The following is a 57,671-nucleotide window of genomic DNA, read 5'->3' as shown; positions in this document are numbered from 1 at the left end:
CGCGCCTCGATGTCCCGTGGAGAGAGTGACGTCATGGAGTGCCTGATAACGAAAAAAAGGAATGGCAGTAGCCTGCCAGAGAATGATGAAAGTAATGTGTCGCTCAGCGCTGCGGATAACAAAAGCGCTGCGTGTCGCGCCTCAAGCCGCCGGCGGCACACGGTTTTGCAAAGAGGAAAAAACAGGCCGCCGGGCGGCCTGTGAGATTGATGACAAACCTTATACCCTTGCCGGGTTGGCAGAGAGCACCGAATAAAAAACAAGGAAAAGCAATTTATTGATTTTCGACTGATCACCACAAAGAGGGGAAAACCACGCTTTTTCCCCTCTTTATCAATAGCCTGACAGGCCGCCGGGCGGCGGCCTGTGGGATTAGCCCAGATGCAACCGGGCGGTGATGTCGGCAATCTCGCGGCGCCAGCGCGCCTGAAGCTCCGGTTTTTGATGCTTCGGTTTACGCGCCAGGTCGGCCTCCAGTTTGCTTTCGAGGGCAAACAGGGCGGTCAGCAACGCCTCTTCGCCTTCCAACTGCGGGTTTGGCGTCGGGGCGTCTGCGTTGGCCTCGTGCGCCGTCGGCAGCGCCGGCGTTTCACCCGCCAGACGCTGGTACACCGGCGCCAGATCGTGCCACTCCTCCAGTTTTTGTTGGTCTATCAGCCAAAAGCGGTTGCAGCTCTGTTCGATCAGCATCCGATCGTGGGTGACCAGCATGACGGCGCCAGGGAACTGACTCAGCGTTTCCGCCAGCTCCTCTTTGCCCGCCATATCCAGGTGGTTGGTGGGCTCGTCCAGCAGCAGCAACGAATGGTTGGCCAGCGTCAGGCCGACAAACAGCAGCCGTGAACGCTCGCCGCCGCTCAACGAACGGATCTGCTGATGGTGGCGCAGGTAAGGGAACCCGGCGCCGATCAGCGCCATTTTCCGCTGTTCCTCGGTCAGCGGCGCAAACTGCGCCAGCGCTTCGCTCAACGTGTCTTCATCGCGCAGCTGTTGCAGGCTCTGATCGTAATAGCCGATACGCACGCGCGGATGGAACAGCGCCGGGCGCTGCGTTTGTTGCTGATACTCGCGCCACAGCAGGCGCAACAGCGACGATTTTCCGCAGCCGTTGCGCCCGACGATGGCGATGCGATCGCCGCTTTTCACGCGCAGATGTTCCAGGCTGAACAGCACCGGCGCATCCGGCGCCGGGCGCACCGCCCAGTGCGGCAGCGCCAGCAGGCGATCGGCGTCCAGCGCTTCTCCCTGCAGCCGCAGCCGCCATGGACTGCCGGCGGTCAGGGTGGTCTGTTCTTCCTTCAACCGATCGACGCGCTTCTCCATTTGCTTGGCCTTGCGCGCCAGATCTTCGTTGTCGTAGACCTTGCCCCAGGTCGCCAGGCGCTTGGCGCTTTTTTCCACCCGGTCGATTTCCTTTTGCTCGGCGTGGCGCCGCTGTTCGTCCGCGGCGTCCTGTTCCGCCAGCGCGGTGCGCGCCGCAGAGCAGGGCAAACGGAAGAACTGCAGCGTTTTGTCGCGCAGGATCCAGGTGCAGTTGGTTACCTGGTCGAGCAGGTAGCGATCGTGCGACACCAGCACGAAGCTGCCGGTCCAGTTACGCAAGAACTGTTCCAGCCACAGCAGCGTGGGCAGGTCCAGGTGGTTGCTGGGTTCGTCGAGCAGCAGCAGATCGGGCTGGCGGATCAGCGCGCGCGCCAACAGCAGCCGCGTATGCTGGCCGCCGCTGAGGGTGCCGGCGGTCAGCATCCAGCTCGCCGGTTCAAACCCCAGCTCGGCCAGTAGCGCTTCGCAGCGCCAGCGTTCGCTGAGGTATTGGCCCGCAGGCAGCCGCGCCAGCACCGCATCCAGCAGGGTGCTGGCGTGCAGTTCCGGCGGCAGGTGCTGCTCGATGCGCGCCATCAGACATTGATGTGACAATGTCACCGTTCCGGTGTGCGCAGGCAGGTCGCCGCTGAGAATTTGCAGCAGGGTGCTTTTGCCGCAGCCGTTATCGCCGATCAAACCGATGCGGTCGCCTTTTTTCAGGCTGAAGGAAATCTCGCTCAGCAGGACGCCGAACGCGTTGTCGTAACCGACAGATTGTGCAGACAGTAATGTGCTCATTGCTTACTCAAGAGTTACAGGCATAACAATGCCTATCGTCAAACATTGCTGACGATAACCCGGTAAGCCGGAGGGAAGATCCTGGATTTTAGTAAGCTTCGCTCAAGCTGGGTTATCGCAGCGCGATACCGGTAATGCTTGAGCGGCGACGATTACCAAAGAAGTGTGAGTGAAAAACCAATTCACACGTCAGCATAGTAAGTCTCCTTTTATTGGTTGCAGGTTAATCGGTGGCTGGATTATAGAGCGCTTCATGCCGTATCGCCAGTGTAAAAGCGCCCGAATAATCAGCAAGCTAAGGCGAGCGCGGGCGCGTGGCACACAATGGGAATAATTACTGTATTTCGGCCGACATTAAGCAGCTATTATAATTAGCGTTTATGGTTAAGCGACGGTTCATCCGCCGCCTGTTCGTCTGTCTATCAGATAATGATGCTGAGCACTGAATTTATGTTAAAGCCTCGCCCGTTCCTGCTGTTGTTATTATTGCTGTTGGGTATGCAACTGACGCCGTTCGCCGCCGTCGCCGCCACCCAGGATGATCCCGCCGCCGAAAGCGCGCCCGATCCCGCTACGCAGTTGAAAGCCGCGCAAAAGCAGTTGGACAGCATGAAGCAGCTGGTTTCCAAAGCGACGACCGACACCCAGCTCAGCAAGCTGCGGTTGGCGACGGACGATCTGGTCGCCAGCATGGATAAATTGTCCGCCGATCTGCAGCCGGTGCAGGAAAAACTGCAGGCGCAGCTGGACGTGCTGGGACCGGCCCCGGCGGCCGGCGCGCTGCCGGAAACCCCCGCCGTCGCCCAGCAGCGCAATGCGCTGAACAGCAGCAAGAAGCAGTTGGACGATGCGGTAAAACGCGCGCAGGCCATCAAGACCAGCGCCTTCGACCTGGGCCAGCAGATCAGCGATCTGCGCCGGGTGGCGTTCAAAACCCAGCTGGCGCTGAACACCGGCAGCATTTTGGGCGTCAAATTCTGGACGCCGGTCGTGCAGCCGTCAGCGGATGACGTGCAGCGGCTGGACCAGTTCAACGCCGAGATGAAAGCGGCCTGGGACGCCAGTTGGCAGGACGAATGGCGGTACGGCACGCTGGCGTTGCTGGCGCTGGCGGTGATCGTCTGGTCCTGGGGGCGCTATTTGTCCGAGCGTTTCCTCGCCTGGGTCAGCATTCGCTTCCTGCCGGACGGGCGCCTGCGCCGCAGCTTTATGGCGATCATCACCGTGGCAGTGACGGTGATCACCACCTCGATTGCGCTGAACCTGCTGTATTACGTCTTTATCCGCGTGCAGCCGCTGCCGGTGATGCTGGAAGACTTCGCCGAAGGCTTTAACCGTCTGGGGATTTTCTGCGCGCTGATCGCCGGGCTGGGGCGTGCGGCGCTGTCGCTGAATCGTCCGTCGTGGCGTTTGGCTTCGCTGGACAATGAAGTGGCCGCCGGGCTGCGTTACTTCTCGCCGCTGCTGGCCGGTCTGGCGCTGGCGTTCGGCACCGTGGAGCTTATCAACAACGTCGTCAGCGCCTCATTGGCCACCACCATCTTCGGCAACGGCCTGGTGGCGGGGTTGATCGGCATGGTGCTGCTGGCGGCGCCGCTGCGCGGCCAGCGCATTCGTCGCCGTCTGGAGCAGCAGGGCGCGCACCTGGAAAAACGCACGCTGGTCGGCGGGCTGGTGCATATCGTCACCCTGGTGTGTTCGGTGGTGATCCTGCTTTCACTGCTCGTGGGCTATATCGCTTTTGCCCGCTTCCTGACCTACCAGCTCATCTGGGTGGTGCTGGTGCTGATGGCGTTCTACTTCATGGTGCTGTTCGCCACTGACCTGTGCGCCGCACTGTTTTCGCCGCAGACCGTCAGCGGCAAGATGCTGAAGAAAACGCTCAGCTTCAAGGATCGCCATCTGGAGCAGGTGGCGATCATCACCACCGCGCTGGCCAAATGTTCGCTGTTGCTGTTGATGATCGTCGCGTTGTTCAACGGCTCGTTCGGCAGCACCACGCCGGGCTCGCTGATGGAGAAAATCGTCTCGATCCTGACCGGCGAAGGCTTGCAGCGTTTCAACATCGTGCCAGGCAACCTGCTCAACGCGGTGATCTGCCTGGCGATCGGCATCTACATCCTGCGCGCGGTGCGGCGCTGGCTGGGCTCTGAGCTGCTGCCGAAGACCATTTCGGACGTCGGCATCCGCGCCTCGCTGGTGACGCTGTTCAGCAATATCGGCTATGTGCTGGTCATTCTGATCACCCTGGCGGCGCTGGGCATCCAGTGGAGCAACCTGGCGTGGATCGTCAGCGCCCTGTCGGTCGGTATCGGTTTCGGTTTGCAGGAGATTGTGAAGAACTTTATTTCCGGCCTGATCCTGCTGACCGAACGCCCGGTGAAGGTCGGGGATATGATCGGCATCGGCGGCGTGGAAGGCGACGTGCGGCGCATCAACGTACGCGCCACCGAAATTCAGCTCAGCGACCGCTCCACCATGATCGTACCGAACTCGCAGCTGATCTCACAGAACGTACGTAACGCCACCATGGGCAACGCGCAAGGCGTGGTGACCATTGCGCTGACGTTCCCGACCTCGATCGATCCGGAGCAGGTGCGCAATATCCTGCTGAGCGCTTACAACGAGTACGAAACCATTCTGGAGACGCCGGCACCTTACGTGCGCTTCAGCCAGTTGGGGCCGGACGGCATTATCCTGAGCGTGACTGGCTATGTGCCGAGCCCGCGCATGGTCGGCGCCACCAAGAGTGAACTGCTGTTTAACATCCTCAAGCTGTTGCGCGCTCAGGAAGTGAGCCTGTCCAGCCCGCAGGAGGTGGTGTTCATGAAGCAGCAGGCGACACGATATCAGGCTAACGAAGAGGAACACTCTTCCTAGTTCTGCCATGAGGCGGCGGGTCGTTCATCAACGGCCCGCCGAACGCGGCTAGTACATCGACGGCTCCACGGACTGCGAACAGTCGCTGTTGGCGCCGGAGTTGCTGCAGGTGTAGGGCTCATTCGGCGACGCCGGCGGCGCATTCGACGGGCCGCCGCCGCCGCCGATACAGCCGCTCAGCAACAACGTCAAAAGCACCAGCGTTATCTTTTTCATCTCTCCGTCCTCCATTGCGATTCCTCCTTTAAGTATATGTCGGGAAAGCGAACGCTACCGCCCGCCAGTGCGATCTATACTCCTTGGATGCCGTTTCGCCGCACCGCGCCGGCGAACGAGGGGGGAAAGATGCACATCGACGACGATTTGACGCGCTTTGCCGCGTTAGGGGCGCCGCCCTTACCGCCGGGAGCCCGGCAGGGTTATATAGACCACGACGGCGCGCGTATTTGGTATGCCGCCTATGGCGACGGACCGGCGGTGATCCTGTTGCACGGCGGCCTGGGCCACAGCGGCAACTGGGGGTATCAGCTGCCGGCATTGCGGGCCGCCGGGTACGGGGTGTTGCTCATCGATAGCCGCGGGCACGGGCGCAGCACGCGCGACGCCCGGCCGTATCGTTACGATCGGATGGCCGATGATCTGTTGGCGGTGATGGCGGCGCTGCAAATACCCCACGCCGCGCTGGCGGGCTGGAGCGACGGCGCTTGCGTCGCGCTCATCGCCGCCCATCAGGCGCCCGGGCAGGTGGACGGCGTTTTTTTCTTCGGCTGCAATATGGACGCCAGCGGCGTTAAACCGTTGGCGCCCAGCCCGATCGTCGAGCGCTGTTTTGCGCGCCATGCGCAGGACTATGCCGCCTTGTCGCCGACGCCGGACGATTTCGAGGCGTTCGTCGCCGCCGTGAGCCTGATGATGAGCAGCCAGCCGGACTACCGCGCACAGGATTTGGCGGCCATTCGCGTGCCGGTGACGATCGTTCACAGCGAACACGATGAATTTATCCGCGCCGAACATGCCGCCTATCTTAGCCGCAGCATTCCCGGCGCCCGTTTGACGACGCTGCCGGGCGTCAGCCATTTCGCGCCGCTGCAGCGGCCCGCGCTGTTCAACCGCGCGTTGCTGGATTTTCTCGCCGATGTGATGTGCCGCGGCCGGCGCAAAGAAAACGGGCGCCAAACGGCGCCCAAGGCATGACAGGTTAGAAATCGACCGTCGCCTGCAGGCTTAGGCTGCGCGGTTCACCCTCAATCACGCGTAAATTACCGGCGCTGGAGGCATAGTACTCGCGGTTGAACAGGTTTTTCACATTCAGTTTCAGCTGGGTATGTTTCCCAAGCAGCTTGCTGTCCCAGGCGACAAAGGCATCCGCCACGGTATAGGCCGGCATGGTGAAACTGTTCTCCGGATCGCCGGCTCGGCGGCCGACGTAGCGCGCGCCGCCGCCAATGCGCACCTCGCCGGGCACCACCGGCAATGTCATGCGGCGGCTGAGGTACAGGCCGCCCATGTTGGTTGGGGCGTTGACCAGCCGATTGCCGACGTTGTCCGGGTTGAGGTTGTCTTCGACAATTTCGGTCTTGTCGTAGCTGTAGTTGGCGGTGAGATCCCAGTTGCGCGCCACTTCCCCGTTCAACTCCAGTTCGACGCCGGTGGAGCGCGCTTTGGGGATGCTGCGGGTCACGCCGTTGATAAAGATCGACATGTTGCTTTCATCAATGCGATAGAGCGCCAGCGTGGCGTCAAACGCCGGGGTGATCTGCCATTTTCCGCCCACCTCATAGGTGGTGCCGGTTTCCGGCGTGGCGACGTCGCCATTGTCGTCGATGGCGGTGGACGGCGTGAACGAACGGCTGTAATTGCCGTACAGCGACAGGCTCGGCGTCAGCTTATACACCAACCCCGCCTGCGGCAAAAACTGGTCGTCTTTGTCATTGAGCGTATTTTTTGGTTTCTGGAAACCGTTGCTGTTGTTCTGGTAATACGACTGATAGCGCGCGCCCAGCACCGCGATCCATTGATCGGTAAGATGAATGCTGTCCTTGGCGTACAGGGAACGGCTGAACAGCGTGGCGCGCAGGTTGCTTGACGCGTCGCTGTAGGTGGTGCTGTCGGTGACCGGCGTTTCGCCATACACCGGATCGTACATGTTGAAGGTCTTAGAGACCTTGCCGCGGTAGGAATAGGCCTTGTAGGTCTGATTTTTCTCGTAGTCCACGCCCAGCAGCAGGTCGTGCTGCATGCCGAACAGCTGGGGCGAACCGGTCAGATCCCAGGAGTAATAGTGGGTTTGATGATTGAAACCGCGGTTGGCGTCGGCGCGGCGTGAGACGATGCCGGTCGTGGTGTCGACCGCGGTGGCGCGTACTTCGTTGCTGTCGTAATGGCGTTGCAGCCAGGCGTAGTTGAACCGGGTCGTCCAGATCGGATCGAGCGCGTACTCATAATGGGCGTTCAGACGTTTGTTCTTGCCCCAGGCATGGTTCGCGTAGTCATCCAAGCGGCGGTTATAGGGCACATCGACCGGTTTGCCGTCGATAAATGCGGTGCCGCGATCGTAAGGAATGTCGTACTTGTATTCGCTGTAGGCGATGTTAAAGGAAGCCTGGTCGCCGAACCAACTGAGCGAGGGGGCGATCAGCGTGTGTTCGTCGCTGCCGAAATTGCGCCAGTAATCTGCGTGCTGGCGTTCGGCGATCAGGCGAAAGGCGAAGCCGCCGCCCAGCGGGCCGGTCACATCGACGCTGCCGCTGCCGCCGCCAAAACTGTTGGTGGCGCCGCTGATGCGGGTGTTCCAGTCATACTGCGGTTTTTTGCTGATCAGATTGATGACGCCGCCGGGGCTGAGGATGCCATACAGCAGCGACGCGGAACCTTTCAGGACCTCGACGCGATCGGTGGTGGCGTCCATGCTCAGCCCTTGGTTGCTGCGCACGCCGTCGATGAAGACCGAGCCGTCGGAGTTAACCCCGAACCCGCGTTTGACGAAGCCATCCTCGGTGCCGCCGAGCGTGTTGCCCTGGGTGACGCCGCTGACGAACTTCATCGCATCATTGACGCTTTTGACCTGGAAGTCGTCAATGACCTGAGAGGTGACGACGCTGACCGATTGCGGCAGTTCACCGATTGGCGTGGCGGTTTTGCTGCCGGTTGAGGCGGTATCGGCGCTATAGCTGCCGGCAGGCAGGGCGGTGGCGGTCACAGTGATGGCGTCTTCCTTTTTTGCGTCGGGCGCGGCGGCGATCGTCAGGGCGGGAAACAGGCTGGCGATCAGGGGCAGCGTGCGGAAAACGTGATTTTTTTTGTTTTTGTTGGGGCGGCGAAGAACTGACTGGTGCATATAATTCCATGAAAAAATAATAAATAGTAACAATTATCATTATAATTATCATTTATAGGTTTTGAATAGAGAGGAATACCGGTATCCCTTCATTGCACGATTTAATTTTGTCATTAGGGAAAAAGACGGCGATTTTGCCGGTAAAAATTCGGATGGATGGCAATAACGATCGCAGTGACGGGAGGGACGCGGCAGTTTGTTCGTCGGAAGGGTGATTCCTGTCAATATATTGATACACAAATATATTTTCCCTTGATGAATAAACAGGTGTCCGGGCAGGAAAAACTGGCAATAATAGGCGGGTCGGCCGTTTATCTTCTCCTCATCGTCGACGGTTGTGACACGCAAAGACTGTCACCTTACGCTAGCGGAAGTCTCTGGATCCAAGATGCAAACCACCTCGTTGTCCGATACCCGGAAAATCTGGCCCGCGCTCAGCTTTTTTTTGCTGGTGTTCGCGCTGTGTCTGCTGGGCATCGTGAGCCGGCCCGGCAGTTTTCTGGCGATATTCTGGCCGGCTAACGCCGTGCTGCTGGCCGTTTTGGTGCGCCGCTCACGGTGGGCCACGCGCGCCGATTGGGGCATGGCGGTGTTGGGGTATCTGGCGGCGGATCTGCTGACCGGCAGCTCGCTGGAAAAGACGCTGCTGCTGAACGTCGCCAATCTGACCGGCGTCGTGGTGGGGTATCTGTTGTTCATGCGGCTGTCGCCGCCGGCGCGCATGTTGCAACGCGGCACGTCCAGCATGTACCTGTTCGGCATCTGCCTGGCCGCCGCCGCCGCGACCGGCGCGGTGGGCGCCGTAACTTCGCAGTGGCTGTTCGGCAGACCCTATCTGACCTCGCTGGCGCTGTGGTTCTCGTCCGAGTTCACCAATTACGTCACGCTGATGCCGTTTATTCTGGCGTTTCCCGGCGATTGGCGACGTCGCCTTGCGGCGGCCGGCGCCATGTTCACCCAGCGCAGCCAATGGCCGCGGGCGGGGCGAAAACTCACGGTATTGGCGCTGCTGTTGCTGGCGGCGGTGTGCAGCGTGCTGATCGGCGGCCCCGGGGCGGTGATCTTTCCCATGCCGGTGCTGTTGTGGCTGGCGATGTCCTTCTCACTGTTCTGCACCATGATTGCGGTGCTGATCTATGTGCTGTGGTGCCATCTGGCTATTGATTTCGGGCTGTTGAGTTCGACGCTCGACATGAAGGTGTTGCAAAACGCGGTATCGATGCGTTTGGGCATCGCGCTGCTGGCGCTGGGGCCCATCGCCGTGGCCAGCATGAACTATGCGCGCAATGCGCTGCTGCGCACGCTGGAGCACGTGGCGAATCACGATGCGTTGACGCACGTGCTGACGCGCAATGCGTTTATGCAACGCGGCGAACGGTTGATAGACCAAAAGGGCGAGCTGGTGTGCGTCATGATGCTCGATATCGACTATTTCAAATCGATTAATGACCGTTTCGGCCATGCCGGCGGCGATCAGGCGCTGATGGCCTTTACCCGCGCGATCGCCGCCGATCTGAGCGTCGGTGACCTGTTCGGCCGCATGGGGGGCGAAGAGTTCGCCATCGTTTCGACGCTCGGCCAGCCGCAGCAGGGATGGCAATTGGCCGAACGCCTGCGGCAACGCATCGAAACGGAGTCTATCCTCATGCCGGCCGGGCATCCGCTGCAGATCACCGTCAGCATCGGCATGGTGACCTGCCCGGGCGGTTCCGGCCAAAGCCTGGCGGATCTGCTGAAGCTGGCGGATCTGGCGGTGTACAAAGCGAAAAACGCCGGCCGCAACCGGGTCGCCACACCGGAATCGTCTCCGCCGGCCTGTCACGGCCGCTGAACTTCCGATCCGCGCTGCGTGCCTGCGGTCTAAACTGGTAAGGGACGCGGGCATTTCCGCCTGCGCCGAACCGACTGTCCTTAATCAGACAAGAGGATGCCAGAATGAAATACGTAGACGGGTTTGTGGTGGCGGTGCCGGCCGCCAATAAGGAGGCTTATCACCGGTTGGCGGCGGCGGCAGCGCCGCTGTTCAAAGAGTTTGGCGCCACGCGCATCGTGGAGTGCTGGGGCGATGACGTGCCCGATGGCAAGCTCACCGACTTTCGCGGCGCGGTGAAAGCCCAGGAAGACGAAGTGGTGGTGTTCAGCTGGATAGAGTACCCCTCCAAAGCGGTGCGCGACGCCGCCAATGAGAAAATGATGAACGATCCGCGCATGAAAGCGCTGGGCGAGATGCCGTTCGACGGCAAACGCATGATCTTCGGCGGTTTCGCGCCGATCCTCGATGCGTAAAGGAGGCGCAGATGGCCAGAATTACGCAACATCTGTGGTTTGAAAAAGACATGGAAGCGGCGCTGAATTGCTATGTCGCGCTGATCCCCGGATCATCCGTGAACTGGTTTTCCGACCTGCCGGCGGATACGCCGAGCGGCCCGGCCGGCAGCGTGAAGCTGGCCGCCTTCACGCTGGGTGACCAGCGCTATGCGGCGATCGAGGCCGGGCCGTTGGATCCGTTCAATCACAGCTTTTCCGTGATGGTGGAATGCGACGATCAGGCGGAGGTTGACCGGCTGTGGGATGCGTTGAGCGAGGGCGGCGAGGCGGAGCAGTGCGGCTGGCTGCGCGATCGCTGGGGGCTGTGCTGGCAGATCGTGCCGCGGCGCCTGACCGAGCTGATGAACGACCCCGACGCCGCGCGCGTGCGGCGGGTCACGGAAGCGATGCTGCTGATGGGCAAAATCGACATCGCCGGCCTGGAAGCGGCGGCGCGGGACTAGCGGAAAGAGAACGTGGGAGAGAAAGGATGCATCGAGAGCGGCACAGTATTGAACGCATCGGCTGGCTGCGGGCGGCGGTGCTCGGCGCCAACGACGGCATCGTCTCAACGGCCAGTCTGCTGCTGGGCGTCGCGGCGGCCAGCGCCTCGCATTCCACGCTGATGATCGCCGGCGTCGCCGGGTGGGTGGCGGGCGCGATGTCGATGGCCACCGGCGAGTATGTGTCGGTCTCGTCGCAGGCGGATACCGAAAAGGCCGCGCTGGCGGAAGAGCAGGCGGAGCTGCTTGAAGACTACCCGGGGGAGTTTCGCGAACTGACGTCAATCTACGTGCATCGCGGTCTGGATCCGGCGCTGGCCCGGCAGGTGGCGGAAAAGCTGATGGCGCATGATGCGCTGGAGGCGCACGCGCGCGACGAACTGGGTATTTCCTCCGCCACCCGCGCCCGGCCGCTGCAGGCTGCGTTGGCGTCGGCCCTGAGTTTCTCCCTCGGCGCGCTGTTGCCGCTGCTGGTGGCGATGTGGGTACCGGTCGCCTGGACGCGGCCGGCGCTGGTGGCGTCGGCGCTGATTTCCCTCGGCGTTCTCGGCGGCATCGCCGCGAAAACCGGCGGGGCGCCGATCTTGCCGGGCGTGGCGCGCATCCTCGTCTGGAGCGCACTGGCGATGGCGGTTTCTTCCGGCGTCGGCCTGCTGTTTGGCGTGACGGCCGGCTAACGTCGCGCTTGCATCAATCTAGTGCACCTCAAGCTCAGAATTTATCATTTGTCAGCCGCCGGCGTTCGCGGCAAGGTGACGGCAACGCCAACATCAGTCAGGGACACTTATGCAGAAATCACAGATCCTATCGTGGGTCGCCCAGCATCCGCTGTTGCAACGCATGGTTGCGCTAGAGCCGATCACCTGGTTCAATCCGCGCGCGACAACGCTGGCCGCAGGGTTGCCCCACGTCGGGTTGACCGCCGCCGACGTCGCTGACGCGGAGCAGCGCCTGGCGCGTTTCGCGCCTTATCTTGCCGCGGCCTTCCCGGAAACCCAACCGACAAAGGGGATCATCGAATCCGAGCTGGTGGCGATCCCGGCCATGCAGCTCGCGTTGGATCGGCGCTATGGGCAGACGTTGGGCGGGCGCCTGCTGTTGAAAAAGGACAGCCATCTGCCGATTTCCGGCTCAATCAAGGCGCGCGGCGGCATCTATGAGGTGCTGACGCATGCGGAGAAACTGGCGCTGGAGGCGGGGCTGCTGCAGATCGGCGACGACTACGCCCGGCTGTTTTCCGACGAGTTCCGTCAATTCTTCAGTCAGTACCGCATCGCCGTCGGATCGACCGGCAATCTGGGATTATCCATCGGCATCATCAGCGCCCGGTTGGGGTTTGACGTCAGCGTGCACATGTCGGCGGACGCGCGGGCGTGGAAAAAACAAAAGCTGCGTGACAACGGCGTGACGGTGGTGGAATACGCCGACGATTACGGCGTGGCGGTCGAACAAGGGCGCAAACAGGCGGCGGACGATCCGAGTTGCTTCTTTATCGATGATGAAAACTCGCAAACCCTGTTCCTCGGCTACGCGGTGGCTGGCGGCCGCCTGAAGCGGCAGTTTGCCGAACAGGGTATCGTGGTGGACGCGCAGCATCCGCTGTTCGTTTATCTGCCGTGCGGCGTCGGCGGCGGGCCGGGCGGAGTCGCCTTTGGCCTCAAGCTGGCGTTCGGCGATCATGTTCACTGCATTTTCGCCGAACCGACCCATTCCCCTTGCATGCTGCTCGGCGTCTACAGCGGGTTGCATGACGGCATTGCGGTGCAAGATCTCGGCATCGACAACCGCACGGCGGCGGACGGACTGGCGGTGGGGCGCGCCTCCGGCTTTGTCGGCCGGGCGATGGAGCGCCTGCTGAGCGCGTTTTACACCCTGAGCGACGAAGAGATGTTCGCGTTGCTCGGGTTGTTGGACAGACACGAGCATATCCAGCTGGAACCCTCCGCCCTGGCCGGCATGCCCGGGCCGTGGCGCGTTGCCGCTCACGCGCGGCAGCTCAGCGAGCAGGGCGTGAGCGCGGAGAGCCTGGCCCAGGCGACGCATCTGGTATGGGCGACCGGCGGCGGCATGGTGCCGACGGCGGAAATGGCGAAATACCTCGCCGCCGCGCAAACGGCGCCGTGAGCCAATAGCGCCGAGGCTTGCGCTCGTTTCCTGTTTTTAGGCGGCGAGCGCGGTTTGACAGGCGCCGGTTCCCTCCGGCCCAGGGTCAACGTCAGACCGGGCGCTCATGATGTTTTTAAAATGTTAACAAAATCACAACTCCCCATGCCGCAGTCACGGCTTAAATCTCCATATCCAATTAATAGTAAATAAAATTATTTTATTTACCGCTTTCTGATGTTCGTTTATCGCACGCTTATTTTTTTAACAATATTGAAGCATTCGCCGTGGGGTGGTTTGATTTGATTGTCGATTAACGAACTATATTCCGATAATCGCACAAATTAACCCTCTCGCCGGCTCGCAGCCGGCTGTTCCGTGCGGCGAGGTTTGCCGCACTCTCTGAGGAGCAAGCCATGCCGCATGATAACAACGTAGAAATTCGAGGGTTTATCGATAACCAGCCATTTTCTCGCTACCAGTGGTTGATACTGGCTTTGTGTTTTTTGGCGGTCGCGCTGGACGGTTTCGATACCGCCATTATCGGCTTCATCGCCACGTCGCTGGTGCAGGAGTGGGGAATAGACAAAACCGCGCTGGGGCCGGTAATGAGCGCCGCGCTGGTCGGTCTGGCGGTAGGCGCGTTGGCCGCCGGCCCGTTGGCGGATCGCATCGGCCGCAAGAAAGTGCTGGTGATTTCGCTGCTGCTGTTCGGCGGCTTCAGCCTGCTGACCGCCTTCGCCGGCTCGCTTTCGACGCTGACGCTGCTGCGTTTTTTGACCGGGCTGGGACTGGGGGCGGCCATGCCGAACGCCGCCACGCTGATGTCGGAATATGCCCCTCAGCGCTGCCGAGCCCTGATGGTGAATCTGATGTTTTGCGGTTTCCCTCTCGGTTCGTCGCTGGGCGGTTTTTCTTCCGCCTGGCTGATCCCGCATTTCGGCTGGCAGAGCGTGCTGGTACTGGGCGGCGTCATGCCGTTGCTGCTGGCGCTGGTCCTGATCGCCGCCTTGCCTGAATCCGTGCGCTTCATGGTCGCGCGTGGCTATGCCGCAGAGCGCATCGCCAAGGTGCTGAAACGCATTGCGCCGATCCGAATGACGCCGTCGCCGCGCTTCATGTTGCAGGAAGAGGGGCAGGTAAAGGCAGCGTCGCCGCTGGGCATGATCTTTTCGCGTCGCTATCTGCTGGGCACGTTGATGCTGTGTCTGACTTACTTCATGGGATTGATGATCTTCTATCTGCTGACCAGTTGGTTGCCGCTGCTGATCCGTGAAACCGGCGCCTCCGTTACGCAGGCGTCGCTGATCACCGCGCTGTTTCCGCTCGGCGGGGGACTCGGCGTATTGATTATCGGTTGGTTGATGGATCGCATGAACCCGCACAAGGTGGTGGCCGTCGGCTATTTGCTGACCGGTTTGTTCGTCGGCATCATCGGCTATGTCTATACCTCTCCGCTGCTGATGGCGCTCACGGTGTTCATCGCCGGCACCTGCATGAACGGCGCCCAGTCATCCATGCCAGCCCTGGCGGCCGGGTTCTATCCCACCCAGAGCCGGGCGACCGGCGTGGCCTGGATGCTCGGTCTCGGGCGTTTTGGCGGCATTCTGGGGGCGATGAGCGGTGGCGTGCTGATGCAGATGCAGCTGTCGTTCAGCACCATTTTCACGCTGTTGGCCATCCCGGCGCTGATCGCGGCGCTGGCGCTGTTCGCCAAACACCTTTCCGGCGGCTACCCGGCGCTGCCGGCGCCGCTCAACAAAATGCTATGAGGGAGTCATGCTATGCGCACACAGGTTGTGATCATCGGCGCCGGTCCGGCCGGCTTGATGTTGTCCCATCTGCTGCACCTGCAAGGTGTGGAATCGGTGGTGTTGGAAACGCGCAGCCGGGAGGCGGTGGAATCGACCATTCGCGCCGGGGTGCTCGAACAGGGGACCGTCGATCTGCTCGAGCAGACCGGATTGGGGGAACGGATGCGGCGGGAAGGGGCGCGGCATCAGGGGATCCGCTTGGCGTTCGGTGGCCGGCAGCACCGCATCGATCTGGCCGGATTGACCGAGCGCGCCGTCACCGTTTATGCCCAGCATGAAGTCTTGAAAGACCTGATCGCCGCGCGTCTGGCGGCGCAGGGGCATCTGTTTTTCGAGGTGGAGCAGGTTGAATTGAAGGCGCTGGACAGTGCGCAGCCCGAGGTTCACTACCGTCATGGCGACCAGCCGCGCCGGCTGCGCTGCGACTTTGTCATCGGATGCGACGGATTCCACGGCATCAGCCGCGCGGCGATGCCCGGCGGGCTGCGGCAGGATTACACCCGCACCTATCCGTTCGGCTGGTTCGGCATTCTGGTCGAAGCGCCGCCGTCCAGCGAAGAGCTGATCTACGCCTGCCATCCGCGCGGTTTTGCGTTGATCAGCACCCGTTCGCCCGGCGTGCAGCGCATGTATTTTCAGTGCGATCCTGCGGAACAGGTCGATCAATGGTCGGACGATCGTATCTGGCGCGAGTTGGAGCAGCGGCTGGAAAACCATGAAGGCTGGACGCTGAAAAAGGGCCGCATATTTCAGAAAAACGTGGTGGGCATACGCAGCTTCGTTACCGAACCGATGCGCTACCGGCGCCTGCTGTTGGCGGGCGACGCGGCGCATATCGTGCCGCCGACCGGCGCCAAAGGGTTGAATCTGGCCATGGCCGATGTTTGCCTGTTGTCCCAGGCGCTGGAGACGTTTTACCGGCGAGGCGACTGGCAACGGCTGGACGATTACAGCGACACCGCCTTGCAGCGGGTCTGGCGCGCCGAGCATTTTTCCTGGTGGATGACCCACATGCTGCATACCCGGCGGGAAGACACGCCTTTCGAACACCGGCTGCAACTCTCAGAGCTGCAGTACACGGTGAAATCGCGCAGTGCCATGACGATGCTGGCGGAAAATTATGTCGGGGCGCCATTCCCGGCGATATAAGCGAAAACGCCCATGCCGGGCGGCATGGGCGAGAAGGGGCGTCACCGCCCCTGAACTGCGGCGGTTACAGCTGTTCGCCGTTGCTGGCGATCACCCGACGATACCAGTCGAAGCTTTTCTTGCGCGACCGTTCCAGCGTGCCGGTGCCGTCGTCGTGTTTATCGACGTAGATGAAGCCGTAGCGCTTGCTGTACTCGCCGGTAGTGAACGACACGCAGTCGATGCAGCCCCACGGCGTATAGCCGATCAGGTCTACGCCGTCTTCAATCACCGCTTTTTTCATCTCTTCGATATGGGCACGCAGATAGTCGATGCGATAGTCATCGTTGATCCGGCCATCCGCTTCCACCTTGTCGAAGGCGCCGAAGCCGTTTTCCACGATAAACAGCGGCTTCTGGTAACGTTCATACAGCACGTTCAGCGAATAGCGCAGCCCGACCGGATCGATCTGCCAGCCCCAGTCGGAGGCTTTGACGTGCGGGTTCGGCACGTTGCCCGGGAAGCCGAACATGCCGTCGCTGCCGTCCACCGCGTTGGCCTGCAGCGCATTGCTCATGTAATAGCTGAAGCCGATGTAATCGGTGCAGCCCTCGCGCAGGATCTGCGCGTCCTGCGGCTGCATCTCGATCTTCAGCCCTTTGCGTTCCCAGTCACGCAGCAGGTAGCTGGGGTAGTAGCCGCGCATTTGCACGTCGGTATACAGATAGCGCTGGTGCATCGCTTCCACGGCGTACATCACGTCGTCCGGCTTGCAGGAATAAGGGTAGAACGGCACGCAGGCCAGCATGCAGCCGATCTTGAATTCCGGGTTGATCTGATGGCCGAGTTTGACCACCTGCGCGCTGGCGACGAACTGGTGGTGCAACACCTGGTACAGCGTCTGCTCAGGGTTGTCTTCCTGGGTGTAGTCCACGCCGGAACAGCAGTAACCGAACAGCGGGTAGCGGTAGTTACTCTGGTTGTTGATTTCGTTGAAGGTCATCCAGTACTTCACTTTTTCGCGGTAGCGGCGCATCACCACTTCGCTAAAGCGCACGAAGAACTCCACCACCCGGCGATTTTTCCAGCCGCCGTAGGCTTTTACCAAATGGTAAGGCATTTCGAAGTGGGACAGGGTGATCACCGGCTGGATGCCGTATTTCAGCAATTCGTCGAACAGGTCGTCGTAAAACTGCAGGCCGGCTTCGTTCGGCGTTGCTTCGTCGCCGTTCGGGAAAATGCGCGTCCAGGCGATCGAGGTACGAAAACACTTGAAGCCCATCTCGGCGAACAGCGCCACGTCCTGCTTGTAGCGGCCGTAGAAGTCCACCGCTTCGTGGTTGGGATAGCGATAGCCGTCGAGCACGCCGTCGGTCATCACGCGATCCACGCCGTGCGAACCGCCGGACAGCACGTCGGCGATGCTTGGCCCTTTGCCGCCCTGATCCCAACCGCCTTCAACCTGGTGCGCGGCGACCGCGCCTCCCCACAGAAAATCTTTCGGCAACTGTTTCATCGTCAATGTCTCATCTTATTTAATGAAGGGTAATAACGCTCGCATTGCCAATAGAGTAACAAGACCGAAAGAAATGTCACGATATAACAAATCGCCGTAAAACGTGATTTGTCACAATAAAAAAACAGCCTGTTTTATTTTATCGCGTTCATTCTTCCCAGGCGCTTGCCGATGGTTTCAATAATATAAAGCACGGGGATTTGCGTAGTAATATTATGATGATCGCCGATCAAGTGTTGCGGGACGTGATAAGACAGATTGAAGTCCGCCAGCCGCGCCAGCGAAGAGGTTTCGTTGTTGGTGATGCTGATGATTTTACAGTGGTGCAGGCTGAACTGGCTGGCCAGCCGCAGGATTTCTTCGGTTTCGCCGGAAACCGACAACATGATCGCCACCGCGCTTTTATACATATCGCTGTTGACGGGATAATAAGGATCGTCGATATGAGTGCTGAATTTTCCGACGTTGGAAAAGAAACGCGCGCCATATTTCCCCAGGGCGCCGGAGGTGCTGATGCCGACGAAAATAATTCGCTCGGCGGCGGCGATATGCCGCACCGCTTCATCGAGCAGCTGATTAAATTCATCGTTGCTGACGCTTTTAAAAAAACTGAGAATTTCGCCGATGCCGGAATCGACCGGCGGCGCATCGGTTTGCTCCAGGTACAGTTTGAAACGGATGCGAAATTCCGAATAGCCGTCACACCCCATTTTTTTGCAAAATCGCAGCACGGTGGTGGTGGACACGCCGGCGGCCTCGGCCAGTTCGCGGATGGTCATGTACATCACTTGATTCTTGTGTTTGCTGACGTAGTTATAAACCATCAGCTCCAGGGCGTTGAGCGCGGCGATTGCTTTGTGGGTAAACATGAGTCGATCCGGCGGCTGAAAACGGGAAGCGTATCTGCGGGTTAACATAGCAAAATTCCCCGCCGCTGGCACTGCCGAACAAAAAAGAAAAGCCGCACCAGTCAGGGGCGGCCCAGGGTTCACGACGAACAAATAAAGCAAAACGTTCCGGAAGACATGCCATGAAAACGCGTTTCATCACACAGGGTTAGCATAGGTCAGCTTACTCCGGCGGCAAAATGCCGGTTTCTGCTTTCTAAAGCCAAAGCGCGGCAAAGGCTACGGCGTCTCGGGCTTATCTTCGGACCAGCGGGCGGCGTTGACGTCCACCTTACCCGGCAGCAGTCCGATGGCGGTGAATTTATCCGCCAACTGCTGCTGCTGTCTGAACACCTCCGGCGACATGCGCTGGCTGCCGAACGGCATGCGGGCGATGGCTCTGGCCCAAATCGCCTGATCCAGGCCGGTGCTCTGAGCGAGGATCGCCGCCGCTTCCTGCGGATGGCCGTTGGCCCAGTCGCTCAGCGCGCCGAGCTGTTGAATCACCTGCTTGGCGCTGTCCGGGTAGGTTTCGGCAAAGCGGCGGCTGGCGAGATAGAAGGTGTAGTGCGGCACCAGACCTTCCGCGTCTTTCAGCCGGCGGGCGTTGGCATGGGTTTCCACCTCGGCGTAGTAGGGATCCCAAATCACCCAGGCGTCGACGCTGCCGCGCTGGAAGGCGGCGCGGGCATCGCTCGGCGGCAGATAGACCGGCGTGATGTCCTTGTAGCTCAAGCCGGCCTGTTCCAGCGCGCTCACCAGCAGGTAATTGACGTCCGACCCTTTGTTCAACGCCACGCGTTTGCCTTTCAGATCGGCCACGGAGCGGATCGCCGAATCCTGCGGCACCACGATGGCTTCGGTTTTCGGGCTGGGCGGCGAATGCGCCAAATAAACCAGATCGGCCTTGGCGGCTTGCGCGAAGGCCGGCGGGGCGTCACCGGTCGCCGCCAGATCGATGCTGCCGACGTTTAACCCTTCCAACATCTGCGGGCCGGCGGGGAATTCTATCCAGCGAACCTTGACGCCCTGCGGCTCCAGGGTTTTCTCCAGCGTGCCGCGGTATTTCAGCAGCGCAAAAATGTTGGCTTTCTGGTAACCGATGGTGATTTGTTGCGGTTTCTCCTGCGCGCCGGCCGGCAGGCTAAACAGGCCGAGCAGCAGGGCGGCGATCAGCGGCGTTGTGAGTTTTCTCATCCTGATTTTCCGATAGGCGAAGTGAACGGTAGCGATGACGCGCTGGGCGTAACGCCATGAAACGGCATTTAAATTTTCCTGCGGCGGGATAAGGGCGATGATAATGAGCGGCGCAGTGGCGTGTAAAGCGCCCGCTTATGCTGAATAATGCCTTGCTTAGCCATAAATCAGCTTAAGCGGGAGAGGGTGAGCTCGACGTTATGCCGCGTCACGCTCGCGCGAACGCGCCAGCAACAGCGGAACCAACAGATAGAGGGCGGCGGCCAACGCCCAGACCAGGCCCGGCCAGACATCGCGCGTGGCGGCGTACAGCGCCGTCGCCACCAGTGGCCCCGCGACGCCGATCAGGCTGCCCATGCTGGCCAGCGTCCCTTGCAGCTCGCCCTGATGATCGTCGTCCACCTTTTGCGCCATTAACGCCTGCAGCGCGGGCAGCGCCATACCGCCCGCCGCGAAGAACGGCAGCAAGGCGAAAGGTGCCCAGCCGCGCGTGGCGATCGACAGCAGCGCCAGGCCCATTGCGTCGGCGGCCAGGCCGATCAGCAGCGCCTTGCGTTCGCCGAGCCGCGCGACCAGCGGGCCGATGGCGAAGGCCTGCGACAGCGCATGGCAGGCGCCGTAACCGGCCAGCGACAGGCCCGCCACCATCATGCTCCAGCCGAAACGATCCTGACCGTATAAAATCCACAATGTGGCCGGCGCCTGCGAAACCAGCGCCATGATCAGGTAAATGCCGACCAGCGGCAGCAGGCCAGGCTTGCCGTGCAGCCGTCGCAATGACGAAAAGGGATTGAGGCGGATTTTCTCGGCGGCGCGGGCGCGCGGTTTACGCGATTCCGGCAGCAGGAAAAACGCCATTGCCAGGTTGACGGCGTTCATCGCCGCCGCCGCCAGGAAGGGCGCATGCAGATGCCACTCGCCCAGCGAACCGCCGAGCAGCGGGCCGACGATAAAACCGACGCCGAATACCGCGCCCACCAGGCCGAAACGCCGCGCGCGTTGACCGGCCGGCGTAATGTCGGTGACGTAAGCGGTGGCGACCGCCATGTTGGCGCCGGTGATGCCCGCCAGCAACCGGCCCAGATAGAGCCAGGCCAGCGTCGGCGCGAACGCCATCAGCAGATAGTCGGCCGCCGCGCCGGCGAGCGAGATGAGCAGCACCGGCCGCCGGCCGAAACGATCGCTCAGCGCGCCGAGGATCGGCGAGAACAGAAATTGCATTAACGCATAGGCCGCCAGCAGGGCGCCGTAGTGCAGGCTGCCAGCGTCAAGACCGCCCAGCGAACGTAACAACGCCGGCAGAATCGGCATGATCAGACCGATGCCCACCGCATCCAGCAACACCGTCAACAAAATAACCAGCATGGGTTTTTTCAAAATTGTGACTCTAACAGTGATAGAGTATTGAGTATTCCACAGTTACCCTATCAGTGATAGAGAGATGAGCGAAAAAAATACTGCGACACGTTTAACGCGAGAAACCGTCCTGCGCGGGGCGCTGGCGTTGCTGAACGACATCGGCATCGATGCCCTGAGCACCCGCCGCCTGGCGCAACATTTGGGCGTGCAATCTCCCACGCTCTATTGGCATTTCAAGAACAAGGCCGAGCTGCTGAAGGCGATGGCGGAAACCATCATGCTGGATCACCGTGAAGAGGTGCCCGCCGACATGCCCTGGCAGGATTGGGTTGTCACCAATGCCGGCAACTTCCGTCGGGCGCTGCTGGCTTACCGCGACGGCGCGCGTCTGCATGCCGGCACCCGGCCGCAGGAGCCGCAATTCGCCGTCATTGAGGCCAAGGTGGCGCTGCTGTGCCGGGCGGGGTTGACGCCGGAGCGCGCGGTAAACCTGCTGTTCGCCGTCGGGCGTTTCGTGGTGGGCTGGGTGCTGGAGGAACAGCAAATGCAGCCTGACGATCCGCTCAATGATGCCGACCGCCGCCGTTACCCGCTGCTGTGCCAAGGCTGGGAAACATTGCAGGAGAAGGGCGCGGATGCGCTGTTTGAAGCCGGCGTGCGGCTGTTGGTCGACGGCGCTGAGGCCGGACTGGCGATCGACAATAATCACGGGCGGCAATCATAAAAATGCGCTTATCTATCGGAAATTTATAGAAAATACCCACTTTTCGTTAAAGCCATGGCGGCTACATTCCCTTAACATCATCAAGTCTTTTGATGATAATTATTAGCACGCTGCGAAATTATTCACCGCAGTGATGTTACGGATTAAATCCGTTTGTTTAAGGGATAGTTTCACCATGGAAATCAACGTTAATGGCCGGGTGGTTCCACTCGGCAATCTCGCGCCCGACACGCCGCTGCTGTACGTTTTACGCAACGATCTGCACTTGAATGGCCCCAAATATGGCTGCGGCCTGGGGGAGTGCGGCGCCTGCACGGTGCTGATCGACGGCGTCGCCGCGCGTTCTTGCTCAATGCCGCTGGCCGCCGTAGGAAGCAAGTCCGTCACCACGCTGGAAGGCCTGGGCACGCCGGAGGCGCTGCATCCGGTTCAGCAGGGGTTTATCGATGAGCAGGCGGCGCAGTGCGGTTACTGCGCCAACGGTATGATCATGACGCTGGTCGCGTTGTTCGAACGCGAGCCGGATGCAGATGAACAAACCATCAAGAAAGAGCTGGCCTACAACCTGTGCCGCTGCGGCACCCACCTTGAGATCTTGCGCGCCGCCGAGCGCGCCCGCGATCTGCTGGCTGCGCGGAGGCAAGCATGAGCCGCCTCGAACTAACCCGCCGACAGTTGTTGCAAGCCGGCGGTGTGGTGATGGTCAGCAGTCTGCTGCCCGCGCCGTTTAACGCCTTCGCCGCCGAGACGGTTGCATCGCCTGCCGATCTGCCGCTGGATCGGGTGGACAGCTTTATCAGCCTCACCGCCGACGGCCGGGTGACGGCCTTCAATGGCCATGTCGATCTCGGCACCGGCATTCGCACCGCGCTGGCGCAGATCGTCGCCGACGAAATTTGCGTGCCGTTCGAGCACGTCACGATGATCCTCGGCGATACGCAACGCACGCCGGATCAGGGGCCGACCATCGCCAGCGCCACCATACAGGTCACGTCGGTGCCGCTGCGGCAGGCGGCGGCGCAGGTGCGACATATGCTGACGGCGCTGGCGGCCAAAGCCTTCGAACTGCCGGCCGACCAGCTGACGGCGGCGGCGGGACAGGTGTTTGTGACCAAGCACCCGGGGCGTTCCTTGAGCTATGCGCAGCTGGCGAGCGGGCAAAATCTGCATGTGACGCTGGATAAAAACGTGCCGCTGAACGGTGAACAGCAGGGCCGCTATGTCGGCCGCGCCGTCGCCCGGGTCGATATTCCGGCCAAGGTCAGCGGGGGGCTGACCTACGTGCACGACCTGCGCTTGCCCGGCATGCTGCATGGCCGGGTGGTGCGTCCGCCTTACGCAGGCGCCGACAGCAGCGCGCCGCTGGGCGGCGGCCTGTTGTCGGTGGATGAAAGTTCGATCGCGCACCTGCCGGGCATCGTGAAACTGGTGGTGATCAACGATTTCATCGGCATTGTGGCCGAGCGCGAAGAGCAGGCGATCGCCGCCATGCGCCGGCTGAAAACCGAATGGAAACCCTGGGCCGGCCTGCCGGACCTGTCGCCGGAGGCGCTGCCCGCCGCGCTGGAAGCCAACCCGAAAACCGACCGCGTGCTGCGCGATGATGCGGGCACGGACGAGGCGTTGGCATTGCTGCATACCGAAGTGCGGGCGGACTATGTCTGGCCTTACCATCAGCACGCCTCGATCGGCCCCTCCTGCGCGGTAGCGGAGGTCAAAGACGGGCGGGCGCAGGTGTGGTCCGGCACGCAAAACCCGCACGATCTGCGCAAAGATATCGCCAGGCTGCTCGAGCTGCCGTCTGAGCAGGTGCACATCACCCGCATGGAAGCCTCCGGCTGCTATGGCCGCAACTGCGCCGACGACGTCTCGGCGGACGCGGCGCTGTTGGCGCGGGCCACCGGCCGCCCGGTGCGGGTGCAGCTGATGCGTGAACAGGAATCCGGCTGGGAGCCGAAGGGCACCGGCCAACTGATCCGGGTGCGCGGCGGCCTAGACGCGCAAAATCGGGTGGCGGCTTACGAGTTGAAAACCAGCTATCCCTCCAACAATGCGGTGACCTTGCCGCTGGTGTTGACCGGCAAGGTGGCCAACCGGGCCGACGTGCAACAGATGGGCGATCGCACCGCCATTCCGCAATACGCGTATCCGCACATGCGGGTGATCTGTCAGGACGCCGCGCCGATCGTGCGGGCGTCGTGGATGCGCGGCGTTTCGGCGCTGCCCAACGTGTTCGCCCATGAATCCTGGATCGACGAGCTGGCCTGGCGCGCCGGCGAGGACCCGATCGCGTTTCGCCTGCGTTACCTGAACGATCCGCGCGCGGTGGCCTTGATTGAGGCCCTGAAGCGCCAGGCTAACTGGCAAGACGGCCCGGCGCACCGCTCGCGCGCCGCCGGGGCCGAAGTGGTGAGCGGCCGCGGCTTCGCCTATGCGCGCTATTTCCACAGCAAATTCCCCGGCTTCGGCGCCGCCTGGGCGGCCTGGGTGTGCGATCTCAGCGTCAATCGCCTTTCCGGGCAGATCACGCTCAATAAAATCTTCGTGGCGCATGATTGCGGCCGGATGATCAATCCGGCCGGGGTGCGCCATCAGGTGCATGGCAACATTATCCAATCCGCCAGCCGGGTGCTGAAAGAGTTTGTGACCTTCAACGCGTCGGGCGTGACGTCATTGGACTGGGGCGGCTATCCGATCCTGCGCTTTGACGAATTGCCGCAGATCGATATCCAACTGATCGACCGCCCGGACGAAGCGCCGATGGGCGCAGGAGAGTCCGCCTCGGTGCCGAGTGCGGCGGCGATCGGCAACGCGCTGTTTGACGCCCTCGGCGTGCGCCTGCGCGAGGTGCCGTTCACACCGGCGCGGGTGCTCGCCTCGCTGCGCGCTCAGGCCGGCCATTAACCCCCCGTTACGAACAAGGACAGCAAAGATGAGTAAGATGAAAAAAATCGTCGGGTGGGGCGGCGTCACGGTGATCGCCGTTGTGGTCGCCGGCGTGGTCGCCAGTTGGCAGCCGGAGATTGCGCCGCTCGCCGCCGATGCGACCCACAGTTTCAGCGAGGCGCAGATCGCGCGTGGCAAAACGTTGGCCGATCTCGGCGACTGCGCCGTGTGCCACACCCGTGCGGGCGGCGAGCGCAACACCGGCGGGTTGGCGATGGAGATCCCCTTCGGCACCATTTACACCACCAACATCACACCGGACGTGGAAACCGGCATCGGCAGCTGGAGCTACGCGGCGTTCGAACGCGCCATGCGCCACGGCGTCGATCGCCAGGGCCGCTATCTCTATCCGGCGTTTCCCTATACCGCCTTTACCCGCACCCGCGACGACGATCTGCAGGCGCTGTATGCCTATCTGATGTCGCAGCCGCCGGTCAAGTACCGGCCGCCGGCCACCGATTTGCACTTTCCGTTCAACATTCGCCAGGGCATCTTTGCCTGGAACCTGCTGTTCCTGACGCCGGGCGCGATGCCGGAACAGGCGACCCAAAGCGCCGACTGGAACCGCGGCGCGTACCTGGTCGAAGGGCTGGGGCACTGCAGCGCCTGCCACTCGCCGCGCAACGTGTTGTTCGGCGAGAAAACCGGCGGCGAGCACCTGGCCGGTGGCGTGGCGGAGGGATGGACGGCGCCGGCGTTGACCGGCCGCTCGCCCGCGCCGCTCGCGTGGACGCAGCAGGATCTGGTCGATTTCATGCGCACCGGCTACTCGGCCAACCACGGCGTCGCCGCCGGCCCGATGGCGCCGGTTATCGAAGAAGGGCTGTCGCGCTTGCCGCAGGCCGATCTGCAGGCGATCGCCGTTTATCTGCGCAGCTATCATCCTGAAACGGCGGCGGGCGCGACGGCGACAACGTTAAACGCTCAGGCGGAACGCCAGGTGGAGCCTCTGAGTTCGGCAGGGGCGCGGCTGTTTTCCGGCGCCTGCATGGCTTGCCATGCGCAGGAAAAAGGCGCGCAGATGGCGGGGGTACGGCCGTCTCTGGCGCTGAACACCAACCTGTTCGCCGACGCGCCGGACAACGCCATTCGCGTGGTGCTGGACGGCATACAGCGGCCGGCGAACGCCGAGCTGGGCTATATGCCGGGCTTTCGCCATAACCTGAATGACGCGCAGATCGCCATCCTGCTCAACTACCTGCGGCAGCATTACGCCGGTCAGGCGCCGTGGCCGGACTTGGCGGCGCAGGTCAGCCGTTTGCGCGCCGAAACCGCGCAGAAATAGCCGCCTGGGGCTGGACAGCCGCGCCGCGTTGACGACAATAGACCTTTTCACATGGACAGAGGCAGTAAAATGAATACGTTAGACGCGATCCGCCAACGCCGCGCCACCAAGCAGTTCGATACGCAGCACGTGATGACGCTCGAAGAGAAAAAAGCGCTGTTGAACATTGCGCTGCAGGGCGCTCCCAGCGCGTTTAACCTGCAGCACTGGCGCCCGCTGCTGATCGAAGATCGCGCGCAGCGCGAGAAAATTCGCGAGGCGGCGTGGGGGCAGGCGCAGGTGACCGACGCGTCGATGCTGGTCGTGCTGTGCGGCGATCTGTCGAGTTGGGAATCGAAGGTAAAAACCGTTTGGGCCGACGCGGCGGAGCCGGTGCAGCAGTTCATGATCTCGGCCGTCGATCAGTATTATCGCGGTAAACCGCAGGTGCAGCGCGACGAAGTGATGCGCAGCAGCGGCATCTTCGCCCAGACGTTGATGCTGGCGGCCAAGGCGCAGGGCTACGACTCTTGCCCGATGGACGGTTTTGATTTCGACGCGGTGGGCGAGATTATCAATAAGCCGGCGCATTATCAGATCGCGCTGATGGTCGCTATCGGCAAGGCGGCGGGGCAACCTTACCCGCGCATCGGCAAGCTGCCGTTCGACGAGGTGGTGAAAACCGATCGCTTCTGAGCTGAACGGTGAATGACAAAAGGGAAGGCTTGCGCCTTCCCTTATTTTTTTATGACGCACAGTTCGTTCCAGTAACTGAAACGGATGCGCCGTTGCAGGCGGTGATGCCACATAGAACACTCCTTCTACCCTACACGGTTTAAATAAATAACACCGCGCCGGACACAAGGCGAATGCCTTATTGTGCATAGCTTGCCCGTCGGACGGGATTAACCGATTTTACCGGCCCGGTGCGCGGCGGGCGCCCATCGCCAGCCGAAGTTCATGCCCGCGGCCGCGCCGAGAATGGCCAGCGTGCCCAGCAGCTGCAACAGGCTGAGACGGTGCCCGAACGCCGCCCAGTCCACCACGATCGCCACTGCCGGGTAGATAAACGACAGCGCGCCAACCAGAGCGGTGGGGATTTTCTGGATAGCGCCATAGAGCAACGTGGACATCACCCCGGTATGCACCAGGCCGAGGGTCGCCAGCAGCAGCCAGTCGAGCGGTTCTGCGGGAAGGCGGGCCAGACCGGCGAACGGCGCCATTGCCACCGCGCCAACGGTCAGTTGAATCAACACGATGAGCTGCGGCGGCAACGCGGCCAGCTGTTTGACGATCGCTGCCGCCAGGGCGTACATCAGGGCCGCACCGAGCGCCAGCGCCACGCCCAGCAGATAGTCGCCATCGCCGCCACCGCTCTGCCGGCCGGTGACGATCAACACCATCCCGGCGAACGCCAGCAGAAGCCAGCCCAGCCGATTAGCCGTCAGTTTTTCGCCGAACAGCAGCGCTCCCAGCGCCACCAACATAAACGGTTGAACATGGTAGGTCACGGTGGCGACAGCGATCGAGGCATGCGCATAGGCGGCAAACAATAGCGTCCAGTTGAGCACCAGCGCGAGGCCCCCCAGGACGGCGAAAGCCAGCTGCCGCCGGTTGATGGCGCCTGATTTCAGTTGCCCAAGCGCGGCGCAGGTGGCCAGCATCGCCAGCGCGCCGAACGCGCAGCGCCAAAACACCACCGTGGCGGGCGGCTGCCCTAACACGATCACCGGCCAACCGACGGTGCCGGAGATCGTCATGGCGAGGATCATTTGCACTGCGCCGCGCGTTTTCGTTTTCATGTCGTTTCCCTCGCGGCCTGACCGTGCTTGTGGTGAAGTCGCTTAATCATTAAAATGAACAATCGAACATTATGATGAACATGGTTGACGGTGTTCGTCAAGTCGAACAAATGAATGGTATAACGAACAATGAGCGAGAGCCTAATGCAGAACATCACGCCGATCGGCCTCTTGTCGGCGGCAATCCGCCGTGAGCGGGAGCGATTGAACCTGTCCGTCACCGAACTGGCGAAGCGCGCGGGTATCGCCAAGTCCACGTTGTCGCAGCTCGAAGCCGGCAGCGGTAATCCCAGTCTGGAAACGCTGTGGGCGTTGGCGATGGCGCTGGATGTGCCGGTCAGCCGACTGATTTCGCAACCCAGCAGGCAGGTGCAAGTGATCCGCGCTCATGAGGGGACCGCGGCGGTGTCAGAGCAGGGCAACTACGCCGCCACGTTGCTGGCCACTTGTCCACCGGGCGCGCAGCGCGACATTTACCGGCTGCGGGTGCAGCCCGGCGAAGTCAAACTTTCCCGGCCGCATCCGCCGGGCACCGTCGAGCATGTGATCATCAGCAGTGGACGGGCGCGCCTTGGCCCGGCGGATCAGCCGCAGGTGCTGAGCGCCGGGGATTACATCAGTTACTCCGCCGATCGCGAGCACGTTTTCGAGGCCCTGGAGCCGGAGACCACCGCTGTGATGCTGATCGAGCAGGGCTAGCACGGCGTTGACGGTTCGTTTATTGAAAATGATTCTCAATTATATTAGTGTGCCCGCCTGTTTTGACGCCGGGGCAGACGCGTAGCCCGGCGTCGCCGTTTGTTGCCCTTCAAGGACCGAAGATGAAAATCGCTATTCCTTCCATACTGTTACTCGCCGGTTTGACGGCGACGCACCCGGCCACCGTGTTGGCCGCTGCACCGCCCGCCGCGGCGGATCAGGGCCAGAACGACACGGCCAACAACGATTTCAGCTTCGTGCGCTATCGCGCGGATTACCGCGTTAACGCCAACGCCACCAACGTGAAGACGGAAAGCTACGAAGTGCTGCTGAAAACCAAGGCGGCGGTCGAAAAATTCAGCCAGATCCGCCTGAGCTACAGCGAGAAAATGGAAACGCTGGAGGTGGTCGCCGCCTATACGCTGACCGCCGACGGCCAGCGCCACGATGTGGCGCCCGATCGCATTTATACCCAGGAAAGCTATTCCAGCGCCACGGCGCCGCTGTATGCCGATCGCAAGGTGCGCGTCATCGTGTTCTCCAACCTGGCGCCGGGCTCGCGCGTGGTGTACGAACTGCGCCGCACGCAGAACACCCCGTATTTCCCTGACTATTTCGGCCTGTGGGAGACGTTCAGCGTTTTCGAACAGTTCGACGACGCCGAAGTGACCCTGCAGGCGCCGGCCAAGCTGCCGATGCATATCTTCACGCGCGGCGTCGAGGGCGGGGACCAACCGCAAATCCGCAACGGCCAGGCGCACTGGCGCTGGCATTATTCGCGCAGCGCGCCGATGAAGGCGCAAAACTGGGCGGCGGACAGCTGGACCTTCAGCCCGACCATCATGGCCAGTACCTACCGCGAGTGGCCGCAGTTGGCCAAGGCCTACCAGCTGAAGGCCGGCGCGGCGGCGAAGGTGACGCCGGGCATTCAGGCGCTGGCGGACAATATCACCGCCGGTATCAGCGATCGGCGCGAGCAGGCGGAGGCCCTCTATCGCTGGGTGGCGCAAAACATTCGCTACGTGGCGGTGTACCTGGGCAACGGCGGGCTGGAGCCGAATTCGGCGCAGAGCATTCTCGATAACCATTACGGCGACTGTAAGGATCACGTGGTGATCCTGGAGGCGCTGCTCGCCGCCAAAGGCATTGAAAGCTCGCCGGTGCTGATCGGCATGGATGAAGGCCCGATCCTGCCTAAAGTGCCGCTGCTTGGCCGCTTCAATCACGCCATCACCTACGTGCCGGAATTCAAACTGTACCTCGATTCCACCAATCCCTGGGCGCGTTTCGGGCAACTGCCGGAGGGCGATTTGGGCGCGCCGGTGCTGCTGACACGCGACGCCAGGCTGGCGCGCACGCCGGGCAGCGACGAGCAGCCGGTCAAGAGCGCGCTGAACGTCGATTTCGTGTTCGACAAGGCGGGCAATCTGCGCGGACAGACCGAGCGCCGGCTGAGCGAAGTGGAAGAAATTGACCTGCGGGGCTACTTCTCGCAGATCAACCGTCAGAATCGGGCGCAGGCCGAAGCGACAATCATGTCCGCTTCCGGCATCGACGGCAACGGCGAAGTGGCGATGAACAGCGATCCGCTGGATCTCAAAAAGCAGTTCGGCTATCGCTTCCGCTTCAAGGCGGACGACTACGTCGATTTCGGCGTGGTGGGCGGCATGACGTTGCCCAACCCGCCCGGCGGCAAATCGTTCCGCACGCTGTATACCACCACGGCGGCGCCGGGCAACGAAACGCCGTTCTACTGCACCGCGCAGCGCTATGACGAAACCTACCGTCTGCAGCTGCCGGCCAACGTGCCGATCATCGCCATTCCGAAAGATCGGCAATTCCGCAATGCGGCGGGCGACTATCGCGTCGAGTGGCGGCGCGACGGGCAGCAGGTGACCGTCAATCACCGCCTGCAGGTGAATGCCATTCGCGGCAAGGAAGCGCTGTGCCAGGCGCAGGATTACCCGGCATTCCGCGAGCTGTTCCAGCAGGTGCGGCGCGGTTTCCGCGGCCAGGTGGTGTACGGTGAATTGGCCAACGGCAAATAGGCCGCTGCCCCGCCGCGCCAAGCGGCGGGGCGCACGCCTCAGTTGAACTCGCTCGCGACCTCGGACCACAGGCTGACGCGGCAGCCGCGCGCCGCGAAAGCGTCCATCTCGCGTTTGATGCCGCCGCTCTCTTGCCAACCCGGCAAGTCGAGCACGATCAACTCATCCATCGCCGCCATGAACAGGGCGTCGATCGGCGCCCACAGCTTGCCGATGGCGGTTTTGTCTAGCTCTTGCAAACACTGGTTGATCGGATGCGACATGCTGACCTGGCTAAAAACGGCGCTGCCGGCTCGCACGATAGCGGCGGCGACGTCGTTGCTGGCGATAAAGCGTTGCTGCACGACGTTGGCGTCGGTGTGGCTGTAGGGGCAGGCTAAAAATATTTTTCTCATTAGCGTTTGTTCTCTCAATAATTGTTGTCAGGGACGAAAAAAGGGCGCAGCTTCCCCGTGAGGCGGCGCCCCGTTTATTTTTATGGCTTAGGGGTAAATTTAACGAGCGGCGGCGGCGATGGCCGTCGATTGCCTTTGCGTCTGTTCTTTTTCCAGCAATTCAGCCTCCGGCACCGAAATTTTTATGGCGATCAGCACGGCGATCATGCCACCGAGGAATTTGCCCATCATGATCGGCAACACCAGCGAAGGTTGGAAGTTGGCGGTAAACGCCAGGTGATCGCCCAACGTGGCCTGTGCGCAGATGCCGAAGGCCACGCACAGCACCTTATCGCGGGCGCGCATGCCTTTGAACAGGTGATAAACGGCGATGATATTGGCCAATACCATAATAAAGCCCAGCGCGCCGGTATCCGATAAACCGAGCTTTTTACCGATAAAATGCATCGGCTTGCGGCAATAGCGCTGGAATAAATAACAAATGGGGAATGTGCCCGCCAACATAATGCCGATATAACCGGCGATCTCGATAGCGCGGAATAATTCGTCTTTGTCGGCAAATAATGGATCGAATACCCAGCCGCCGAACACCTTTTTAAACACACCGGTGAAATGCTCGATGATGCACAGCGCCAATACCAGCTTGATAAAGGCATCCGCCGCCTTGCCGAAGATCAGGAATCCTTTCACCATCGCCGCCGGCCGCAGCTTCAGCCCCAGCGCCAACAGGAAGCACAGGGCGAACAGCGGGGACAGCAGCCGCAGCGCCTGCAGCAAGTCCAGCTGCAGATAGTGCGCGGCAGGTGACGTGGTGGAGATAATCTCCCTGACCGGCAGGTTATTGAAGGTGATGGTCACCAGGGCGATCAGCACGGCGAACGGAATGCTGATCAGGCCTGCCATGGCACCCAGCGCCAGATATTTATGGTCGTCGCGGTTCAGCATGATAAGCCCGACCGGGATCAGGTACACGATGCTGGCACCCGAGGTGTAACCCACCAACATGGCGACGATCCACATGTCGCGGTTGGCGGCAATGGCGTCGGCCAGCTGATAGCCGCCCATGTCCACGGCGATCACCGCCAGCGCCGCGATCGAGGCGTCGGAGCCGAGCGCCGAGAAGAAGGGGCCGATGCTGTACATGATCAGGTAAGAGATGATCGGGATTGCGGCCATGATGCCAGCCTGGGCGAGAAACACCGGGCCGATGGCGTGAATGCCGTTGACGAATTCGCGTCCCAGCTCGCCTTCCGGTTTGACGATCGACGCCAGCGCACCGATCAGAGTGCCGGCCATGATGATATAGATGATGAAATTACCGAACTCAGCCATGGTGTTCCTCCTGCAATGAACGTAAGCCGCGCGAGCGCGCGATGATTTCCTGATAGCGGGCAAACCAGCCCGCCATATCGACCTCGGCGGGTTCCGTCACTTCATAGCGGTTGAGCACCTTGAGCGGATGTTCCACCCCCAGTCCTTTACGCGCCAACAACGCAACGCCTTGGGCGGTGATCTCCTTATTGGTGGGAGAGACGATGCGCTTTTGGATCAGGTTGGCGAGAAACTGCGTGAAATAGCGGTTGGCGGACAGGCCGCCGTCCACCGAAATGCTGTCGCCGATCGGTTTCAGTTTATCCATGGCGTTGATCACCTCGGCGGAACGCATGGCGATGCCTTCGAGGATCGACTGCAGCAGATCCTTGCGCTCGGTCTCCAGCGACAGCCCGGCCCACATCCCGGCGGCGGAGCGGTCCCAGTACGGGCAAGCCAGTCCGGAGAGCGCGGGCACAAAGGCCAGGCCGCGCGCGATGGCCGGCTGAGAGGGGAAGTCGCCGAATTCATCGAAATCGTTGAACAGGCTGATCTTTCTCGCCCAGTTAATGGCGGAGGCGGCGTTATAAACGCCGCCGTCCAGGCCATACACCGGCTCGCTGTCGGGCAGCTTCCAGCACAGCGTGGGCAACAGGCCGGACTCGCCGGCATCGATCGGGCGCGGCCCGGTGATCGCCTGTAAAAAGGCGCCGGTACCGAAGGTGATCTTCATCTGCCCCGGTTGATGGCAGCCGTGGCCGTATGTACCGGCAAACTGGTCGACGATGCAGGCCGTCAGCGGCACCGGTTTGCCGTTGAGCGCGACGTCGCCGAAGTGGCCGATGTTGTCTCTGACCTCGGGCAGGCTGTCGATCGGCACGCCGAACAAACGGCACAGCTCCTCATCCCACTGCAGGGTATGAATGTTGAACAACGAGGTGCGCGAGGCCGAGTTATAGTCGGTAAGATGCCGGCCGCACAGGTGGAACAGGAAGAAGGCGTCCATGGTGCCGAGCCGCAGGCGGCCGCGTTGCGCCAATTGCCTGGCGCCCGGGGCGTTGTTCATCAGCCAGCCCATCTTGCTGGCTGAGAAGTAGGTATCGAGCGGCAGACCGGTTTTCGCCGTCACCAGCGGCTCAACGCCTTCGCGTTTCAGCCGCTGGATCTCCGGCTCGGTACGCTGATCTTGCCAAACGATGGCGTTGTACAGCGGCAGGCCGCTGTCGGCGTCCCAGGCCAGCAGGCTTTCGCCCTGATGCCCTAAACCGATGGCATCCACCATGTCGCACTGGCTGAGACAGCGGCGGATATTCGCCAAAATCTCCAGGGCGTCGTGTTCCACCCAGCCCGGATTGGGGGTGATCTGCTTGTGCGGCATGCTGGCCGGTGAATGGTGCCTGCCGTCTTCGCCGAACACCACGACCCGGGTGCCGGTGGTCCCCTGATCAATCGCGGCATAACGTTGATTCATCATTGCTTCGCTCTCTTATAGGTTTTGTTTTTTTATTGTGCCTGGTGTTGGTTGTGTGACTGTTTTAATAATCTATCTTCAACTTCACACATAAAAGCAACATAAATCACAAGATAAAATAACCCCGCGTGATCGACCTCATACTTTTTGCTTATCACCGCCTTTTGCGGCTTTTTTTTGGGAGTTATGTTGTTTTTGTCATTTCAAATGCGGTTATTGTGTGGTTTTATTGTGGTTATCACATCAAAACGGGACATCAGCATGATGGAAGAACAAACGGGTTGGGACATTGTCGTGATTGGCGGCGGTGTGGTCGGGTGTGCGGTATTCCGCAAATTCTGCCTGATGGGCGCCCGTACGCTGCTGTTGGAAAAAGGGGGCGATATCCTGTCCGGCGCCAGCAAAGCCAACAGCGCGCTGCTGCATACCGGCTTCGATGCGCCCAGCGGCAGCCTGGAACTGCATTGCATGCAGGCCGGGTACCGGGAATTTATCGCCATCCGTGAACGAATGAATCTGCCGCTGTTGCCCACCGGCGCGCTGGTCGTGGCCTGGGACGAGCAGCAGTTGGCGGCGCTGCCCGCGATTGTGCAACAGGCGCACGACAACGGCGTGCTGGACGTGGCGCAGATCGACGCCGCCGAGCTGTATCGCCGTGAGCCGCAGCTGGCACCCGGCGCGTTGGCGGCGGTAGAGGTGCCGGGCGAGAGCGTGATCGATCCCTGGAGCACGCCGCTGGCTTACCTGACGCAGGGCGTTAAACACGGCGGCGACTATCGCTTCAATACCGAGGTGACCGGCGCCGAACGCTTGCCGACCGGCTGGCGGCTAACCAGCAACCGGGGCGAGTTTCACGGCAAAATCGTCATCAACTGCGCCGGCAATCAGGGCGACCGGGTAGAAAGTTTCTGCCATCAGCCCGAGTTTGAAATTCGCCCGCGCAAAGGGCAGTTCCTGGTGTTCGACAAGGCCGCCGCCGGGCAGGTCAACGCCATTATCCTGCCGGTACCGACGACGATCACCAAAGGGGTGCTGCTGTCGAAAACCATCTTCGGCAATTTGCTGCTCGGGCCGACCGCCGAAGAACAGCAGGATCGCGAGACGGCGACGGTGGACGAAACCAAAATGCGCGAGCTGATCGAACAGGGCACCCGGCTGCTGCCCACGCTGGCGAATTACAGCGTCACCGCCAGCTATGCCGGATTACGCCCGGCGACTGAACAGAAACACTACCGCATTCAGCACTATCCCGATCGGCAGTGGATCTGCGTGGCGGGCATTCGCTCCACCGGCCTGACGGCGGCGCTGGGCATCGCGCAATATGTGGAACAGCTCTATCGCGACCACTTTACGCCGTGCTTCACGCCAAAAACGCCGGAGACCGTGTATTGGCCGCAAATGCCGATGCTTGCCGACTACGCGCTGCGCGATTACGCGCGCCCGGACAACGGCGGCATCGTTTGCCACTGCGAGCTGGTGACCCTGCGGGAGATCGAGGCGGCGTTCGATTCCGCCGTGCCGCCAGAGTGCATCGGCGGGCTGCGGCGCCGCACGCGCGTGATGATGGGGCGCTGCAACGGGTTTTATTGCAGCAGCCGGGTGGCGGAAATGGTAGGCGATCGTTTTGGCCAAACGCTGGCCGTAGGGAGCATTGATGAAAACTGAGTATCAGGTGGCGATTGTCGGCGCCGGGCCGGCGGGGATCGCGGCGGCGACCGCGCTGCGGCAAGCGGGGATCGAGGATGTGGTGCTCCTGGAACGGGAACGGCAGGCGGGCGGCGTGCCCAGACACTGTCGGCACCCCACCTTTGGGCTGCAAACGTTTTATAGGCCGATGCTGGGATCCACCTATGTCGATAAAATACTGGCGCGCGCCGGGCAGGTGGAGATCCGTACCGGCGTGACGGTGCTCGCCATCAAGCCGGACGGCGAGCTGACCATCACGGACTGCCGCGGCGTCAGCACCTTGAAAGCGCAGCGGGTGATCCTGGCGACCGGCGTGCGCGAGACGCCGCGCCATCCGCGACTGGTGAGCGGGCTGCGGCCGCAGGGCGTACTCACCGCCGGTGCGCTGCAGCAGTTCGTCTATCTGCGCGGGCTACAGCCGGGCAAGGCGCCGGTGGTGATCGGCACCGAGCTGGTCAGTTTCTCCGCGCTGTGGACGCTGCGTAACGCCGGCGTGCGCGCCGTCGCCATGATTGAAAGCGGCGGCAGACCCGTCGCCTGGCGTCTGAGCGCGCTCTATGCGCGTCTGATGGGAGTGCCGATCCACTACTATTCACGTGTGACCGATATTGCCGGCCGCGATCGGGTTGAATCCATAGAAGTGGAAAATCGCCAGGGGGAGAAACGGCGCATCGCCTGCGACAGCCTGATCTTCACCGGCCGCTTCACCGGGGAGTATACGCTGATCCGCCAGAGCCACCTGGCGCAGCGGCCGGACAGCGGCTGTCCGTTGACCGATCAGTTCGGCCGCTGTTCCGACGCCGCCTATTTCGCCGTCGGCAACATGTTGCACCCGGCGGACATGGGCGACCAGTGTTATCAGGAAGGGCTGCGCGTCGGCGAGGCCGTTGCCCATTCGCTGCAGCGCACGCTGCCGCCGGCGCGGCAAATCCTGCCGGTGCGGCACGACGAACGGATACGTCTGACTGCGCCCGCCCGTGTGGCGCTGATCGGCAATCCCGCCACGGTCACGATCAATATGCGCGTGGAACAGGCGGTGTCCGGTTCGGTGGTGGTGCGGTTGGGGGAGAAAGTGCTGTACCGCAAAACGCATCGTTGCCTGCCTGAACGGCGGATCCTGCTGCGCAATATCGTCTTGCCAGCCGAGGCTGAGCGTGATGCGCTGCACATCAGCATAGAATCCGCCGGGTGAACGACGGCAACGGCTTGCGTCTAACGCCCTGAAACCCGTAGTATTCCGTCAGTTAACGCCGCAAGTCTCGGCGGAGGCAGTCACTCTTACTAAAGGCAGCGAGTGTAATGTGAATGGATATCTCTAATTCCGTGGAAAGGCGCAATGAAATACTGGCGCTGATCCAGGCCAACGGCCGGGTTTACGTGAATGAGCTGGCGGATAAATTCCAGGTTTCGCAGGAAACCATTCGGCGCGACCTGAACAAGCTGGAAGACTATCGGCTGATCAAGAAGATCCACGGCGGCGCGGTGAGCAGCCAGTTTAAATTCGAGCATGAATTCAACGAGCGGGCCAAAATCGCCGAGGCCGAGAAGCGCGCCATCGCGGAGAAAGCGGCGACGCTGCTCCAACCGGGCGATACGGTGTTCGTGGATTTCGGCTCCACCACGCTGGAGTTTGCCCGGCAGTTGGCGACGATCGATCAACTGACGGTCATCACCAACTCGCCGCTTATCGCCAACGTCTGTCTGGAAAATGACTCCATTGACGTGGTGCTGATCGGCGGGCAGTTCATCGACTCCAAAATGGCGTGCCTGGGCGCGATCGCATTGAATAATATCGAGGCGTTTTTCGCCGACTACGCCATCATCGGCGCCGGCGCGGTCAATCTGCAGACCGGCGTGATGGATCAGAACGTCAATGAAGCGGCCATCGCGCGCAAAATGATTGCCCAGAGCCGCAAGTGCATCGTGCTGGCCGACGAAAATAAGCTGCGCGGACATGCGATGACGCTGGTGGCCAAATGGCCCGAGGTCGATTATCTGGTGACCTCCGACAGCGGTAACGCATTAGAAGGCTTGGTTTTCCCCGCCAACGTTAATGTGTTGGTGGCGCAGGTCTAGTGCCGACATCCATTGCCGGTTCTGTTTACCAGGACAGTGTCCGGCAATGGCGTTTTAGCTCATCGATGAACACCCTGACTTTTTTCGGCACGTATTTTCTGTTGGCATAATATACCCACATCGGCGGTAGGGGCCGGCAAATCCCGGGCATGATTTCTACCAACGAACCTGCATCAAGCTCCTGTTTTACCCGGTGACGCAAAAAGACGTGTGCAATGCCAATTCCGGCGCGGGCCGCCTCAATAATCGCTTCCGTATTATCGGTAATGAAAATGCCGGGCATATCGAGATCTTGCGTTTTTTCGCCATCGCGCAGTGACCATTTATGTAAAACGCCGCGATCGGGAAAGCGAAAGCGTATGCAGCGATGTTGCTGCAGCTCGCCAATATTATTCGGCGCACCATATTGTGCAATATATTCCGGTGTAGCGATTAATGCACATGGCAGAGCCGGTGTTATTTGCACACCGATCATGCCCGGCAGCAATTTGTCTGCCAGACGAATGCCGATATCAATGCGTTCCTGAATAATATCCACCAGATGATCTTCGTAATTTATTTCCAGCGATATCTGTGGATAGCGACGATTGAATTCCGCCAGGAAAGGGGCTTTAAGCAATTCCTTCGCCATCTGCACTGCAGTGATGCGCAGATGCCCTGACGGCATGTCCTGGCTCTGATTCAAGCCTTCGCGAGCATTAAGTATATGTTGATAAAAGGGCGCTACGTTGTGATAAAACCATTCGCCGGCTTCGGTGAGGCTGACGCTGCGGGTCGAGCGGTGGAACAGCTTGACCGCCAGCTCGGTTTCAAGCTGGCTAATTCTCTGGCTCACCGCGGCGGGTGTCACGCTCAGCATCGCAGCCGCCCGTGAAAAATTGCCGGTTTCTACCACGGTGAGGAACAGGTGAATGCCATTAAGTGGGTCTTGTCTATTCATTAGATAAACTAACAACTGTTGTCAGAAGAGTGGGCATTGTTCATATCCTAACGCAACTTTATAGTTTTCCCCACTTTCGCATTAATGGGGTTTCCGCCATGTCAGTCTCGTTATCGTTGGATCATGCCCAGCGAATTATCGCCATCGGGGTCGCGACTGCACAGCAGTTGGGAGTGGCAGTATGCATTTCCGTCTTTGATTCCGGTGCCAACCTGATCGCCTTTGTACGCATGAACGATACCCCGCTGGGGGCCATCGATTTGGCCCAAAGAAAAGCCAAAACCTCGGCGTTGTTTCGCATTCCCAGCGCCGATTTGGGGCTGCTTTCCGGCTCGGGACAGGAGCTGTGGTCTATTGAACACAGTAATCAGGGGCTGGCTTCTTTCGCCGGCGGGATGCCGATTTATTCATCCGAGGGTGAATTTATTGGCGCAATAGGTATTTCAGGAGCCAAATCATATGAGGATGCACATATCGCTGAAAAATGTCTGCAATAAAAACGTCGACACAACACATTATTAATTACGCCATTCATTATTGACTGCTAACCATTCTGCTTCGGCAGAAGGAGGGCGCATGCATGAAATAACCCGCAGGAAATTTATTATCGGCAGCGGCGCACTGGCGGCGGCGGCGGTATTGCCGACGACGACAGACGCTGCAAATAGTATCAAGATGAAAAGAGGAAATAATTCCATGGTAAAGAAAACAGTATTAATTACGGGCGCGGGATCAGGTTTCGGCCAGTCCGTTTCACTGGCGCTGGCTGCCCGAGGGCATCATGTGATCGCCGGAGTGCAACTTACGCCGCAAGTGACCCAGCTGTTGGAACTCGCCAGGCAGCACGGCGTTTCGTTACAGGTTGAAAAACTGGATATACTGGAGCCCCGCGATCGTGAATATGCCTGGCAATGGGACGTCGACGTATTGTTCAACAATGCCGGGATCGCCGAAGCCGGCGCGGTTGCGGAAATGCCCATTGACGTGCTTCGCTCTCAGTTTGAAACCAATGTGTTTTCCAGTATGGCCCTGACACAAGGCTTCATTAAGCGGATGGTCGCCCGCAGAAGCGGTAAAATCGTGTTCGTCTCTTCGGTGGCGGGGCTATTAACCGGCGCGTTCACTGGCGCTTATTGCGCCTCCAAGCATGCGCTGGAAGCCATCGCCGAGGCTCTCCACATGGAATTGGCTGAATTTGGGGTGAAGGTCGCCACGGTGAATCCGGGGCCTTATCTGACCGGTTTCAACGATCGCATGATGGAAAGCTTCAGGAAATGGTATGACCCAAAGGTGAACTTTATCGATCACAGCAAGCTGAAATTTCCTTTCGACCAGTTTGATCCGCAGGAAATGGTAGACAAAATGGTCAGCGTAATTGAAGAAGATGATGGACTGTTCCGCAATCTGTTGCCGGAGTCTTTCATCCAGGTAGTGAAGGATGATCAAAGCAACGGCTGGACACGCAAGCAGTGATGAGGGATGAGGGCCGGCTATCGCCGGCCTCTTTTTTAATTCACCACCAGCCCCACGCCGCGGCCGCGCGGATCGGACGCGGTTTCCGGCGTGCGGCCATCGACGCGTATGACCTGAATATCCCCCATGTTCCAGCCCTGGTCTTCGAGGGTGTAGCCCATGGCCTTCAGCTCGTCCGCCGGTTTGCCGGTCAGCGGCGCAAAGCTGTCATAGTAGACGGTGTCCTTCGGCAACAGCTGATGGTGCACGCGCTGGGCGGCCACCGCCTGCGCCAGCGGCAGATGGTAATCGTAGAGATTGTTGATCACCTGAAAGATCGAGGTGAAGATGCGCGATCCGCCCGGCGTGCCGATCACCAGGGTGACGTCGCCGTCGCGGGTGATGATGGTCGGGCTCATCGAGGAGAGCATGCGTTTGCCCGGCTCGATGGCGTTGGCGTCGCTGCCCACCACGCCAAAGGCGTTGGCGACGCCGGGTTTGGCGCTGAAGTCGTCCATCTCGTCGTTGAGCAGGAAGCCGGCGCCTTTGACCACCACGCCGCTGCCGAAGTCCCAGTTGAGCGTATAGGTGTTGCTGACCGCGTTGCCGGCCGCATCGACGATCGAGAAGTGGGTGGTTTGGTGGCTTTCCAGCCCCGGCCGCACCTGCTCGGTCGGCGAGATCGCCGTCGGGTTGATCTCGGCGGCGCGTTTTTGCAGGTAGTCAGGGGCGATCAGCTGCGCTTCCGGCACGTTAGTGAAATCCGGGTCGCCGAGGTAGTCGGCGCGATCGGCGAACACGCGTTTTTCGATTTCCGCCAGCAGGTGGATATAGCGCGCCGAGTTCAGCGGCACGCCCTTGAAGTCGGCGGCGCGATCTTCTTTTATCCCCAGCAGCTGCGCCAGCGCGATGCCGCCGGAGCTGGGCAGCGGGGCGGTATACACGGTGTTGCCGCGCCAGCTGATGCGCATCGGTTCACGCCATTTCACCCGATAGTCGGCCAAATCCGCCGCGCCGATCAGCCCGTTATCGCGCTGCATTTGCGCCACCAGCAGGCGGGCGGTTTCGCCGTGATAAAAATCGTCGGCGCCCGATTTGGCGATGCGCTCAAGGGTGGCGGCCAGCTCCGGCTGTTTGAACACCGTGCCGGGCTTCATGGCGCCGAAATAGTCGCCGAAGTTGGTTTTACCGGCAAACAGCTTGTTGGCGTCTTCGCGGTACTGATACTGCTGATCCGCCACGGTGAAACCTTGCCGGGCGTAGCCGATCGCCGGCGTCAGCAGTTCGGCCCACGGCAGCTTGCCGAAACGCTTGTGGGCTTCCCACAGCCCCAGCACGGTGCCCGGCACGCCGGCGGCGCGACTGCCCACCAGGCTGAGATTCTCGATCACTTCGCCTTTCTCGTTCAGATACATAGTTTTGCCGGCGGCCTTGGGCGCCACTTCGCGGTAGTCGAGGAAATAGGGTTTGCCGTCGACGTACAGCGTCATAAAGCCGCCGCCGCCGATATTGCCGGCTTCAGGGTAGGTGACCGCCAGGGTAAAGGCGGTGGCGACCGCCGCATCAACCGCGTTGCCGCCGGCCTGCAGAATGTGCGCGGCGACTTTTGCGCCATACTGATCCGGAGCGGCGACCGCGCCGGCGGTCAGATCGGCGGCAAAGGCGGCGGGAACGGTGCAGGCCAGGGTCACACTCAGAGCTATCGTTTTCAATAAACCGGCAGACATAGAAGATCCTTTTAGCGATGTTCAGTTATCAGGTGAATTCAACTAATTATTTTTGAAACAGCGGGTTAGCGCGTTTTATTCGGGCTGTTGCGGCGCTTTATTGAAAGTAGCAGCGGCCAGGCGGGGCCGCCTGACCAGAGTAGCAAATCGTGATATGGCGCGTTATGCGTCGGCCGGCAGCGTCGATTGCAGCCATTGGCAGAAGTGCCGGGCGAGCGGATTGTGTTCGCTGTCGCGATGCAGCAGCCACGCCCAGTTGGCGCCGCGCACGCGTTGCTCGGTTAACGGATGCAGCAACCCGGCGTCACGCGCTTGCTGCGCCAGCAGCTGACTGACCAACGCGATGCCCAGCCCCTGGCAGGCGGCATCCAGCAGCAGGCCGGGATCGGAGAAATTCAGCCCGCTGTCGCGCTGGCCGACGTGCGCGCCGCCCGCCACCGTCCAGTGGCTCCAGTCCATTTCGCGTTCGCCGTGCAGCGTGACGCGCTGCTCCGCCGCCAGCGCCAATAGGCTGGGGTGGCAGGCGGGATAAAGCCGGTCGGTGCAGAGAACCTTAAAGGTGCAGTCCGCCTGCGCGCTGAGATCGTCGCGGATCGCCAAGTCGATGCTGTCCGTCGCCATATCCGGTGGCTCGAAGCTGGTGAAGAGCCACAGATCTATCTGCGGATGCCGCTGGTTGAACTCGCCCAGCCGCGGCGTCAGCCAGTGGCGGGCAAAGGCCGGCGTCGTGTTGACGATCAACTGATTGGGTTTGCGGTATTGGTCCAGACGACGAATGCCGACGGCCAATTGTTGCAGCATCACCTGCGCGGTGCTGAACAGATCGTGGCCGGCATCGGTCAGCGTTACGCTGCGGCCGGTGCGGAAAAACAGCGGCTGTTCCAGAAACGCCTCGAGGCTGCGGATCTGCTGGCTGATCGCCGACTGGGTAAGGTGCAGCTCTTCGGCGGCCTGATGAAAACTGCCCAGACGCGCCGCCGCTTCAAAACCGCGCAATGCGCTTAACGGGGGCCAGTGTTTTAACATTATCAATAAGCCTGTCTAATCAGATATCCACTAAATATATCGTTTGTCGCAGCGGCAGGGGAAGACTAGCATGAGATTCAATTCCCGGAGAGCGAAAAAACCGGTTAACCAGTTGAATTTAAATTAATTAAAAGAGGGCATTTATGTCAACGCGCCGCACCTTTATCAAGCAGCTTTCGGCGGTGGCCGGCGTTGGCTTGACGGCATCATTGGGTATTTCGTTACGCGGTCACGCAAAAGCTGCGCTTAATCCGACCTGGCGCTTGCCGGATGAAGGGGAACCGCAGCAGAGGGCGTTTATCGCGTTCGGCGCGCAGCGCGCGATTTGGGGCGACTTCACGGCGGACGTGCGGGCAGCGCAGGGGCGTATCGCCCGCGCCATCGCCGAATTTCAGCCGTTGACGGTTTTTTGCCGCGAGCGTGAACGGCAATTGGCCGAGGCCACCTGCGGCAGTCACAACGTCAGCTATGTCGTCACCGAGCTGGATGATATCTGGATGCGCGACATCGGCGCCAATTTCGTCGTCAATGATGCCGGCGAACTGGGCGCGGTGGATTTCAATTTCAACGGCTGGGGCGATAAGCAGCAACATGCCAGGGATGCGCGTCTGGCAGGGTTTGCCGCCAGGCGATACGGCGTCCCTCAACCACGCCGCAGCGCACTGGTAGGCGAAGGCGGCGGCATTGAGGTGGATGGGCGCGGCACCGGCATCATGACCGAGAGCAGTTGGGTGAATGCGAACCGCAACCCTGGCTGGAGCAGGGATCGGGTTGAGCAGGAGCTGAAGGCGATGCTCGGCCTGCGTAAAATTATCTGGCTGCCGGGCATTAAAGGCCGAGACATCACCGATGCCCACGTCGATTTTTACGCCCGTTTCGTGCGGCCGGGCGTGGTGGTGGCCAATCTGGACACCGACCCGGCCTCTTACGATCATGCGGTCACCCAGACGCATCTGGCGATCCTCAAGACGGCGACCGACGCCGACGGCCGCACGCTGCAGGTGCATACGCTCTCGCCGCCGCGGGCACCGCGCGACAGCCGTTTCAGCCACCGCAATCCCGATTTCGCGGCGGGCTACATCAACTATTTCGTTATCAACGGCGCGGTGATCGCCCCGGAGTTTGGCGACCCGCAGGCGGACAAGGCGGCGTTTGAACTGCTGTCGGCGCTCTATCCGCAGCGCAAGGTGGTGCTGCTGGAGATCGACGCGATCGCCGCCGGCGGCGGCGGCATTCACTGCGTGACCAGCCAACTGCCGGCGCCTGGCAAACCAGACCCGTGAGTGTTCAAAAAATGCGCACGCGGTTGTTTGTCGCCATAGGCTGTGGTTGGCTGAGTGGAAACATAAGGAGGCCATAATGAACGACTCATCCTTGAGCATTCCCACCTGGTATCGCGATCCGCACGCAGAACAGGCTATGGCTGAAGGCCATGCGCCCATCTGGCGGCATCTGCTGAGCCTGGTGCCGGAACGCGAACTGTCCGGCGTCAGGGTGCTGGACTTTGGCTGCAATCAGGGCGGTTTTCTGCGCCTGTTGCATCAAATTCGGCCATTTAGTGAGGGGATCGGCGTTGATATCGCCCGCCAATCCGTCGAACAAGCCAACCGACTGAAAGGAAACCTGCCGATCGTTTATCAGACCGACACGCGGTTGACGGGTTATGAGAACCACTGCGATATCGCCTTCAGTCATGAAGTCATCTACCTGATTGAAGATATCGCGCAGCATGCCGCCGATATGCTGCGGGTGCTGAAGCCGGGCGGCGTTTATTATGCGGTGACCGGTTGCCACACCGACAACCCGCTGTGGCCGCAATGGCGCGAAAGGGTGGCTGAACAGACGCATACCGTGGTGCAGGATCGTTCTCTGGACGATTATGCGCGTATTTTCTCCGCCGCGGGGTTCCAGGTCTCTGCCCGCAGGCTGGGTTTTTCCGGCTTCGTTCCCTATGAGCCGGACGGCTGGATGCCGACTATTTCGGCAGCGATCGACTACTATTGGCACACCAAAACGGTGTTTAGACTGGTTAAACCCTAAAAATCCCACGCGGCGCTCGGTACGCCGCCGCTGACGAGATAAGATGACGAAATTTATGATGGACCAAGACGCTAAAACAATGGACTTTCGTTTAATCACACGGTTGTCCCTGCTTATGGGGGCGCTCTTGACGCCTGTTGGAGGGGCCACTGCGGCCATGCTTACGCTCGAGAATCAGGATCCGGCGGCGGTGTACCTTATTCAGGATGCGAAGCTGATTCAGGAGCGTGAGGGGGTGAAGATCGCCGAGCGCTCATACCGTTATTTCGAACTTAAGCTCGCCGACAATCTCCAGTATGAAGGTTATATCACCCGCTGCGCCGACGACTATGCCGATAAATTGAATGAACAAGATCGGCGTGAATTAAACCGCTGCACTGAGCAGGTGATCGACGACCTGGATCGGTTGATGGAAAAGACCGCCAACGTGACGTTCTACGATGGCGGCACGCAAAACGTTTATCGGGGCGAAGAACATTCAACGCCTTATTATTACTATTCGTTCGCCCGCGTGGCCAATTATTATCAAACCGACGATGGGCGCCATCCCCTGTATGGCCTGGTTTATCGCTGCAAGCAGCCGGCGAGCGATGCTCATCGGGAGCAAGAGCCTGATACAACTGAAGCGGCGCCGCCCCCGGCTGAAGTGGAACGCTTTATTGCATTGGCTAAAAACCGCTGCGCCAATGTGCTGAAACCACGCTGAACGAGATTGCGCCACCGTTTACCGCTTCGAAAAGATTTTACGCAATCCTTACGCAACCCTTTCAGAAGCGCATTCCGGCATTCGATATATTGAGAATAGTCATTCTCAATAGGATCGTATTGCAATGCAGAGGAAAACGCTTTTGGCGCTGGGGCTTTCGCTGTCGCTGGCCGCCTGCGATGGGCAAAACGCCGGCGCGCCGACGGGCGCAGGCGGTGAACGGGAGGTCGGCGTCGTCACGCTGCGCGGCCAGTCTGTAACCCTGAGCAGCGAGTTGACCGGCCGGGTTAACGCCACCATGACCTCCGACGTGCGGCCGCAGGTCGACGGCATCATCAAGCAGCGGCTGTTTACCGAAGGGGCCGAGGTGAAAGCCGGGCAGGTCTTGTATCAAATTGACCCCGCCAGCTATCAGGCCAGCTACGATCAGGCCGCCGCCCAGCTGAAAAACGCTCAGGCCACGGTGCAATCCACCCGGCTCAAATCGCAGCGCTATGCGGCGCTGGTGAAAGAGAACGGCGTTTCCAAACAGGACGCAGACGACGCCAAAGCCGCGTATCTGCAGGCCGTGGCGTCGGTGGCGCAGTATCAGGCGGCGCTGGAAACGGCGCGCATCAATCTCGCCTATACCCAGGTGCGGGCGCCGATCGCCGGCCGCATCGGCATTTCGTCGGTGACGCCGGGCGCGCTGGTCACCGCCGGCCAGACTGATGCGTTGGCCACCATCCGTGCGTTGGATCCGATCTATGTCGATCTGACCCAGTCCAGCGCCCAGTTGCTTAAACTGCGCCGTCAGCAGGCCGCTTTGCAGCGCGGTGCGGTCACGCCGGTCGCCATCAAGCTGGAGGACGGCACGCCTTATGCCCACGCCGGCAAGCTGGAGTTGAGCGAGGTGGCGGTGGATGAGGCCACCGGTTCGGTCACGCTGCGCGCGGTGTTCCCCAACCCCGAACATGAGCTGTTACCCGGCATGTACGTCCACGCCACGGTGGATAACGGCGTCGATCCCAAAGCCATCCTGGCGCCGCAGCAGGGCATCACCCGCAACGCCAAAGGGGAAGCCACCGCGTTGGTGGTAAACGAGCAAAACAAAGTGGCGCAACGCACCGTCAGCGCCGAACGGGTGGTGGGCAGCAACTGGCTGATCGACAGCGGGCTGAACGACGGCGATCGCCTGATCGTCGAAGGCACCAGCAAGGTGACGATCGGCGCCGCGGTGAAGCCGGTAGACGTCTCGGTCGACAAAACCCAACGCGGGGAGCAATGATATGGCGCAGTTCTTTATCCGGCGTCCGGTATTCGCCTGGGTGATCGCCATCATCATCATGCTGTGCGGTCTGATGTCGATCAATTCATTGCCCGTCTCGCAGTACCCGGACGTCTCACCGCCGCAGATCGCCATCTCCGCCACCTACCCGGGCGCGGACGCGGAAACGCTGGAAAACAGCGTCACCCAGGTGATTGAGCAGCAGCTCACCGGCCTGGACGGCCTGCTGTATTTCTCGTCGACCAGCAGCGCCAGCGGCTCGGTCAGCATCAACGTCACCTTTGAGCAGGGCACCGATCCGGATATCGCTCAGGTGCAGGTGCAAAACAAGGTGCAGCAGGCGGAAAGTCGTCTGCCGAGCGCCGTTACCGCGCAGGGCGTGACGGTCAAAAAATCCCAGAGCAGCTTTCTGCTGATCGTCGGGCTGTATGACGAAAGCGACAAGGCGACGATGGCCGATATCTCCGACTATCTGGTCAGCAACCTGCAGGATCCGCTGTCGCGCATCGAGGGCGTCGGGGACGTGCAGGTGTTCGGCTCGGAATACGCGATGCGCATCTGGCTGGATCCGACCAAACTGGCGAGCTTTTCGCTGATGCCTTCCGACGTGCAGACGGCGATCGAGGCGCAAAACACCCAGGTGTCCGCCGGCAAGATAGGCGATCTGCCGGCCGCCGCCGACCAGCAGCTGACCGCCACGGTGAAGGCGCAGTCGCGGCTGCAAACGCCGGAACAGTTCCGCAATATCATCCTGAAAAGCGACAGCAGCGGGGCGCTGGTGCGGCTGGGCGACGTGGCACGGGTTGAGCTGGGCAACGAAGACTACTCCGCCAGCGCGCACCTCAACGGCCACCCGGCGGCGGGGATCGCGGTCAAGCTGGCGGCGGGCGCCAACGCCCTGAGCACCGCCAAGCTGGTAAAGGCAAAGGTGGCGGAATACCAAAGCGCCATGCCGCAGGGCTACAAGGTGGCCTACCCGAAAGACAGCACCGACTTCATCAACATCTCGATCGAAGAGGTGGTGAAAACGCTGTTTGAAGCGGTGGCGTTAGTGGTGGTGGTGATGTTCGTGTTCCTGCAAAACCTGCGCACCACGCTGATCCCGACCATCACCGTGCCGGTGGTGTTGCTGGGCACCTTCGGCGTGTTGGCGGCGTTCGGCTATTCGATCAATACCCTGACGCTGTTCGGCATGGTGTTGGCGATCGGGCTATTGGTGGACGATGCCATCGTGGTGGTGGAAAACGTCGAACGCGTGATGCGGGAGGATAAGCTGCCGCCGCGCGAGGCGACGGAGAAATCGATGCGCGAAATCACCGGCGCGCTGGTCGGCATCGCGCTGGTGCTGTCGGCGGTGTTTCTGCCGATGGCGTTCTTCGGCGGCTCCACCGGGGTGATCTACCGTCAATTCTCGATCACCGTCGTCTCCTCGATGGTGTTGTCGGTGGTGCTGGCGTTGACGCTGGCGCCGGCCTTGTGCGCCACGTTGCTGAAACCGGCGCACGATGCGCAGACCGACAAAGGCTTGCTGGGCAAATTCAACCGCGGCTATGACCGGCTGCAGGAGAAGTACGCCGACAAAGTCGGCGCAGTGATCCACCGGCCGACGCGTTATCTGCTGCTGTACGGCCTGCTGTTGATTGCCGCGGCCGTGATGTATCTACGCTTGCCGACCGGCTTTCTGCCCAACGAGGATCAGGGCACGGTGATGGTGCAGTACACCTTACCGGCCGGTGCCACCAACGCGCGCACCTCGGCGGTGAGCGAGGCGGTGACCGCCTATTTCCTCGACCAGGAAAAGGCCAACGTCAGCACCATTTTCACCATCAACGGTTTCGGCTTCAGCGGCAGCGGGCAAAACGCCGGCATGGCGTTCGTCAGCCTCAAGGACTGGAGCCAACGCAGCGGCAGCGAAAACACCGCCGACGCCATCGCCAAACGCGCCATGGCGCACTTCGCCTCGCTGCGCGACGCCCAGGTCTTCTCCATGAGCCCGCCGGCGATCGACGGCTTTGGCCAGTCCGACGGCTTTACCTTCGAGCTGCAGGCCAAAGGGGCGACCACCCGCGCCGAGCTGCAGGCGATGCGCGACCAGATCGTCGCCGCCGCCGGCAACAATCCGGCATTGCTGGCAGTGCGCGCCAACACCTTGCCGGACACCCCGCAGCTGCAGGTGGAGATCGACAACGGCAAGCTGCAGGCGCTCGGTCTGAGCGCCGCGGACGTCAACAGCACCCTCAGCAGCGCGTTCGGCAGCACCTACATCAACGACTTTATCGACCGCAACCGAGTGAAAAAGGTCTATATGCAGGGCGACGTAGAGTACCGCGCCAAGCCGGAAGATCTCGACAAATGGTTTGTGCGCGGCACCAACGCGGCGGGCGACAGCAGCATGACGCCGTTCTCCGCCTTTGCGTCTTCGCACTGGATCTACGGCCCGGAAAACCTGTCGCGCTATAACGGGCTGTCGTCGTTCGAGATCACCGGGCAGGGCGCCGCCGGTGTCAGTTCCGGTACGGCAATGAGCGAGATGGAGAAACTGGCGGCGAAATACTCCGCCGGCAGCAGCTACTCCTGGAGCGGGCTGTCCTATCAGGAACGGCTGACCAGCGGCCAGGCGTCGTCGCTGTACGCCATTTCGCTCATCGTGGTGTTCCTGTGCCTGGCGGCGCTGTATGAGAGCTGGTCGATTCCATTCGCGGTGATGTTGGTGGTGCCGATGGGCGTGGTGGGCTCACTGCTGGCGATCACGCTGCGCGGGCTGGAAAACGACATCTACTTCCAGGTGGCGCTGCTCACCATCATCGGGCTGTCGGCAAAGAATGCCATTTTGATCGTCGAGTTCGCCGAGGAGATGCACCAGCGGGGGGAAACGCTGATTGGCGCGGCGGTCCACGCGGCGCGCATGCGCCTGCGGCCGATCCTGATGACCTCGCTGGCGTTCACCGCCGGGGTGCTGCCGCTGGCGGTATCCAGCGGCGCCGGCGCCAACAGCCGAATTGCCATCGGCACCGGCATTATCGGCGGCACGATCACCGCCACCGCCTTGGCGATCTTTTTCGTACCGCTGTTTTATGTGTTGGTGCGCCGCATGTTTACCCGTCGGCCCGCCAACTCGCCGTCGCAGGCAGGAGAATAACGTGTTGCAACGAGTCATGATGTTAACTTTACCGCTGCTGCTGAGCGGGTGTCTGTCGCTGGATCCGCACTACCAGCGCCCGGCGGCGCCGGTGCCCGCCAACCTGCCGCAGGGCGAGGCCGCCGGCAAGCAGGCGTTGAGCTACCCGGACGTCGCCTGGCGCGACTATGTGCAGGACGCCAGGCTGCGGCAGGTGGTGGCGATGGGGCTGAACAGCAGCCGCGATCTGCGTGAGGCGATCGCCAATATCGCCTCGGCGCGCGCCCTGTACGGTGAGCAGCGCTCGGCGCTGTTCCCGACGATCAACGCCACCGCCGACGGCAGCCGCGGGCGTTCGCTGAGCGGCAACGGCAATGCCACCGCCATCAGCCAGAGCTACGAAGCGCAGGGCGGCGTCAGCGCGTTCGAGCTGGATCTGTTCGGCAAGAACGCCAGCCTGTCGCGGGCGGCGTTCGAAACCTATCTGGCCAACTCGGAAGCGGCGAAAAGCACCCGTCTGACGCTGATCGCCGATATCGTCACCGACTGGGTGGCGGTGGCGGCCGAGCGCAGCAATCTGGCGGTGGCGCAGCAGACGATGGAAAGCGCCAAACGTTCGCTGGACGTGACGCGCAACAATCAACAGCACGGCATTTCGTCGCTGGTCGACGTGGCATCGGCGGAAACCGTTTATCAACAGGCGCGTTCGGACGCCGCCAGCTACGCCACCCTCGCCGCGCAGGCGAAAAACGCGCTGGATTTGGCGGTGGGGCAAAGCGTGCCGGAAAACCTGCTGCCCGGCGGTATCGATGCGCTCGGCGAAATCATGCGCAATCTGCCGGCCGGGGTGTCTTCGCAGGTGCTGCTGACGCGGCCGGATGTGCTGCAGGCCGAGCATAACCTCAAATCCGCCAATGCCAACATCGGCTCGGCGCGTGCGGCATTCTTCCCGTCGATCAGCCTGACCGCCAGCGGCGGCGTGGGCAGCGGTGAACTCTCGTCGCTGTTCAGCCACGGCGCCGGCGTCTGGTCGTTCGCCCCGAGCATCAGCCTGCCGATCTTCAGCGGCGGCTACAACACGGCTCAGCTCAACTACACCCAGGCGCAGAAAGACCTGTATGTCGCCACCTATGAGAAAGCGGTGCAGACGGCATTTCAGGAAACCGCCGACGCGCTGGCGCGCAAAGCCACGCTGCAGGAACAGCTGGCGGCACAGACCGGCTATGTGGCGGCGGCGCAGCAATATTATCGCTTGGCCGAACTGCGTTACCGCCAGGGCGTGGACAGCTACCTGACGCTGCTGGACGCGCAGCGCACGCTGTATACGGCGCAGCAGTCGCTGATCGCCGCACAGCAGACCGCGTACGACAATCAGGCGACCCTGTATAAAGTGTTGGGCGGCGGGGTTGCCGCCGAGCGGCAGGGGGACGGCGTCATCGCCGATAAGGCGGCGCTCAGCCGCTAATCGTCGACCGCGCACGCCGCGAGTTGGGCGGCGCGCGGTTTACTTATGGAAAGTGTAAAGAAACGGAAAACCCGCGCGGCGGCCCGAACTCGCCGCGGCGGGCAGAGTCAGACAGATAATTGCATTCACCTTTTCTTCATATCGGCTCGAGGTCGTCATGGCAGAAGACATTCAGCAACAGGTCATCGCGCTTATCGCCGCATTCAACGCACCAGGGCGGCAGAAGAAGGGGGCGGTCATCACCCCGGAAACCGAGATTAACACCGCGCTCAACCTGTCGTTCAGCGACTCCAACACGCTGATGCGCCGCTACTTCGATACCTTCGGCGTCGACAGCAGCAATTACAACCACGAGCTGTATTTCCAGCCGCCGAGCAATACCGGGCGCTGGTTTTCCCCCTCCGCCTGTAAAGAACACACCCGGCCGCTGTGCGTATCGATGCTGGTGCGCTCGGCGCGCGCCAAACGCTGGCTGTACGACATCCATTTTCTTATCGAGCAATTGCGCTAGCGCCAGGTTACTGCTCCAGCAGCTCGGCGAACTTCGCCAGCCACTGCGGATGCGCCGGCCAGGCCGGGGCGGTGACCAGGTTGCCGTCGACATGCGCCTGATCGATGCCGATCTCCGCATAGTGGCCGCCGCCGAGCCGCACCTCCGGGGCGCAAGCCGGGTAGGCGCTGCAGGTGCGGCCCTTCAACACCCCAGCCGCCGCCAGCAGCTGCGGGCCGTGGCAAACGGCAGCGATCGGTTTTTTGGCGGCGTCGAACGCCTGCACCAGCGCGATCACGTCGGGATTCAGGCGCAGGTATTCGGGCGCCCGACCGCCGGGGATCAACAGCGCGTCATAGTGTTCTTCTTTGGCGGCGGCAAAGTCGGCGTTCAGGGTAAAACGATGACCGGGTTTCTCGCTGTAGGTCTGCGCGCCGTCAAAGTCGTGGATCGCGGTCTGGATGTAGTCGCCGACGGCTTTGTCGGGGCACACGGCATCCACCCAATGGCCAAGCATTTGCAATGCCTGAAACGGCACCATGGTTTCGTAATCTTCGGCGTAGTCGCCGACCAGCATCAGGATTTTTTTCTTGCTCATGATCACAACTCCAGCAGGAGGGGGAATGCCTAAGGTATAGCCCAGCGCCCCTGGGAATGCGAACCGTAAAGCGCCTATCTATACTCGTGATACTGCGGCGCTTTCTCGCCGCTCAACCCAGGGAGGATCCCCGATGCTGAATCTGGCTACCTTGCTTGAAGAAAGTGCGCGCACCTGGCCGGAACGGCCGGCGGTGATACAGGACGATATACTGCTCAGCTATCGGGCGCTGAATGAAATGGCCAACCGGGTGGCGAATTTGTTGGTCGCGCGCGGCGTGCGGCCCGGTGAACGGGTGGCGCTGGCCTGCACAAACCGGCCGGAGTTTCCGGCTATCTATTACGGCATTCTCAAAAGCGGCGCGGTGGTGGTGCCGCTCAATATTCTGCTTAAGAGCGCAGAGTTCGACTATTACCTGGCGGACTCGGCGGCGGTGGCGCTGTTCTGTTTCGAGGGCAGCAGCGGCCTGCCGTTGGGGGAAGAGGCGCTGCGGGCGGCGGCGAAGGCGGAGCAATGCCGTGAGGTGTTTATCATCGGCGATCGGCTGCCGCTCGAAGGCGAACGTTTCAGCACGGCGATAGCCGCACAGGCCACCGAGTTCGCTTCGGCCGCGACGCTCGAAAGCGACACGGCGGTGGTGCTGTATACCAGCGGCACCACCGGCCGGGCCAAAGGGGCTGAGTTGACCCACGCCAACCTGGTGCTTAACGCGCTGGGATCGGTGAGGCTGTTCGACGGCTCGGAAACGGATCCCGATCGCCATCTGGTGACGTTGCCGCTGTTCCACACGTTTGGTTCGACGGTGCAGATGAATGCCGGATTTTCCGCCGCCGCCACCCTGGTGCTGGTCGAACGCTTCGACGCCGCGCAGGCCATCGCGCTGATGCAGCGGCACGGCATTACCTTTTTTGCCGGCGTGCCGACCATGTATTGGGCGTTGTTGAATGCGCTGGATGAGCATACGGATATCGAGCGCCTGCGCAGCACGCTGCGTATGGCGGTGTCCGGCGGGGCCAGCCTGCCGGTGCAGATCCTGGAGGATTTCTCGCGCCGCTTCGGCGTCAACATTCTCGAAGGGTATGGGCTGTCGGAAACCAGCCCGGTCGCCACCTTTAACCATCCGCACCGCGTGACCAAACCCGGCTCTATCGGCCAACCGATCTGGGGCGTGGAGATTCGCTTGCTCGACGTCACCGGACAACCGATCGACGGTGTCGATCAGGTGGGAGAGATCGCGGTGCGCGGCTACAACATCATGAAAGGCTATCTGAACCGCCCTGAGGCGACGGCGGAAGTGCTGGAAAACGGCTGGTTCCGCACCGGCGATCTGGCGCGCCGCGATGCCGACGGCTTCTATTTCATCGTCGATCGGGCCAAGGACATGATCATTCGCGGCGGGTTCAACGTCTATCCGCGCGAGATTGAAGAGGCGCTGATTCGCCATCCGGCGGTGTCGTTGGTGGCGGTGATCGGTGTCGAGCATCCTTCGCTGGGTGAAGAGATCAAAGCGGTGGTGGTGTTGAAAGAGACGGAGGAGCCGATCGAGGAAGAGGCGCTGATCGCCTGGAGCCGGGAGAGGCTGGCGGCGTTCAAGTATCCGCGTATCGTCGAGTTTGTCGAACGCTTGCCGATGACCAGTACCGGTAAGGTGTTGAAACGCTGTTTGCGCTGAGGAAAATCCGGCCTGCCGGGGCAGGCCGGGAAACGGGCATCAACCTGGGTAGATGCCACGCTCTTTACGTGCGGTCAGGATGCGCTCGCAAGCCACGATATAAGCGGCGGTGCGCAGGCTGCACTCTTTCTCTGCGGCCTTGTTCCAGACGTGGACCATCGCGTCGGTCATGATCTTGTCCATACGCTCGTTGATCTCGGACTCGCTCCAGAAGTAACTCGCCATGTCCTGCACCCACTCGAAGTAACTGACCGTTACGCCGCCGGCGTTACAGATAACGTCCGGAACCACGGTGATGTTACGGGAACGCAGAATGTCGTCCGCTTCTGGGAAGGTTGGGCCGTTAGCCCCTTCCAGCACCAGCTTGGCACTGAGGATTTCGGCGCGCTGACGGGTGATCTGGCCTTCCAGCGCCGCAGGGATCAGGATGTCCATGTCAACCGACCAGAACGCTTCGCTTTCGATCTCGCTGGCGCCTGGGAAACCGGCGATCTGCTTGTGCTTGGCCTGGTATTCGGTCAGCGCGGCCAGATCGATGCCGTTGGCGTTGAACAGGGTTGCGGAGTGGTCCTGGATGGTGACGACGCGAGCGCCGACGCCGACGAACAGGCGAGCCGCTTCGCTGCCCACGTTACCGAAGCCTTGCACCGCCACTTTGGCGCCTTCGATCTGCACGCCCAGACGCTTGGCCACTTCGCTGCCGGTGACGAACACGCCGCGGCCAGTCGCTTTCTCACGGCCCAGGGAGCCGCCGAGGTGGATTGGCTTACCGGTTACCACGCCGGTGATGGTGGTGCCGTGGTTCATGGAGTAGGTATCCATCATCCAGGCCATCACTTTGGCGTTGGTGCCGACGTCCGGCGCAGGAATGTCTTTCTGTGGCCCGATGATGAAGCCGATTTCGCTGGTGTAGCGGCGGGTCAGTCGCTCCAGTTCACCTTCAGACAGTTTGAACGGATCGACGCGGATGCCGCCCTTGGCACCGCCGTACGGCAGGTTGACCGCGGCGCACTTGATGGTCATCCAGGCGGACAGGGCCATCACTTCGTTCAGATCGACGTCAGGGTGGAAGCGGATACCGCCTTTACCCGGCCCGCGCGACAGGTTGTGCTGTACGCGGAAGCCTTCGAAGTGACGGATGGTGCCATCGTCCATCTGCAGCGGGATATCGACAATCAAAGCGCGTTTAGGGTGACGCAGCGTATCAACCCAGCGTGAGAGGTCGCCGAGGTAAGGGGCGACGCGATCGATTTGTTGCAGATATGTAGCCCAAGCGGTGGTGCTGCTGTCTGAAGCGTAGGATAGCTTTTCCATAACCAACCTTTATATTTTAGAGGTATTTATTTCGTTTAACCGTGGATTAGCAAGCGCATAACACTTTGCGCCGCTAAATTTACCACTAATTATGCCGGTTGTTAGCCCCCCGCTCATCGGGCCAGCGGACGGTTTTTCGCCGCCTGCAGGGCGGTAAATGAATAGTTAATTACTTTTCGCCGGTCGTTAGCGGGCGCATGCATACTTTATGCATATAAAACGCATAAAAACCCTTTATATCTATTTTTCAGAAGCTTGAATGTGATCAAAAAGTTTCATTTTATTTAACTGCTATGTTGACAATGGCGTTTCCCCTCGGCAGCGTTAAAATCCTGTTAAAACGCCGTCTGCCGCCGCGTTTTGCCTTGGCAGCGAGAAGCATGATTCGGGGCTGTTTTACTGTATTGCGGCAGAAGAGTGGGCTGAAAAGCGTGTTCACCTGAAACGGACGGGTGACCGCGAGCGGCCGGCCACCCGTTCTGGTTTGGCGAATCAGCGTTTAAAGAAGACCGCGCCGCGGTGGCGTGGTCATCCGATACGCATTAGGCGCCGGTATGCTGATAGCGTTGTAATTCCACCGGTTCAGCGCCGATACTCGCCAGATATTCTTTGACGGACGCCGGCGCGGAAGCTTGCGTAAATTGGTAGATGTTTTCATCCGCATCCAACAGCGTCTCCCATTTTACAATGTTCACCCAGCGAGGCTCATTGTCTACGCTGATGCCCGAGTCACGCGAAATAAACCCGTTTTGGTTCGAGATAAATTCCTCTTCAACGCGCTTGTCCAATACGGCAAACGCTTCAGGGCTGAGTGAGGCCGGCAGTTTAAAACTTGAAATTTCAATAATGTAGCTGTTGGCGGAACAGTCCGCCTTGGATTCATAATTCATAATAAAAGTCCTTTAAATTAAATTGCTTATACAACTCAAATTAAGCTGCATCCTTATTGCAGTACTGCAGGTTAAATTTATTCCTGATGTCTGAAATAAATAATTAGGAATAATCTGAATTGGCGCTTTGCTTTATGCAAAACATGATGATTTGTATGAGATTTTTCTTGCATAAGGGAGTTTGCTAATCAACTCACCAACGGCCTGAGGCAATAATTCAATAACGGTGGTGCGGTTATTAATGTCATTGGCAAGGGGGGCGGTTTTTAAATAAAAAACGGTAGGTGAACGGCGTGGTTAACCTATTTCCTTTTCCACTTTGAAGGGGCGTGCGTTATTTCGCCGGCGACCGGCAATGGCCAATCATGCCCCCCGTCGGGATAAAAGGTCACTTGCGGCGCAGCCGGTAGTGAGGGGGGAACCAACGCCATCCGCTCGGCAAGCGGCGGCAACTGCGGTATGCTAAGCGGCTGAACAACAAACCAAACCGGGCTATACGGAGACACCCCAGCGTGGCGAATTCTTCTTCTCAACTTGAACTGTTGCGGTCGGTCGCCGACGGCATCGCGGCCCTGTTTTTCCCGAATGCGGAAGTGGTGATCCACGATTTGGCCGCCAACAAGATAGCTTACCTGGCGAACAACCTGTCGAAGCGCAAACCGGGCGACGACGCGGGGCTGGAAGATTTCACGTTTGATGGCGGCGCCAACGTGACCGGCCCCTACGAAAAGCTGAACTGGGACGGCAAAAAGATGCGCTCGGTGAGCATCGCCGCGCGCGACGAGCAGGGCAACCCCAGCTATCTGCTGTGCATCAACCTGAGCACCGCGATGTTCGAGGACGCCCGCAACGCGCTGGATATGTTCCTGTCGGTCACGCGATTGCAGCCGCAGCCGCAACAGCTGTTCAAAGACGACTGGCAAGAGAAGATCAATACCTTCCTGCATGACTGGCTGCGGCGCGAGAACGCTGCGCTCGGCGCGCTGAGCCGCGAACAGAAACGTCGGCTGGTCAGCGATCTCTATCATCAGGGGGCGTTCAAGGCCAAAAGCGCGGCGGACTATATCGCCAACGTGCTGTCGATGGGGCGCGCCACGGTGTACAAGCATCTGCGGGAATTGAAGCAAGAGTAAACGCGGCGGGAAAGGTGGAAGAAAGGGGCGGCGATGGCCGTAAACCTGACTGGCATTTTTTATCCGGTCTCTGTCAGCGCCGTGCAGGAAAAATTGCCGTAAATACCCCGAATTTCTCTGTTACCACAATGAACGGCAATTGGAGGGGCCGAAGGCGCGGCCCCTCCACCCGCGCCTTCGCTTAACACCGTCTGTCCGCTATGCGGATACCCTCGCCGCGTCTGCATTGTCGGGCGGGTCGGCTGCGACAAACGTCCCTGTTAGTCTCGCCTCAACC

At 60.9% G+C, this 57,671-nt stretch carries 48 protein-coding genes (1 of these 48 running past the window's edge); 30 read left to right on the top strand and 18 right to left on the bottom strand.

Going from position 1 to position 57,671, the window contains the following annotated elements; genetic code table 11:
• Together ACUTQY_RS00240 and ACUTQY_RS00235 are read right to left on the bottom strand one after the other, a co-directional pair.
• Positions 1–35, bottom strand: the 5' end (the start) of a protein-coding gene (locus ACUTQY_RS00240) for an inositol monophosphatase family protein (RefSeq protein WP_046687092.1). Its footprint begins 811 nt before the window's first position; 35 of the gene's 846 nt are visible here — the first part of the coding sequence; its start codon is at positions 33–35; the stop codon falls past the left edge of the window.
• A gap of 337 nt (positions 36–372) precedes the next feature.
• The gene (locus ACUTQY_RS00235; RefSeq protein WP_046687091.1) at positions 373–2,103 is read right to left on the bottom strand and encodes an ABC-F family ATP-binding cassette domain-containing protein; all 1,731 of its coding nucleotides are present in this window, start codon (positions 2,101–2,103) and stop codon (positions 373–375) included.
• Positions 2,104–2,553: 450 nt separating this feature from the next.
• Between ACUTQY_RS00235 and ACUTQY_RS00230 the strand changes: the two genes are divergently transcribed.
• On the top strand, positions 2,554–4,983 hold the full coding sequence (locus ACUTQY_RS00230) for a DUF3772 domain-containing protein (RefSeq protein WP_169539598.1): 2,430 nt from the start codon (positions 2,554–2,556) through the stop codon (positions 4,981–4,983).
• Positions 4,984–5,031: 48 nt separating this feature from the next.
• On the opposite strand, the gene ACUTQY_RS00225 is transcribed toward ACUTQY_RS00230, so the two are convergent.
• The gene (locus tag ACUTQY_RS00225) at positions 5,032–5,199 is read right to left on the bottom strand and encodes a hypothetical protein (protein ID WP_226886075.1); all 168 of its coding nucleotides are present in this window, start codon (positions 5,197–5,199) and stop codon (positions 5,032–5,034) included.
• Positions 5,200–5,328: 129 nt separating this feature from the next.
• On the opposite strand from ACUTQY_RS00225, the gene ACUTQY_RS00220 reads away from it, so the two are divergent.
• Entirely contained in the window at positions 5,329–6,177 is an 849-nt protein-coding gene (locus ACUTQY_RS00220) for an alpha/beta fold hydrolase (protein WP_033643153.1), read from the top strand.
• 4 nt (positions 6,178–6,181) lie between these two features.
• On the opposite strand, the gene ACUTQY_RS00215 is transcribed toward ACUTQY_RS00220, so the two are convergent.
• A complete protein-coding gene (locus tag ACUTQY_RS00215) occupies positions 6,182–8,320 on the bottom strand; it encodes a TonB-dependent siderophore receptor (protein ID WP_445583305.1) in 2,139 nt (712 codons plus the stop codon).
• Positions 8,321–8,708: 388 nt separating this feature from the next.
• Between ACUTQY_RS00215 and ACUTQY_RS00210 the strand changes: the two genes are divergently transcribed.
• The 7 genes from ACUTQY_RS00210 (at position 8,709) to ACUTQY_RS00180 (ending at position 16,196) form a co-directional block, all read left to right on the top strand.
• Positions 8,709–10,151: a GGDEF domain-containing protein gene (locus ACUTQY_RS00210; RefSeq protein WP_046687090.1), complete on the top strand. Its 1,443-nt coding sequence runs from the start codon at positions 8,709–8,711 to the stop codon at positions 10,149–10,151.
• Positions 10,152–10,255: 104 nt separating this feature from the next.
• Positions 10,256–10,606 carry a DUF1428 domain-containing protein gene (locus tag ACUTQY_RS00205; RefSeq protein WP_025302905.1) on the top strand — a complete coding sequence of 117 codons (351 nt, stop codon included), beginning with the start codon at positions 10,256–10,258 and terminating at the stop codon, positions 10,604–10,606.
• Between the two features lie 11 nt (positions 10,607–10,617).
• Positions 10,618–11,091 (top strand): VOC family protein, encoded by a 474-nt coding sequence (locus tag ACUTQY_RS00200; RefSeq protein ID WP_046687089.1) that lies wholly within the window; start codon positions 10,618–10,620, stop codon positions 11,089–11,091.
• A gap of 26 nt (positions 11,092–11,117) precedes the next feature.
• Positions 11,118–11,807, top strand: coding sequence for a VIT1/CCC1 transporter family protein (locus ACUTQY_RS00195; RefSeq protein ID WP_046687088.1), 690 nt, complete (start codon positions 11,118–11,120; stop codon positions 11,805–11,807).
• Between the two features lie 109 nt (positions 11,808–11,916).
• Entirely contained in the window at positions 11,917–13,254 is a 1,338-nt protein-coding gene (locus ACUTQY_RS00190) for a D-serine ammonia-lyase (protein WP_046687087.1), read from the top strand.
• A 395-nt stretch (positions 13,255–13,649) separates the two neighbouring features.
• Positions 13,650–15,005: an MFS transporter gene (locus tag ACUTQY_RS00185; RefSeq protein ID WP_046687086.1), complete on the top strand. Its 1,356-nt coding sequence runs from the start codon at positions 13,650–13,652 to the stop codon at positions 15,003–15,005.
• 12 nt (positions 15,006–15,017) lie between these two features.
• On the top strand, positions 15,018–16,196 hold the full coding sequence (locus tag ACUTQY_RS00180; RefSeq protein WP_046687085.1) for a 4-hydroxybenzoate 3-monooxygenase: 1,179 nt from the start codon (positions 15,018–15,020) through the stop codon (positions 16,194–16,196).
• 64 nt (positions 16,197–16,260) lie between these two features.
• On the opposite strand, the gene ACUTQY_RS00175 is transcribed toward ACUTQY_RS00180, so the two are convergent.
• The 4 genes from ACUTQY_RS00175 to tet(41) form a co-directional block, all read right to left on the bottom strand.
• Positions 16,261–17,697, bottom strand: coding sequence for a 6-phospho-beta-glucosidase (locus tag ACUTQY_RS00175; RefSeq protein ID WP_122016607.1), 1,437 nt, complete (start codon positions 17,695–17,697; stop codon positions 16,261–16,263).
• A gap of 128 nt (positions 17,698–17,825) precedes the next feature.
• Complete coding sequence (locus tag ACUTQY_RS00170; protein ID WP_033643147.1) at positions 17,826–18,560, bottom strand: MurR/RpiR family transcriptional regulator; 735 nt, start codon at positions 18,558–18,560, stop codon at positions 17,826–17,828.
• A gap of 258 nt (positions 18,561–18,818) precedes the next feature.
• Entirely contained in the window at positions 18,819–19,775 is a 957-nt protein-coding gene (locus tag ACUTQY_RS00165) for a sulfonate ABC transporter substrate-binding protein (RefSeq protein WP_046687083.1), read from the bottom strand.
• 198 nt (positions 19,776–19,973) lie between these two features.
• Positions 19,974–21,152 carry a tetracycline efflux MFS transporter Tet(41) gene (gene tet(41) / locus ACUTQY_RS00160; protein WP_072055821.1) on the bottom strand — a complete coding sequence of 393 codons (1,179 nt, stop codon included), beginning with the start codon at positions 21,150–21,152 and terminating at the stop codon, positions 19,974–19,976.
• Positions 21,153–21,216: 64 nt separating this feature from the next.
• On the opposite strand from tet(41), the gene tetR reads away from it, so the two are divergent.
• The 5 genes from tetR (at position 21,217) to ACUTQY_RS00135 (ending at position 26,764) form a co-directional block, all read left to right on the top strand.
• Positions 21,217–21,858 carry a tetracycline resistance transcriptional repressor TetR gene (gene tetR / locus ACUTQY_RS00155; protein ID WP_033643144.1) on the top strand — a complete coding sequence of 214 codons (642 nt, stop codon included), beginning with the start codon at positions 21,217–21,219 and terminating at the stop codon, positions 21,856–21,858.
• A gap of 175 nt (positions 21,859–22,033) precedes the next feature.
• Positions 22,034–22,507: a (2Fe-2S)-binding protein gene (locus ACUTQY_RS00150; protein WP_033643143.1), complete on the top strand. Its 474-nt coding sequence runs from the start codon at positions 22,034–22,036 to the stop codon at positions 22,505–22,507.
• The gene (locus tag ACUTQY_RS00145; protein WP_342188180.1) at positions 22,504–24,762 is read left to right on the top strand and encodes a xanthine dehydrogenase family protein molybdopterin-binding subunit; all 2,259 of its coding nucleotides are present in this window, start codon (positions 22,504–22,506) and stop codon (positions 24,760–24,762) included. Before ACUTQY_RS00150 ends, ACUTQY_RS00145 begins: the two co-directional genes overlap by 4 nt.
• Before the next feature lie 28 nt (positions 24,763–24,790).
• Positions 24,791–26,089: a c-type cytochrome gene (locus ACUTQY_RS00140; RefSeq protein WP_046687080.1), complete on the top strand. Its 1,299-nt coding sequence runs from the start codon at positions 24,791–24,793 to the stop codon at positions 26,087–26,089.
• Positions 26,090–26,158: 69 nt separating this feature from the next.
• Entirely contained in the window at positions 26,159–26,764 is a 606-nt protein-coding gene (locus tag ACUTQY_RS00135) for a nitroreductase family protein (protein ID WP_128868963.1), read from the top strand.
• A gap of 209 nt (positions 26,765–26,973) precedes the next feature.
• Here the strand turns inward: ACUTQY_RS00135 and ACUTQY_RS00130 are convergent, their stop codons facing one another.
• Entirely contained in the window at positions 26,974–27,870 is an 897-nt protein-coding gene (locus ACUTQY_RS00130; protein ID WP_046687078.1) for a DMT family transporter, read from the bottom strand.
• Between the two features lie 129 nt (positions 27,871–27,999).
• On the opposite strand from ACUTQY_RS00130, the gene ACUTQY_RS00125 reads away from it, so the two are divergent.
• Together ACUTQY_RS00125 and ACUTQY_RS00120 are read left to right on the top strand one after the other, a co-directional pair.
• A complete protein-coding gene (locus ACUTQY_RS00125) occupies positions 28,000–28,569 on the top strand; it encodes a helix-turn-helix domain-containing protein (protein WP_033643138.1) in 570 nt (189 codons plus the stop codon).
• A 122-nt stretch (positions 28,570–28,691) separates the two neighbouring features.
• Positions 28,692–30,617, top strand: coding sequence for a DUF3857 domain-containing protein (locus ACUTQY_RS00120; RefSeq protein ID WP_046687077.1), 1,926 nt, complete (start codon positions 28,692–28,694; stop codon positions 30,615–30,617).
• Positions 30,618–30,655: 38 nt separating this feature from the next.
• On the opposite strand, the gene ACUTQY_RS00115 is transcribed toward ACUTQY_RS00120, so the two are convergent.
• The 3 genes from ACUTQY_RS00115 to ACUTQY_RS00105 form a co-directional block, all read right to left on the bottom strand.
• Entirely contained in the window at positions 30,656–31,012 is a 357-nt protein-coding gene (locus tag ACUTQY_RS00115; protein ID WP_342188181.1) for a DUF1937 family protein, read from the bottom strand.
• 99 nt (positions 31,013–31,111) lie between these two features.
• Entirely contained in the window at positions 31,112–32,344 is a 1,233-nt protein-coding gene (eutH, locus tag ACUTQY_RS00110) for an ethanolamine utilization protein EutH (RefSeq protein WP_033643135.1), read from the bottom strand.
• Complete coding sequence (locus tag ACUTQY_RS00105) at positions 32,337–33,797, bottom strand: FGGY-family carbohydrate kinase (RefSeq protein ID WP_046687076.1); 1,461 nt, start codon at positions 33,795–33,797, stop codon at positions 32,337–32,339. Before ACUTQY_RS00105 ends, eutH begins: the two co-directional genes overlap by 8 nt.
• A 258-nt stretch (positions 33,798–34,055) precedes the next feature.
• Here ACUTQY_RS00105 and ACUTQY_RS00100 point away from each other — a divergent pair, with 258 nt between their 5' ends.
• The 3 genes from ACUTQY_RS00100 to ACUTQY_RS00090 all read left to right on the top strand — a co-directional run bounded on the left by ACUTQY_RS00100 (position 34,056) and on the right by ACUTQY_RS00090 (position 37,556).
• A complete protein-coding gene (locus ACUTQY_RS00100) occupies positions 34,056–35,459 on the top strand; it encodes an NAD(P)/FAD-dependent oxidoreductase (RefSeq protein WP_046687075.1) in 1,404 nt (467 codons plus the stop codon).
• Positions 35,449–36,672 (top strand): FAD-dependent oxidoreductase, encoded by a 1,224-nt coding sequence (locus ACUTQY_RS00095; protein ID WP_033643132.1) that lies wholly within the window; start codon positions 35,449–35,451, stop codon positions 36,670–36,672. The genes ACUTQY_RS00100 and ACUTQY_RS00095 overlap by 11 nt, the downstream gene beginning before the upstream one ends.
• A gap of 113 nt (positions 36,673–36,785) precedes the next feature.
• Positions 36,786–37,556 carry a DeoR/GlpR family DNA-binding transcription regulator gene (locus ACUTQY_RS00090; RefSeq protein WP_033643131.1) on the top strand — a complete coding sequence of 257 codons (771 nt, stop codon included), beginning with the start codon at positions 36,786–36,788 and terminating at the stop codon, positions 37,554–37,556.
• A gap of 25 nt (positions 37,557–37,581) precedes the next feature.
• Here the strand turns inward: ACUTQY_RS00090 and ACUTQY_RS00085 are convergent, their stop codons facing one another.
• Positions 37,582–38,496, bottom strand: coding sequence for a LysR substrate-binding domain-containing protein (locus ACUTQY_RS00085; RefSeq protein WP_046687074.1), 915 nt, complete (start codon positions 38,494–38,496; stop codon positions 37,582–37,584).
• 98 nt (positions 38,497–38,594) lie between these two features.
• Here ACUTQY_RS00085 and ACUTQY_RS00080 point away from each other — a divergent pair, with 98 nt between their 5' ends.
• On the top strand, positions 38,595–38,993 hold the full coding sequence (locus ACUTQY_RS00080) for a GlcG/HbpS family heme-binding protein (protein ID WP_046687073.1): 399 nt from the start codon (positions 38,595–38,597) through the stop codon (positions 38,991–38,993).
• A 79-nt stretch (positions 38,994–39,072) separates the two neighbouring features.
• Complete coding sequence (locus ACUTQY_RS00075) at positions 39,073–39,969, top strand: SDR family oxidoreductase (RefSeq protein ID WP_232096191.1); 897 nt, start codon at positions 39,073–39,075, stop codon at positions 39,967–39,969.
• A gap of 35 nt (positions 39,970–40,004) precedes the next feature.
• On the opposite strand, the gene ggt is transcribed toward ACUTQY_RS00075, so the two are convergent.
• Both ggt and ACUTQY_RS00065 read right to left on the bottom strand, forming a co-directional pair.
• Positions 40,005–41,675 carry a gamma-glutamyltransferase gene (gene ggt, locus ACUTQY_RS00070; protein WP_046687072.1) on the bottom strand — a complete coding sequence of 557 codons (1,671 nt, stop codon included), beginning with the start codon at positions 41,673–41,675 and terminating at the stop codon, positions 40,005–40,007.
• A gap of 162 nt (positions 41,676–41,837) precedes the next feature.
• Positions 41,838–42,701 (bottom strand): LysR substrate-binding domain-containing protein, encoded by an 864-nt coding sequence (locus tag ACUTQY_RS00065; RefSeq protein ID WP_033650363.1) that lies wholly within the window; start codon positions 42,699–42,701, stop codon positions 41,838–41,840.
• 143 nt (positions 42,702–42,844) lie between these two features.
• On the opposite strand from ACUTQY_RS00065, the gene ACUTQY_RS00060 reads away from it, so the two are divergent.
• The 7 genes from ACUTQY_RS00060 to ACUTQY_RS00030 all read left to right on the top strand — a co-directional run bounded on the left by ACUTQY_RS00060 (position 42,845) and on the right by ACUTQY_RS00030 (position 51,808).
• Positions 42,845–43,984, top strand: coding sequence for an agmatine deiminase family protein (locus tag ACUTQY_RS00060; RefSeq protein WP_046687071.1), 1,140 nt, complete (start codon positions 42,845–42,847; stop codon positions 43,982–43,984).
• 76 nt (positions 43,985–44,060) lie between these two features.
• Positions 44,061–44,741 (top strand): class I SAM-dependent methyltransferase, encoded by a 681-nt coding sequence (locus ACUTQY_RS00055; protein WP_046687070.1) that lies wholly within the window; start codon positions 44,061–44,063, stop codon positions 44,739–44,741.
• Positions 44,742–44,784: 43 nt separating this feature from the next.
• A complete protein-coding gene (locus tag ACUTQY_RS00050; protein ID WP_127897185.1) occupies positions 44,785–45,447 on the top strand; it encodes a hypothetical protein in 663 nt (220 codons plus the stop codon).
• 124 nt (positions 45,448–45,571) lie between these two features.
• Positions 45,572–46,714 carry an efflux RND transporter periplasmic adaptor subunit gene (locus ACUTQY_RS00045; protein ID WP_047575160.1) on the top strand — a complete coding sequence of 381 codons (1,143 nt, stop codon included), beginning with the start codon at positions 45,572–45,574 and terminating at the stop codon, positions 46,712–46,714.
• A gap of 1 nt (position 46,715) precedes the next feature.
• Positions 46,716–49,853, top strand: coding sequence for an efflux RND transporter permease subunit (locus ACUTQY_RS00040; protein ID WP_046687068.1), 3,138 nt, complete (start codon positions 46,716–46,718; stop codon positions 49,851–49,853).
• Between the two features lies 1 nt (position 49,854).
• Positions 49,855–51,297 carry an efflux transporter outer membrane subunit gene (locus ACUTQY_RS00035; RefSeq protein WP_033643123.1) on the top strand — a complete coding sequence of 481 codons (1,443 nt, stop codon included), beginning with the start codon at positions 49,855–49,857 and terminating at the stop codon, positions 51,295–51,297.
• 157 nt (positions 51,298–51,454) lie between these two features.
• Positions 51,455–51,808 carry a DUF1493 family protein gene (locus ACUTQY_RS00030; protein ID WP_033643122.1) on the top strand — a complete coding sequence of 118 codons (354 nt, stop codon included), beginning with the start codon at positions 51,455–51,457 and terminating at the stop codon, positions 51,806–51,808.
• Positions 51,809–51,815: 7 nt separating this feature from the next.
• Here the strand turns inward: ACUTQY_RS00030 and ACUTQY_RS00025 are convergent, their stop codons facing one another.
• The gene (locus ACUTQY_RS00025; protein WP_033643121.1) at positions 51,816–52,385 is read right to left on the bottom strand and encodes a DJ-1/PfpI family protein; all 570 of its coding nucleotides are present in this window, start codon (positions 52,383–52,385) and stop codon (positions 51,816–51,818) included.
• A 133-nt stretch (positions 52,386–52,518) separates the two neighbouring features.
• Between ACUTQY_RS00025 and ACUTQY_RS00020 the strand changes: the two genes are divergently transcribed.
• Positions 52,519–54,057: a long-chain-fatty-acid--CoA ligase gene (locus ACUTQY_RS00020; RefSeq protein ID WP_089197069.1), complete on the top strand. Its 1,539-nt coding sequence runs from the start codon at positions 52,519–52,521 to the stop codon at positions 54,055–54,057.
• Between the two features lie 39 nt (positions 54,058–54,096).
• On the opposite strand, the gene ACUTQY_RS00015 is transcribed toward ACUTQY_RS00020, so the two are convergent.
• Together ACUTQY_RS00015 and ACUTQY_RS00010 are read right to left on the bottom strand one after the other, a co-directional pair.
• Entirely contained in the window at positions 54,097–55,371 is a 1,275-nt protein-coding gene (locus ACUTQY_RS00015) for a Glu/Leu/Phe/Val family dehydrogenase (RefSeq protein ID WP_033643119.1), read from the bottom strand.
• A gap of 542 nt (positions 55,372–55,913) precedes the next feature.
• The gene (locus tag ACUTQY_RS00010; protein ID WP_033643118.1) at positions 55,914–56,261 is read right to left on the bottom strand and encodes an antibiotic biosynthesis monooxygenase family protein; all 348 of its coding nucleotides are present in this window, start codon (positions 56,259–56,261) and stop codon (positions 55,914–55,916) included.
• A 512-nt stretch (positions 56,262–56,773) separates the two neighbouring features.
• Between ACUTQY_RS00010 and ACUTQY_RS00005 the strand changes: the two genes are divergently transcribed.
• A complete protein-coding gene (locus tag ACUTQY_RS00005) occupies positions 56,774–57,394 on the top strand; it encodes a helix-turn-helix transcriptional regulator (protein ID WP_042784528.1) in 621 nt (206 codons plus the stop codon).
• The last annotated feature ends 277 nt before the right edge of the window (positions 57,395–57,671 follow it).

The organism is Serratia sp. TSA_130.1 (assembly GCF_052691795.1).
Note: the sequence above shows the minus strand (reverse complement) of the source record. Positions and strands in the feature narration are given on the sequence as shown.

Bases quoted from the DNA above. Each gene is read 5' to 3' on its own strand.
- ACUTQY_RS00235 (WP_046687091.1), bottom strand. From the start codon at position 2,103: ATGAGCACATTACTGTCTGCACAATCTGTCGGTTACGACAACGCGTTC.
- ACUTQY_RS00230 (WP_169539598.1), top strand. From the start codon at position 2,554: ATGTTAAAGCCTCGCCCGTTCCTGCTGTTGTTATTATTGCTGTTGGGT.
- ACUTQY_RS00225 (WP_226886075.1), bottom strand. From the start codon at position 5,199: ATGAAAAAGATAACGCTGGTGCTTTTGACGTTGTTGCTGAGCGGCTGT.
- ACUTQY_RS00220 (WP_033643153.1), top strand. From the start codon at position 5,329: ATGCACATCGACGACGATTTGACGCGCTTTGCCGCGTTAGGGGCGCCG.
- ACUTQY_RS00215 (WP_445583305.1), bottom strand. From the start codon at position 8,320: ATGCACCAGTCAGTTCTTCGCCGCCCCAACAAAAACAAAAAAAATCAC.
- ACUTQY_RS00210 (WP_046687090.1), top strand. From the start codon at position 8,709: ATGCAAACCACCTCGTTGTCCGATACCCGGAAAATCTGGCCCGCGCTC.
- ACUTQY_RS00205 (WP_025302905.1), top strand. From the start codon at position 10,256: ATGAAATACGTAGACGGGTTTGTGGTGGCGGTGCCGGCCGCCAATAAG.
- ACUTQY_RS00200 (WP_046687089.1), top strand. From the start codon at position 10,618: ATGGCCAGAATTACGCAACATCTGTGGTTTGAAAAAGACATGGAAGCG.
- ACUTQY_RS00195 (WP_046687088.1), top strand. From the start codon at position 11,118: ATGCATCGAGAGCGGCACAGTATTGAACGCATCGGCTGGCTGCGGGCG.
- ACUTQY_RS00190 (WP_046687087.1), top strand. From the start codon at position 11,917: ATGCAGAAATCACAGATCCTATCGTGGGTCGCCCAGCATCCGCTGTTG.
- ACUTQY_RS00185 (WP_046687086.1), top strand. From the start codon at position 13,650: ATGCCGCATGATAACAACGTAGAAATTCGAGGGTTTATCGATAACCAG.
- ACUTQY_RS00180 (WP_046687085.1), top strand. From the start codon at position 15,018: ATGCGCACACAGGTTGTGATCATCGGCGCCGGTCCGGCCGGCTTGATG.
- ACUTQY_RS00170 (WP_033643147.1), bottom strand. From the start codon at position 18,560: ATGTTTACCCACAAAGCAATCGCCGCGCTCAACGCCCTGGAGCTGATG.
- ACUTQY_RS00165 (WP_046687083.1), bottom strand. From the start codon at position 19,775: ATGAGAAAACTCACAACGCCGCTGATCGCCGCCCTGCTGCTCGGCCTG.
- tetR (WP_033643144.1), top strand. From the start codon at position 21,217: ATGAGCGAAAAAAATACTGCGACACGTTTAACGCGAGAAACCGTCCTG.
- ACUTQY_RS00150 (WP_033643143.1), top strand. From the start codon at position 22,034: ATGGAAATCAACGTTAATGGCCGGGTGGTTCCACTCGGCAATCTCGCG.
- ACUTQY_RS00145 (WP_342188180.1), top strand. From the start codon at position 22,504: ATGAGCCGCCTCGAACTAACCCGCCGACAGTTGTTGCAAGCCGGCGGT.
- ACUTQY_RS00140 (WP_046687080.1), top strand. From the start codon at position 24,791: ATGAGTAAGATGAAAAAAATCGTCGGGTGGGGCGGCGTCACGGTGATC.
- ACUTQY_RS00135 (WP_128868963.1), top strand. From the start codon at position 26,159: ATGAATACGTTAGACGCGATCCGCCAACGCCGCGCCACCAAGCAGTTC.
- ACUTQY_RS00130 (WP_046687078.1), bottom strand. From the start codon at position 27,870: ATGAAAACGAAAACGCGCGGCGCAGTGCAAATGATCCTCGCCATGACG.
- ACUTQY_RS00125 (WP_033643138.1), top strand. From the start codon at position 28,000: ATGAGCGAGAGCCTAATGCAGAACATCACGCCGATCGGCCTCTTGTCG.
- ACUTQY_RS00120 (WP_046687077.1), top strand. From the start codon at position 28,692: ATGAAAATCGCTATTCCTTCCATACTGTTACTCGCCGGTTTGACGGCG.
- ACUTQY_RS00115 (WP_342188181.1), bottom strand. From the start codon at position 31,012: ATGAGAAAAATATTTTTAGCCTGCCCCTACAGCCACACCGACGCCAAC.
- eutH (WP_033643135.1), bottom strand. From the start codon at position 32,344: ATGGCTGAGTTCGGTAATTTCATCATCTATATCATCATGGCCGGCACT.
- ACUTQY_RS00105 (WP_046687076.1), bottom strand. From the start codon at position 33,797: ATGATGAATCAACGTTATGCCGCGATTGATCAGGGGACCACCGGCACC.
- ACUTQY_RS00100 (WP_046687075.1), top strand. From the start codon at position 34,056: ATGATGGAAGAACAAACGGGTTGGGACATTGTCGTGATTGGCGGCGGT.
- ACUTQY_RS00095 (WP_033643132.1), top strand. From the start codon at position 35,449: ATGAAAACTGAGTATCAGGTGGCGATTGTCGGCGCCGGGCCGGCGGGG.
- ACUTQY_RS00090 (WP_033643131.1), top strand. From the start codon at position 36,786: ATGGATATCTCTAATTCCGTGGAAAGGCGCAATGAAATACTGGCGCTG.
- ACUTQY_RS00085 (WP_046687074.1), bottom strand. From the start codon at position 38,496: ATGAATAGACAAGACCCACTTAATGGCATTCACCTGTTCCTCACCGTG.
- ACUTQY_RS00080 (WP_046687073.1), top strand. From the start codon at position 38,595: ATGTCAGTCTCGTTATCGTTGGATCATGCCCAGCGAATTATCGCCATC.
- ACUTQY_RS00075 (WP_232096191.1), top strand. From the start codon at position 39,073: ATGCATGAAATAACCCGCAGGAAATTTATTATCGGCAGCGGCGCACTG.
- ggt (WP_046687072.1), bottom strand. From the start codon at position 41,675: ATGTCTGCCGGTTTATTGAAAACGATAGCTCTGAGTGTGACCCTGGCC.
- ACUTQY_RS00065 (WP_033650363.1), bottom strand. From the start codon at position 42,701: ATGTTAAAACACTGGCCCCCGTTAAGCGCATTGCGCGGTTTTGAAGCG.
- ACUTQY_RS00060 (WP_046687071.1), top strand. From the start codon at position 42,845: ATGTCAACGCGCCGCACCTTTATCAAGCAGCTTTCGGCGGTGGCCGGC.
- ACUTQY_RS00055 (WP_046687070.1), top strand. From the start codon at position 44,061: ATGAACGACTCATCCTTGAGCATTCCCACCTGGTATCGCGATCCGCAC.
- ACUTQY_RS00050 (WP_127897185.1), top strand. From the start codon at position 44,785: ATGACGAAATTTATGATGGACCAAGACGCTAAAACAATGGACTTTCGT.
- ACUTQY_RS00045 (WP_047575160.1), top strand. From the start codon at position 45,572: ATGCAGAGGAAAACGCTTTTGGCGCTGGGGCTTTCGCTGTCGCTGGCC.
- ACUTQY_RS00040 (WP_046687068.1), top strand. From the start codon at position 46,716: ATGGCGCAGTTCTTTATCCGGCGTCCGGTATTCGCCTGGGTGATCGCC.
- ACUTQY_RS00030 (WP_033643122.1), top strand. From the start codon at position 51,455: ATGGCAGAAGACATTCAGCAACAGGTCATCGCGCTTATCGCCGCATTC.
- ACUTQY_RS00025 (WP_033643121.1), bottom strand. From the start codon at position 52,385: ATGAGCAAGAAAAAAATCCTGATGCTGGTCGGCGACTACGCCGAAGAT.
- ACUTQY_RS00020 (WP_089197069.1), top strand. From the start codon at position 52,519: ATGCTGAATCTGGCTACCTTGCTTGAAGAAAGTGCGCGCACCTGGCCG.
- ACUTQY_RS00015 (WP_033643119.1), bottom strand. From the start codon at position 55,371: ATGGAAAAGCTATCCTACGCTTCAGACAGCAGCACCACCGCTTGGGCT.
- ACUTQY_RS00010 (WP_033643118.1), bottom strand. From the start codon at position 56,261: ATGAATTATGAATCCAAGGCGGACTGTTCCGCCAACAGCTACATTATT.